The organism is Shewanella sp. SM32 (genome assembly GCF_025654235.1).
GTDB lineage: Bacteria > Pseudomonadota > Gammaproteobacteria > Enterobacterales > Shewanellaceae > Shewanella > Shewanella oncorhynchi.
The window spans coordinates 1-57,671 of record NZ_JAKKRO010000029.1 but is presented as its reverse complement, the minus strand read 5'-3'; the positions used below and the strand labels follow the sequence as shown (position 1 = coordinate 57,671).

Sequence of the window (57,671 nt, the reverse complement as noted above, 5' to 3'; positions counted from 1 at the left end):
GCGCCAGAAGGTAACAGTGCGGCTGTGACGACACTCGATAAAGTGTTTGAAGCGAGAACTCAGTTTGTTTCTCAATCGCTGACAGTTTCTGCCCGTCCAGAGTTAGGCAATGCTGGCATTATTGTATCTGGCGGCCGAGGCATGGGCAGTGGTGAAAACTTCGGCATGTTAGAGCAACTTGCTGACAAGCTCGGTGCAGCAGTTGGCGCATCACGCGCTGCAGTTGACGCAGGTTTTGTGCCTAACGATTTACAAGTGGGTCAAACCGGTAAAATCGTTGCGCCAAACTTGTATATTGCCGTCGGTATTTCTGGCGCGATTCAACATTTAGCCGGCATGAAAGACGCTAAAGTCATCGTTGCAATCAACAAAGATCCTGAAGCGCCGATTTTTCAAGTTGCCGATTATGGACTCGTTGCAGATCTGTTTGAGGCGGTTCCTGAGCTGATTACAAGTCTCAGTTGATTTTATCTGTGATCTAGGTCACATTAAGTGGCTTTGCGGTAGCATCTGCTAAGCCGCTTATGTTTTTATGTGCCTCACGCCCGTGCAAGGGCGTTCTTAGAAGTAGAGGCGCGCCAAATATTAGTAGTGATCAGTAGGGTGATTCCGTTGATCGATTGCGAAAGGATTTGGTGCCGAAGTGGTTCGATTTATCACGATCAACTGCTGGGGTTGTACCTAATAGGTGCAGCACTGCCATAGTATTTTCCGATATGGATATTGGGAATAGTTACTATGGAGCGCTACTGATAGGACAGGTGACCTTGGGTATCTATTGCCTTTTCCCACCAGTTCAGTCGCCCTCCATTCGTATTTAACGAAGATAATAATCAATGACTGTTATGAATTATGCCGATTCGGCACTTTCCTTGTTGCCGCCTGCGGTGGCTATCGTGTTGGCGATCTTGACTCGCCGTGTACTGCTTTCTTTGGGGTTAGGTATTTTAATTGGTGCTTTATTGCTCAATCAATTTTCACCTTTAGCAACGGGTGAGTTTGTATTTAATGGCGTTAAAGGGCTTTTTTGGACTGATAAAGGTCTAAATTCGTGGAACTTATATATTCTCGGTTTCTTAATTGTACTGGGAATGATTACAGCGTTAATTACCGTAAGTGGCAGCGCGCGGGCTTTTGCCGATTGGGCTCGTTTACATATACGTAATAAACGTGATGCTAAACTATTGACTATGTTTTTAGGTTGTGTAGTTTTTATTGATGATTATTTCAATAGTTTAGTTGTTGGTTCGGTCGCTCGACCTGTTACCGATCGTTATTATGTTTCCCGCGCTAAGTTAGCTTATTTATTAGATTCTACTGCGGCGCCTGTGTGCGTTATATCTCCAGTTTCGAGCTGGGGCGCTTATATTATCGCACTCATTGGCGGGATATTAACTGCCCATGGTTTTGCTGATACGGGTCATTTGAGTATTTTTATTCAAATGATCCCGATGAACTTTTACGCAATCTTCTCCTTGTTATTATTACTTTTTGTTGTCTTTATGGGATTAGATGTTGGGCCAATGAGTGAGCATGAGCTCAATGCCCAACGTGGTAATTTATACGATGAGTCTAAAGGATTACCGCCTGGGGCGAACGCGGATTTACCTGAAGCCGAAACCGGTAAGATTTTAGGTTTGTTCCTGCCTATTACCGTGTTGGTATTTGCAACCCTCTATTTCATGATTAACAGTGGCGCTCAAGTACTCGCGGCGGAAGGGATTGAATTTAATATTATTTCTGCTTTTGAGAAAACCGATGTCAGTTCATCACTTTTCTTTGGTGCATTAATTGGTCTAGCGGTTTCGCTGATATTGAATTTAGTGCAAGGCGTTGAGAAATTGATGATAGTCAAAGGTATAGTGCAGGGCGCTCGCTCTATGCTGCCGGCGATTTACATCCTGTTATTTGCTTGGACAATCGCAGGTGTGATTGGTCAACTCGAAACCGGTAAGTTTATGGCGAGTTTAGCAACAGGAAATATTCCGTTCGCGTTTTTACCCGCCTTAATGTTTGTGCTAGCAGGTATTACCGCGTTCTCAACCGGTACTAGCTGGGGTACGTTCGGGATCATGTTGCCGATTGCTGCTGATATGGCGATGGGAAGTCACACTGGCATGATGTTGCCTATGCTTGCCTCTGTGCTGGCGGGGGCTGTATTTGGCGATCACTGCTCGCCAATTTCCGACACGACTATCTTGTCGTCTACGGGCGCCAGTTGCCACCACATCGACCATGTGGTGACTCAGCTACCTTATGCACTTATTGCGGCGTTTATTAGCTTAGTGGGTTATGTGGCACTTGGATTTACCGAGTCTGTTGTCGCGGGTTTAGTGGCTTGTAGTGTGGCATTTGTGATCAGTATTATCGTACTTAAAATCAAATCTAAAGGCGCAATTAGCTAGACGTTAATTGAAACCTTTCACTGCAAACGTTCACGACAAATAAGTCAAAATAAATCAGCCAGCATTATGCTGGCTGATTTTTTTGGTTAAGGCTGAGTTTGTCTTTATCTATAGCCTATCGCATTAAGGCTATCAACTCTTAGCTTAGCGTGCTTGATCTAGACCGCGGCGTTTAAGTAAGCCTTCTGTGGTGGGTTCTTGTCCGCGGAAGTTTTTGTAGGCGTCCATTGGCGCTATGCTATTACCCACTTCACGGATCGTTTTGCGGTACTTCATGCCTATTTCACGATTGAGCCCGCCTTGGGTTTGTACATAAGCAAACGCATCCGCCGCTAAAATCTCACTCCACATATAAGCGTAATAACTTGCCGAGTAACCGCCGGGGAAGGCGTGGGCAAAATAGGTCGACTTATAACGCGGAGGTACGGCACTGATGTTTAAGCCGTGCTTTTTCAGGGCATTGGCTTCAAAGGTTGGTACATCTTGCAGCGGCGTATCTGGGCTTAATGAATGCCATTCCATGTCTACTAATGCGGCGGCCATGTATTCCAGAGTGTCAAAGCCTTGGTTGAAGCTGCCTGATTTCAGCAGTTTTTGCAGCAGTTCATCGGGAATGGGTTTGCCTGTTTCATAGTGTTTCGCGTAGTTCGCTAACACTTTTGGATGGGCGGCCCAATCTTCTTCAAACGTCGATGGGAATTCGACAAAGTCGCGTGAAACCGAGGTGCCCGCCAGACTTGGATAAGTCACTTTAGAGAACATGCCGTGGGTGCCGTGACCCATTTCATGGAACATAGTGGTGACTTCGTTATAGCTGACGAATGTGGGTTGACCTTCGGGCGCTTTCTTTATGTTCATCACGTTGACGACCACAGGTTTAGTGCCTTCGAGGAAGGATTGACCGACGAACGAACTCATCCAAGCGCCACCACGTTTACCTTCACGGGCAAAATAGTCGGCGTAGAAAATGGCCATGCTTGAGCCATCGGCATCAAACATTTCGTAGGCTTTCACATCGGGATGGTAAACCGGTAAATCTGGGCGTGGTTTTAAGGTGACGCCATAGAGTTCTTTGAGTGTGTAGAATACGCCGTCTTCGAGCACACGGTTAAACTCGAAGTATGGGCGAATGCTATTGGCATCGAGGGCGTATTTTTCTTGGCGAACTTTTTCTGCGTAAAACTCCCAGTCCCACGGTGCCAGTTCAAATTTCCCACCGGTTTTAGTGATCATGGCTTGAATGTCGGCCGCTTCTTTCTCTGTGTTAGCAACTACCGCAGGCACCATTGAACCAAACATGCTGTAAACCGCTTCGGGTGTTTTGGCCATTTGCGGTGCTAATCGATAACTTGCCCAGTTTTCATAGCCTAATAGTGTTGCGCGCTCGGCTCTGAGTTTCGCTAAACGAGATACGAGTGACGCAGTTTCGTTTTCACCAGTTAAGCCACGGTTCGCTGAGGCTTCCCAAATACGCTGGCGTAGCTCACGGTTTTCCAGTGATGCCAACACAGGTTGGCGAGTGGTGTTGGTGATGTTAATCAGATACTTGCCATCGTGACCGGCCGCTTTGGCATCGTTCGCGGCTGAAGCTATTTCACCGTCGGTTAATCCAGCAAGTTCACTTTTTGAATCCACCACAACGGCGATTTCTTTGGTTAAGCGTAATAAACGCTGAGAGAACTCATTCGTTAGTGTTGATTGTTCTTCATTTAACGCGCGGATTTTAACTTTTTGTTCATCGGTAAGTTTAGCGCCAGCCATGATAAAGCGTTGGTGATACACCTCAACCAAACGCACGGCTTCTGGGGTTAACCCTAAGTTGGTGCGGTCGTTATAGATGGCTTCGATACGGGCAAATAGCGCTGGGTTTAAGTTGATATTATCTGAGTGGGCCGCCATTTTTGGCGCCATTTCGCCTTGGATTTTACGCAGTTCTGGATTGCTGTTTGACCCTGCTAAATTATAAAACACGCTTGATGCACGGTTGAGTAGGGCGCCGCTTTTCTCCATAGCCACAATCGTATTATCGAAGGTTGCTGCTGCCGGATTATTGGCTATTGCGAGAATTTCTTGGTACTGCTCTGCCATGCCTTGCTCTAGGGCTGGCGCGAAGTGCTCATTCTTGATGAGGCTAAAATCAGGGGCTTGATACTGCAGGTTACTGGCTTGGAACAGCGGGTTTTGGGTTTGTACCGAGATAACGTTAGGTGCTTTAGTTTCTGTGCTGCTGCAACCTGCCATGAATCCGGCGGTGAGAGTGGCGCCGATGGCGATGGCAATAAAACTTTTACGCATAATTGAGTGACTTCCTTTGAATTGTTGTTTTTTTAGGACTGTAACGTTAGTAACTTAAATAGGACTGAAAATGGCTTGTTATCGGGTAATGTCTAAGTAAAAAAGGAGCCTCGCATTAGCGAGACTCCTTTGGCTATTTCCTTGCAGGGAAAATAGGTACCGCTTTTTACTTACTTCTTAATCACGCGATGATGAGATGATTAATTAGCGAGTAAACTTGTGGTATTTATCAATACCAGAACTTCTACCTGTGTCATGACATACTGCACAGGATTCAGAGGTCGGTTGTTTAAACCAGTCAGCAACCTTTGGTATGCTGATTTCACCACCGTTGCTTGCCATATGCGCCTTAGCTGAATCGCTAGTGTGGCAGGCATAACAGTTAGCGGTGACTGGGCTTGTCATTTTGCTACCTGGCTCAGCGATGTATTGATTTGGCACTTTGCTTAAATCAATCGCTTTTTCATGACAGGCAACGCAGCTAGTAGAGGCTTCAATCGCGCCTGCACCGTTAGCGGTTTGCGCTTGAGTTCCATCAGCTTTAACTTCACCGACTTTAGCGCCATTACCCCAGTGCCAGCTGTGCACCATAGGACCAAAACCTGCGCCTAAGGCTGCTGAAGTACGTTCCATGCCGTTGTCATGGCAGGCGATACAAGCTTTACCACCTTCATCGAAGGCACCATTTTTGTGGAACGCAGTGGCATCGTTGTGACAAGTAGTACAGCTGTTAGTACTCGCTATCTCACGACGTTCGAAGCCAGAGACCTTTTGAGTGGTGACAGGGTTAACGACATCTGAGTAAGCCGTAAAGGATATGCCCATAGAACCATCATAACCTGTCGCTCTTAGGCTGCCATTACTTTGGTAGCGTTGCTTGCCATCATATTCCATCCAACCAGCGGTACTGAATGTCACGCGGGCAGAATAAACATAGTTAGCATTCACTGCGCTGATATCTGTCAGTAAATGACAGATATTTTTAGTGCCGTCAGTGTTGTAACCATAGTAGTAGTTAGTACGGTTACCTGGGCGACCCACTAAGCTGCCATTTTCATAGGAATGTAAATAAGCGCCCGCATAAACTACGGGTTTCTTAGCGTCATATACTAGCGGGCTAGAATAGTTAAAGTTGTCTTTAATGCTAAAGACGTTACCATCGGTGTCTTTCACTGTCAGTGTTGTACACCAGCCTGGGGCGGTTACTGCTGCCGCAGCACCTGTCGGCGCATAGTGGTCTGTCTTGGTAGAAATATCATCTACTTTAACAGGTGTTGATAGACTTAATTTATACTTAGCGCGAATCGCTTGGCGTTCGGTTATACCCGCTTTGCTTTCGTGCATAATGCGCAGATCCGCACCATTACTTGGGATAATAGCCCCTGGTACGCCACCACTGTCATGGCAATCAATACAACCTGGTCCAGCTACGTTGATGTTTTTAGGTGCTTCAACGTGACAAGATGTACAGTTTTGTACTGAAAAGTCTTTAGTAAAATCTTGGTGATTGATATGACCAATTTTAGATAGGGTGTTTGTCGCATAGCCACCCGTAGAGAAACCTTCAGCATTGACAACTGCACGGCTAACTGAACCGTGACACACTAAACAGCCTTCCACGAAGGTGACTTCGCTGTCCATGCCAGTAGCGACATAGCTTGCATGACGACGAGGGCTTGTTGAGTAGTCGATATGGCAAGAGTAACAACTATCAGTTGTGGTTGAATGGGTGCCTTCAGGTTTGTTAACGACCAGAGGTTTAGAGGTCGCAATACCATTATTACCACCGACACGTAACCAAACAATACCTTCAGTGCTTGGATTAACCCCTTTCATTGGTACTTTAAATTGGTAATGACCATCAGCTAAAGCGGTCAATTCAGCGCCGACGGTTGCTTGAGTTGCTTCACCGCCAATATGGACGTTATCTGCAACACCATTTTTATCAGCTTCGGTGCGGTTAGTGATGAAGCCTTTATCTGTTAGTGCAGCCACTTTGGCTTGAGCATTTAACAGTCCGTTGATTAGGTTATTGTTTTCATCTGTAATTTCAAATTCGTAAGTGATACTGCCTTCGCCAAAGCTATAGTTGATCACTTTGACGTTAGTCATAGTAGAACTGGTGACTGGGGGCGGTGTTCCAGGCTCTCCGGGTGTTCCAGGTTCACCGGGTGTTCCAGGGATACCGGGCGTTCCTGGTGCTCCATCTACACCATCTTTACCATCATCGCCACAGCCAACAAGGGCGCCAGTTAGTGCTAAGGCAACTAAATATGCCAGTTTTCTAGAGGTGAAAATTCTCATCATAATCTCCATTTGATCCAATATGCGAATAAAGGACGGAGTGGAGCACTAAAGTTTGCAGGGTAGATTAGTGCTTTGACCGTTGGTCTCAATTTGCAAGCTATCGAATACTTTTCTTTTTTTAATTGAGCACGTTTTGTCTCGAATGAAATATTACTGTTAAATTTGTGTTTGTTTTTTGAGCGCAAGCCCATTTATACCTATTACTTTGGAGGTAGATCGCACTTTTTAAATTTAACTTTTACTAATTTTTCCTTACGAAACAACATTTAAGTTTCAGTTAAGCTTTCATTAACAATTGAACGGCATCGGGGCGTTTTTTATGTTTTTTGCAGGGAGGAGTATTAAATGAAGTGGACTAGAAATATTTCAGGAGGCGATTGGGGATTAAAATGATTGATAAGTTGGTGTCATTGCAGAATTTCATGATAAAAGCTTAGCGGCTGCTAGTGTTCTGATGTGAAGCGCAATGTTAGACTAGCGCTCAATTTGGCTCTGGTAGCAGACGCGTAAGCGCTAACGTTTTTTAAAGGGTATAAGTCTTGGCTCAATTGTATTTTTATTATTCGGCAATGAACGCGGGTAAATCCACTTCCCTATTACAGTCATCCTATAACTACCGTGAACGCGGTATGAATACTTTGGTCATGACAGCCTCCATAGACGACAGATATGGCAAAGGTAAAGTGGCCTCGCGTATTGGCATTGAAACCGAAGCACAGGTATTTAGTAGCCAAGATGATTTGACTCAAATGATTAGCGATGTGCATCAAGCCACGCCATTAAGCTGTGTGCTGGTGGATGAGTGTCAGTTTTTGAGTAAAGAACAGGTTAAGCAGCTGACGCATGTGGTCGATAATATTGATATTCCTGTACTCTGCTATGGCCTAAGAACGGACTTTCAAGGCGAACTTTTTAGCGGCAGTCATTATTTATTAGCTTGGGCCGATAAATTAGTTGAGTTGAAGACTATTTGTCATTGTGGGCGTAAGGCTAACATGGTGGTGCGTCTTGATGGTGAAGGCAAGGTGATGCGCGAGGGTGAGCAAGTGGCGATTGGCGGTAATGAAAGTTACGAGTCTGTCTGTCGCAAGCATTTTCGTGAATTTATCTGGGATGCGCATGAATATGTGGGATGAGGCTTCGTTAATAGCGTGTAATTATTGAGCGACTCATTCTTTTTATGCGACTTAAATTAGCTCGTTTTGTTTTTAAGTCATACTGTCTGTTGCCTTAATCGCTGAAAATACCTTGATATCAACAAATTAATATTTGGCAAAATGTACTATCAGCTTAACATTAGTATTGATTAGTGGCGGTTGTGGGTCACAGGCACCCTTCTTTACAGTGAAGTTAGGTTTGATAAAGTGTGGAACATAATGGGTACTAAGACTAATTAATAGAGCCGGATAATGGCTAGATGAGTTTGATATCTTGCTTTACTGAGTGGCAACGGATTTGCTGAGTTGCATGAAAGATGAATATTTTAGTGTTTTTTTGGAGCTGTTTTGCCTAATTCCACATCAGAGATGAAGTTCGAAAATTATCGTCCTCGTCCACCACAACCTGAGCCTAAAGCTAAGGTTAAGCCGCCGCGTAAAGCCAGATCAAAGGGCAGGGTCTGGTTCTTATTTTTCATTCTGATTTGCTGCGCTGCATTGCTGATTGGACTTGAGGTTAAAACTTCGTTTTATCAAGCAAAATTCATCAATCAATATGCTAAGACGCTCACCTATGAATTAGAAAGCTCACCGAGCCAAGCGGTTATTTATCCTAGTTATGGTCCTTTTGATGAGCGCCATGGCTACAGTAAGTTACCTCAGTATATTGATAGGTTATTGCAACGGAATTTTCAGATAACGCAACAAGTGGCGTTTTCGCCAGCGTTGCAGGAATACGCTCAACTTGGATTTTTTCCGCCTTACCATGAAAAGGCCCAATCTGGGTTGACGCTGCTCGATTGCCGCAATACCGATTTATACGAATTTGCCTATCCTAAACGGGTTTATCAGGACGACGATAAGATCCCCAATGAAATCGTTAATACTTTACTGTTTATTGAAAACCGCGAGTTATGGACGACGGAAGAGAAACTCAATCCTGTGATCGACTGGCCACGTTTTGTGGTGGCAGGCATGAGCCAAATTGCTGAAATGGTTGGTATGAATGTCTCTACCGCGGGTGGCAGTACACTCGCGACTCAGATTGAGAAATTCCGCCATTCTTCCCAAGGTTTAACCTTAAGTATTAAGGATAAGTTACTGCAAATTGGCTCGGCCAGTGTGCGCGTGTATCAACAAGGTGAAAACACTGAACCTGCTCGTAAGCGCATCGTTCAAGATTATCTGAATACCGTTCCATTATCTTCGGCGCCAAATCATGGTGAAGTTCATGGTATTGGTGATGGACTGTGGGCGTGGTTTGGTACCGATTTCGATACTGCAAACAAGCTGTTAGCATCGCCGCAGATCAAAGGTAATGCCACCAAGCGCGGACAAGTATTCCGACAAGTGGTTGCCTTGATGATCGCCCAACGTCGTCCGTCCTACTATCTATTGCAAGGTCATGAAGATCTTGAAAACTTAGTCGATAGCCATATCCGTTTACTCGGCCAGTATTATTTGATTGATCGTGGCCTACGTGATGCTGCACTCGCGCAGAAATTGCAGTTTAAGGTCGCCAAGCCGCAGCGTAATACCCAATCTGGCGCAGATAAGGGCGTGAACACAGTTCGCATTCGCACCGCAGGCATGTTAAATGTGGGGCTGTATGATTTAGACAGGCTCGATTTGACGGTCAATAGTAGCTTACACAGTGACTTACAGCAGAAAGTCAGTCACTACTTACGAAGTCTGGCGCAAGTGCCTACCGCGGAGAAAGTGGGTCTGCTTGGCGAACGGTTACTCGACCCAAGTCAACTGCAAAACGTACTGTATAGCTTTACGCTTTATGAGCGCACTGAGACCGCCAACCGAGTTAGAGTGCAGACGGATAGCACCGATCAGCCTTTTGATATTAACGAGGGCAGTAAGTTGGAATTGGGCTCAACCGCTAAATTGCGGGTGATGGCGACCTACTTAGAAATCATTGCCGAGATCCACGACAAGTATTCCAAGAAACATGGGATTGAATTGGAATCCATCATTATCGAACCAAGGGATCATTTAACCCGTTGGGCGATTGATTACTTGATTTTGAATCCCGACAGACGTTTAGATCGCATGTTAGATGCGGCGTTACAGCGAGAATATTCGGCCTCAACCAGTGAACAATTTTTTACCGGTGGCGGGTTGCATGTATTTAATAACTTTAAAAAAACAGAAGATTTAAAAACGCCAACACTTTACCAAGCCCTGCAGGATTCGGTTAACTTGCCGTTTGTGCGCCTCATGCGCGATATCGTGAATTACAGCAGTAGTATGCAAAACGAGGGCAATATGGCCCAGTTGCTGCGTAATGATAAAGATCCGCGCCGTGACGAATATCTGCGAGTATTTGCTGATAGAGAAGGTAATACCTTCGTTACTAAGTTTTATCGTAAGTACAAAAAAGTGGCTGCGAATGAGCGTTTCGACATGTTTTTTGACGGTTTGTCCCAGTCGGAGCAGCAGTTGACGGCAGCGTATCGCTATTTACTGCCCGATGAATCTATGGCGTCATTTAAGGCTTTCTTGAAGCAAAGATTGCCGCAGGTGAGCTATACCGATGGTCGTATTAAGAGCTTATATAACAAGTACGGTCCGGATAAATATAATTTGCCAGATCAAGGCTATATCGCACGGGTGCATCCCTTAGAATTGTGGGTGCTGGATTACCTTAATCATAATCCTGATGCCAACTTGAACGATGTTAAGCAGGCGAGTGAAGCACAACGTCAAGAGGTTTACCGTTGGTTGTTTAGGACGCGGCATAAAAACGCCCGTGATGTACGAGTGCAAGTGATGCTTGAAGTTGAAGCCTTCCTCGACATACATCAACGTTGGGCGCGTTTAGGTTATCCCTTTGATTCTATGGTGCCATCCTTAGGCTCAGCACTGGGTAGCTCGGGTGACCGACCCGCAGCCTTAGCCGAGCTGATGGGCATTATTCAAAACGACGGCTATCGTTTGCCCACAGTGCGTATCAATCAGCTGCATTTCGCCGCAGATACGCCCTATGAAGTGAGATTGCAGAATCAGAACACCCAAGGTGAGCGGGTAATGCGCCATGAAGTAGCACAAGCCTTAAAAGCAGCGCTGGCGAACGTAGTGCAAAACGGCACCGCACGTCGTTTAAAGGGCATTTTTACCGATGAAAAAGGTGGCATGTTAGCCATAGGCGGGAAAACCGGCACCGGTGATAACCGTATTGTGACTCAGATGCAGCAAGGTAAAAAAGTGGCGACTACGGCGATGAACCGCACCGCGACCTTCGTGTTTTATCTAGGTGACAAATACTTCGGTACTTTGACCGCCTTCGTGCCAGGCAGTAAATCCGATGATTTTAGTTTTACCTCGGCGCTGCCATTGCAGGTGATGAAGGGCATGATGCCTATTTTAGCTCCCTATGTACAAACCGAGCAGGGCATGTGTGTGGTGAACGAATAAAGGCATGAATTAATAAGTGCCACGCCAACGACAAAGAGTGTTCCTGATGAACACTCTTTGTCGTTTTAAGGCTTAAATTCTCTATCGATTGAGTTTATTGCTGTGGTTAACATGGTTTAGTTAAAGCACTGTGATAAAAGTGCAGTGATTAAGATTACTGCGGCGATAACTGGTAAATTTTTGATTTAGCTTCATCGGTTACGAGATAAATCAGTCCATCTGGCCCTTGCACGACTGAGCGCAATCTTTGCCCTAATTCAGTTTTCAGCAGCCGCTCTTCTTTAATTATCTTGTCGCCATCAAGCACTAAACGCACCAGTGTTTTTTCCTTTAGGCTGGCGAGTAACAGATTATTTTGCCACTGTGGAAATTTATCGCCTGTGTAAAACATAAAGCCCGCCGTGGCAATAGAGGGAACCCATTTGTAGACGGGTTGCTCCATTCCCACCTTATGGGTACCTTCGCCGATGTTGCCGCCGCCATAATTCTCACCATAGGTAATCACTGGCCAGCCATAGTTTTTAGCCGCTTGGTCGATATTGAGTTCATCGCCGCCCTGGGGGCCATGCTCGCCCGTCCACAATACTTTGCTGATGGGATTAATCGCCGCGCCCTGCATATTGCGATGACCAATAGACCAGATCTCGGGTAAGGCGCCCGCCGTATTGACGAAGGGGTTATCCTTAGGCACTGAGCCATCGGCATGAATACGCACCACTTTGCCTAAATGATTGTCCAATGTTTGGGCGCTATCTTTTTCGCTATAGCGATCGCCGAGTGTGATAAACAAAGTGCCATCAGGCGCCCACACTAAACGAGATCCAAAATGGTGGCCGCTGTTGATTTTGGGTTGTTGACTAAAAACGCGGGTGAGATTTTCAAGCTTGTTACCATTGAGCGTGGCAAAACTGACCGCTGTGCTATTGAGTTCGCTTGCATCACCTTTAGCGGGTTCTGAATAACTGAAATAGATTTTTTTGCTGCTGGCAAAATCTGGCGCAAGCACGACATCAAGTAAACCACCTTGACCTTTGGCATACATAGGCGGTAAACCTGTTAAGGGTTCACCCACTTTGCCTGCGGTGCTGACAATGCGCATTCTGCCCGCACGTTCAGTCACTAGCATACTGCCATCGGGTAAAAATGCCATACCCCAGACATTCTCTAACCCTTGGGCTATGGTTTTTACCTGAATATTACCCGTTTCCGTTTTGACGCTAATGGTCGCTGCGCTAGCGGTTTCGGTGTAAAAAGCAGGTGAGCATACAATAAGACACAGGGCAAGATTTAAGGTGCTTAGCTTCAAGGTCTTTGGCATTAATTTACTCAGTCTCAAGGTACTCAGCTTCAAGGTCATCAGTTTCATCGCTATTCTTAAACACAGTGTTCTCCTATAGGATGGATCAGAGTAACAAGTCAGTCACATAAGGGCAATTTATCGGTGAGACCTTGTATTGAAAACTCGTCTGTCCAGCTTTTATGAGCTTAAGCTTCACAAATCAAAAGCCTAACGTATGAAAACTAACGCATGAAAAACTAGCGCATGAAAAAGCCTAAGGCCATTGCTAAACCGACGATCACAATAAAACCGCGTAGCAAGTGCTGTGAAATACGGTAGGCCAGCGCCGCCCCCACATAACCACCGACAATCGCCATAACGGCAAGCAGCAACAGATATTGCCCATCGATAACATTACCCGCGGCATAAACCACAACGGCGATGGCGGTGAGCAGGGCTGAAATCAGATTTTTAAGTCCGTTCATCCCATGTAGATTGGTTTGCCCCATCAGGCCAAAACTTGCGAGTAGTATGATGCCTAAGCCACCATTAAAATAACCGCCATAGATACACACAGCCGACAGCATTATCAGTGCCGTCATCGGACTTAACATTGGCGTAGAGGTGTTTTCGCCTTGCTCAGCGATTCTTCGTTTGAGCAACCAAGGGCCAACAATAAAGGCCGCGGTGGCCAGTAGAATCAGCCAAGGGATCAGCTTTGCGAAGACTTGCTCGCTGGTGGTCAGCAAAATACCCGCGCCAATACTGCCGCCAATTAAAGCAATTAAGATCAGATTTTTAAGGCTGAGACTCGCCGGATATTCGATATCCTTTCTAAAACGCCATGCGCTGGCGATATAACCGGGCAGCAGCGCGGCTGTCCCCGTGGCATTCGCCGCAATCGGTGGAACACCGACAAACACTAACGCTAAAAGGGTAATAAAACTGCCACCACCGGCAACCGCATTGAGCATGCCGCCTAAAAAGCCCGCGAGTGCAATAATAAGCCAGTCCATAGATACCGCTCCTTTGGACAATGAGAGAGTTAAACAGAGCGCTAAAAATGTGTCTGTTATTATGAGTCAATCTAAGCACTCACCCTAACAGGATGATTTCGATATTGAAAGTCGCGTAATGATTCGTTACATATCGCCATTCGTGAAGGTGAAAATATAGGATGAGTGAGCAGGCTTTAATTTGCTTAGTGCTAGGGGACTTGGTCCCAAATACCAGACATAAAAATAACCGCTGCTATGGCTTCACTTTGCTCGGTAAAAACATCTTCTCCCCAACAGTTTTGCCCACGTTCTTGGTAGTAAACATGAAAGGTACTGAGCATAGGTGTTCGAATGCAATACCAACCATCGAAGGTATTCTTAGCAAAATTGACCCAATACTGCGCATCAGCAGCTTGGATTTGCTGAATGAGTAATTCATTTTGCGATAGCAAAGCCACAAGCTCATTCTGGGTGGTTATTTGATGCTCGGCTTTTATAGCCTCGAGAAGATTTTTAAGTTTTATCATGGGATCTTTTTCATTCATCGAGAGTATCTACATCACTTTTAACGAATGGCCGCGGAGATGGAGGATTGGATTAATGCTTCAAAAATATCTGTTTGCCCGGCAGGAATAAGCTGCCTGTGAATTTCGCGGCGTTTCGCACTGTCGAATAAACGCTCCGCAACCCAGCCGGTTAAATAGAGTGAGGAAAGGCAGCCGCCCGCAGTGGCAATATTGCCATTAATCACGAGGGCGCAGTCTTCTACATCGACGCCCATGGCAACTAGGGCAGGTTTTGCATCGGGGTGAGTCGTTGCCGAGAGATTGTCGAGTAGCCCTAATTTGGCAAAGAAGAATGACCCCGCGCAGATACTGCCAAGCAATTGTCGTGTGGGATCTAATTTAAGGGCGGACATAAACTCAGTATCAGCAAGTGCCGCAGGTACGCCTTTGTAACCACTGCTGAATAATACCACGTCTGCATCAGCGACTTCGGCCACATGACCATCGGTTGCAACCATCATCCCCAAACTCGACCTGTGGCTAGGCTTTGTCCCGAGAACTTTTACTGTCCAATCGGTTTTTGTACGGCCGAGAATATCGCGCATTAAGAAGAAATCGATATCGGTAAATTCATCAAATATCACAATCGCAATCTGGTACATAAGCTTTCCTCTGGCTTGTATTGTGGATGACTTAAGGCTTGAATATGCTCAACCTTAAGCCTTGGGTCCTCAATATGAATAGAATCATGATTTTATTGGTTATCCATTTTTTATGAAAATTTGGTTAATCAAAATCTTAACCAGCACTAAACGATGGCAGTCGCTTGGCGAAAATAGCATGGGCATCAAAATCTTGGCTTTGCATTCTGGTTAATGTGTTGGTTAACACTTCATCGGCTGCATCTTCAATCCGCAGGATCTTCTCTGCTGCGACATAGTCGCTAAACGCTGTGCAGACTTGTTCAAACAAAGCTGTGATATCGCCAAAGGCCGGATGACTGAACTGCGGATTAGGCAAGCCCCTGAGGTCACGAAGCTTTAGCAGCATTAACGCCGTCAACGGTATGTATGATAGATGTCCATTGTGGAACTCAAAAAAACACTTTTTATCCCCGATGATCGCTTGTTCTACCTGATCATCGCAGAGGGTTTGCAGCATAGTGCTGATGAATTCGATATCCTGTGTATCCCAGTTATCTAAAAATGACGCATAGGAGAAAGGAGCTGTTTTTCGCAGTGTCACTTGCACTTCAGTGGTAAAAGGCGGCTCGATATGCCCCAGATAACGGCCATACAGCAGCACCAAAAAATCGCCAATAAAGCCATGGGAGCGAACAATCCAGCCCGAACGCCGCGCGGTTGCATCAGCGTGGTACAGCTCGTCCGCCTCGCGTTTAAGCCCAGCTAACAGCATCAGCACAAGCCGAAACACGCTGATTGTAGACCACATAGCGTTTGCTATCCCGCCAGTTTTTTCTAGCGATGAGCAATATTTATAGTAATCAATGGCGGTTGCAAAATAACCGTAAGCAAGCGAGCACATAAGCGGCTTAGGCTCAAGCAAGCCCGATTCAATATAGGTAAGTTGGGCTACATAGCCCCAATGACACTCGGGTACACCAAACTCAGCTCCAAATAATTCCCACTGGCGAAAATCCTCATCAAACTCACGATATTGTTTCACTCTCTCGAAACCATCTGTCATCCCACTGTCGATATAATCGGTCAGTAAATACTGGTCATATTCAAAGACGTTTTTGGCATAATCGCGCATATGTTTACGACTGCGACTGCGCTTATTGAGAAACTTGGCTAACATCTTGAGCATCCTTATTATTTAGGCTGCGGCAAGTTTACCGCAACGGCGCTAAATATCACTATCTGTAGCACTTTTGAAGCAAGCATTAAGCGACTCCGTTGTAGCGATGGTGAACACACATTCGCCAGCAAAGAACCTTGCTAACATATGGTGTTATCAGTTTAATGCGCGACATTGTTCATTATTGAATATGCTGGGATGGGGAGGAAACCGCACTCTTGCGTTGGCGACCATCGGAAAAAGGGACTTTTTCGTTGAGCCCCCAAGGATGGGTTTACGGCGTGTCGCCAGAGCATTAGTGCTGTTTATGGCGATAAGCTCTCAAAAAGTACCTAGACTGCAAAAGCTCACAGAAAACAAGGTTTGTAGTGAACAAGCTGGTGGTGAATTTTACTCATGGTTCTCCGCTTCGTGGGGAGAACAAAAGCAACGAGGCCCAGAATCATTTTTTGGGCCTTGTTGGTATCGTAAAACGTCGGTTAACGCTCAAAATTCTTTAGGTTAAAGCTTCAAACTAACTTGAGTTTCAACCTTAGCCGCTATACGTTACTTGCGCATTTTAGAGAACGCTTAAAACACCATTTCTGGTACATGCTCTGGCACGATTAATTTGCCGGCGGTTTTGCTGACGATTTCTTCTACGCTGACGCCTGGCGCGCGCTCTAGTAGATGGAAAGCGCCATCTTTGATTTCGATAAAGGCTAAATCTGTGACGACGCGTTTAATGCAGCCGTAACCTGTTAGCGGCAATTCGCACACGGGTAGCAGCTTAGAATTGCCGTATTTATCGGCGTGCATCATAGTCACGATAATGTTTTCGGCGCCCGCGACTAAATCCATCGCGCCGCCCATGCCTTTGATGAGTTTGCCGGGGATCATCCATGAGGCGATAGAGCCGTTCACATCGACTTCAAAGGCGCCGAGCACGGTTAAGTCCACATGGCCGCCACGGATCATGGCAAAGCTTTCCGCCGATGAGAAAAACGAGGCGCCTTTGACTGCGGTAACGGTTTGTTTGCCCGCATTGATTAAATCGGGATCTATGGTGTCTTCGGTGGGGAATTCACCCATGCCGAGTAGGCCGTTTTCTGATTGCAGCATGACTTCCATGCCTTCGGGAATGTAGTTGGCCACCAGTGTTGGAATGCCAATGCCGAGGTTAACGTAGTAGCCATCTTTTAATTCTTTGGCGACGCGCTGAGCCAGTTGTTCTCTTGATAATGCCATGATATCTATCCTTTCTATTTGGCTTTGACGCTTTGGTCTTTATTCTTAGGTTTTTACCCTTAGTTTTAACTTTAGGGAGCTAAGTGCCAATTGCGTTAACTGTGTTTTAAGGTTTTGCCAGCGCCTTTTATTTCGCGGCTTTTACCGTGCGTTGCTCGATACGTTTCTCGAACGTGCCTTGAATAACGCGGTCAACATAGATGCCCGGCGTGTGGATATGATCTGGGTCTAGCTCACCCGGCTCAACAATAAACTCGGCTTCAACCACAGTGATTTTGCCCGCGGTCGCCATCATAGGGTTAAAGTTGGCGGCGGTTTTACGGAACACCAAATTACCCATGGTATCGGCTTTCCATGCACGCACTAAGGCAAAATCTGCGGTCAGCGATTCTTCTAACACGTAATGGCGACCTTTGATTTCGCGGGTTTCTTTACCATCAGCGACTGGCGTGCCGTAGCCCGTCGCGGTGAAAAATGCCGGAATACCTGCGCCGCCAGCGCGGATTTTTTCCGCTAACGTGCCTTGGGGAGTCAAAATCACGTTCAGTTCGCCAGAGAGCATTTGTTGCTCGAAAGTGGCGTTTTCGCCCACGTAAGAGGCGATCATAGTGGCGATTTGGCGATGTTTTAACAGTAATCCGAGACCGAAATCATCAACGCCAGCGTTGTTTGATATCGCCGTTAAGCCGTTAACGCCCATCTTAACCATTTGATTGATTAAGCCTTCTGGAATGCCGCACAGGCCGAAGCCGCCGACCATAATGGTCATGTCGTCCGATAAGCCTGCTAACGCTTCTTCATAGCTGCTGACGACTTTATTGAGTCCTGCCATTGTGATGTCCTTTTATGCTTTATAAAACGCGCTGCGAATGACGCGCGTCTTTAATAACGGTTGTTGGTGTCGTTAATTATTTTTGTTCTATTTTGCTAACAGGGCGGTGGCCACTTTTGAACCGTTGTTGCGATTCAACTGTGTGCTGATAGCTTGCCCTGCTAACGCGAGTTTTTGTAAATCGATACCCGTTTCGAATCCCATGCCGTGCAGCATATACACTAAGTCTTCGGTGGCAAGATTGCCCGATGCGCCTTTGGCATAAGGGCAACCGCCAAGACCCGCAACTGAGGAGTCAAACACCCGCACACCTAAGTCTAAGCAGGCCAAAATGTTGGCTAATGCTTGGCCATAGGTGTCGTGAAAGTGTAGCGCCAGTTTATCCATAGGCACACGTTCAGCCACAGTTTGCAGCATTCTACGGGCTTTTTGCGGCGTGCCGATACCGATAGTGTCACCGAGCGATATTTCGTAACAGCCCATTTTGTAAAGGATTTCAGACACACGGGCCACTTCACTGACCGCTATCTCACCTTCGTAGGGGCAGCCGAGCACGCAAGACACATAACCGCGCACCGGAATATTGTGTTTTTTTGCTAATTCCATCAAAGGGATAAAGCGTTCAATCGACTCTTCTATCGAGCAGTTGATATTGCGCTGACTAAAGCTTTGTGAGGCGGCGCCAAATATTGCCACCTCACTCGCTTTTGCATCCAGTGCCAGTTCAAAGCCTTTGACGTTGGGTGTGAGCGCGCTATACACCACGTCGCTTTGACGCTGTATTTGCTTGAGCACATCGGCAGAATCGGCCATTTGTGGCACCCATTTAGGTGACACAAAGCTGCCTGCTTCGATACGCTTAAGCCCCGCACCTGCCAGCGATTCAATCAAGGCGATTTTAGCTGCCGTCGGCACTGCGACTTCGTTTTGCAGGCCGTCGCGTGCGCCCATCTCGAAAATGCTGACCCTGTCTTTGGCGTTCGCTGCTTGGCTTAGATTGGCTAACGACATCTTAGGCTTCCTTGATCGCGGTTGGCTCGTCTGTCTCTAACGGCTCTACATTGAGCAAGGTTGCGCCATCGGTCACTAGCTCGCCCGCCTTAAAGTAGAACTCAGTGACGATACCGTCAAAGGGGGCTTCGATGGTGTATTCCATCTTCATGGCTTCCATCACCAGCAAACCTTGGCCCGCTTTAACTTGTGTGCCGATATCGACTAAATGGGTCACTACCGTGCCGTTCATGGGCGCTTTTAACTTGTCAGCATTGCTGGCTTGTTCTTCGACCACGAGTGTTTGCACCGCTTTAAAGTGGTAACTGCCAGAGGATAAAAACAGCGTAAAGTCATCACCTTGGGCACTAACGGGCACTTTACTCTTATGGCCGTTGATTTCTGCGAGCAGTAAATCTTGTTTCAGCTCGCCATTTAGCAACCAATCTTGTCCGTGCAGCGGTAGCTGATACATGCCGCCTAAATCGAGCATCACTAACTGCTGCAATTCATGGGCATCATCGAGCAGGGCAATATTGTGCTGGCTGCAGCTGTTGAGTCTAAAGCCGCTGACTTGACCCCAAGGCGAGTAAGGATCGGCGCTGTTGACAGCTTGCGCTTTGGCGGCTTCTTTACGGGCAAGCACTTGATACAGCGCGGCAAAGGCAAGGGCAGTGTCAGCTTCGCTTGAAGCTGTGCCAATTAAGGTATCGCCATAACGGCCAATAAAGTCAGTGCTAAAGTCGGCATTGGCAAACGCTGGGTGTTCGGCAATGTTCGCTAAAAACTCAATGTTGTGCTTAAGACCGCTGATTTGATACGACTCTAAGGCATGCACTAAACGTTGCAGGGCGCGCGGGCGCGATTCATCCCAGACGATAAGCTTGGCAATCATAGGATCGTAGAAGTTACTGATCACATCGTTTTCACGAATGCCCGAATCGATACGCACGTATTTGCTTTGTTCGGGTTCACGTAAAAAGTTGAGCTTACCGCTGGCGGGTAAAAACTCATTTTGCGGATCTTCGGCATAAATACGCACTTCAAAGGAGTGGCCGTGAATACGCACTTCATCTTGCTTAAGGGGGAGTGGCTGACCACTGGCGACCATTAACTGCCATTTTACTAAGTCTTGGCCTGTGACCATTTCGGTGACGGGATGCTCAACCTGCAGACGAGTGTTCATCTCCATAAAATAGAAGCTATTGTCTGTGTCGAGCAGAAACTCTACTGTTCCCGCGCCAACATAATCGATGGCTTTGGCTGCCGCGACGGCCGCTTCACCCATTTGGGCACGCAGTGCATCGCTTAAACCGGGGGCTGGCGCTTCTTCGACCACTTTTTGGTGGCGACGTTGAATCGAGCAATCGCGATCCGATAAATAAATCGCGTTGCCAAAGGTGTCGGCAAACACTTGCACTTCGACATGGCGCGGTTGGCGTAAATAACGCTCCATCAATAATTTATCGTTACCAAAAGAAGAGGCCGCTTCACGGCGCGCTGAGTTAACGGCTTCCATGATTTCGCCTTCATTCTCGACGATTCGCATGCCTTTACCGCCGCCGCCATAAGCCGCTTTAATCAGCATAGGGAAGCCGATTTTCAGTGCCTCCGCTTTTAAGGTCGCATCGGTTTGGTCATCGCCGTGATAACCCGGCACTAAGGGCACATTTGCCGCAGTCATAATAGATTTAGCGGCGCTTTTGCTGCCCATGGCATCGATAGCATCACTGCCTGGGCCAACAAAGGCGATGCCAGCGGCTTCACATTTACGGGCAAAGTCGGCATTTTCAGACAAGAAACCATAACCTGGGTGAATCGCTTGTGCGCCCGCTTTTTTGGCGATGTCGATAATCAAATCGCCCTTTAAATAGGAGTCTGCCGGCGCGCTGCCGCCTAAATAGAAGGATTCGTCGGCCATGGCGACATGGCGCGCTTCTTTATCGGCATCGGAATATAGGGCAACGGTGCGAACACCCATGGCATGGGCGGTTTTGATGATGCGACAGGCGATTTCACCGCGGTTAGCAATCAATAGCTTGGTAAACATGTGCTTGGTTAACATCAAAGGGCTCCTTGGGTATCACTTGGCTTTTGCATTGGCGTAGGAGAGGGGGCGGAGTGCGCTTGTTGCCAGTTTGGCTGACGTTTCTCAAAAAAGGCATTTAAGCCTTCTTGGCCCTCGGTTGATACCCGAATGCGGGCGATACGCTCGCTAGTGTAATCAATGGTGTTTTGGTCTATCACGCCATCTTCAAGGCGTGATAATAAGGTTTTTACCCATGCCATGCCTTGCGGACTATTGGCAAGTAGCGCATCAATCATAGGCTTTGCGGCGGCGTCTAAGTCATCGCTTATCTCATGGACGACATTAAGTTTTAATGCAGTTTCTGCACTAAAACGCTCGGCGGTCAGCATGTAGCGGCGCGATGCGCGGTTACCCATAGCGCGGGCAACGTAAGGGCTAATCACCGCAGGAATTAATCCAAGTTTTACTTCGCTCAAACAAAAACTGGCGCGCGTTGTGGCGATAGCGATATCGCTGGCGCAAATCAGCCCCAGTGCGCCGCCAAAGGCTGCACCTTGCACTAATGCAATGGTGGGTTTTGGAAAGGTATCTAAATCCTGCATCAGTTTTGCTAAGGCTTTGGCATCCGTTAGGTTTTGCTCAAAATCCATTTGGGCTTGCTTGCGCATCCAATTGAGATCGGCGCCGGCGCTGAAGTTTTTGCCGTTCGCTTTAAGCACCAGCACTTGGCAATCCTTATGCTCAGCAAAATAGCCAAGGACGCTAATCATCTCGCTAATCATCACTTCATCGAAGGCGTTGTGTACTTCTGCACGGTTAAGGATTAACTCGGCAACGCCGTCATTGAGTGAGTAACTCACGTGCTGCAAGTTGCTTAATTCCTGTGGCGTTATTGGTAAATTTGTCATAACTGTTTCCCTATCTTATTGATTTGCTGTGTATACGTATGGTTTACATACGGAACACACCAAAGCGGGTGTCTTCGATAGGGGCATTTAATGCCGCCGATAGCGCAAGGCCGACCACATCGCGGGTTTGCGCTGGGTCAATAATGCCGTCATCCCATAAACGGGCGCTGGCATGATACGGATGACCTTCTTTATCGTACTGGGCGACAATTGGCGCTTTAAAGGCTTTTTCATCCTCAAGTGACCATTCTTCACCTTTACGGGCTAAACCGTCGCGGCGCACTGTGGCAAGAACGCCTGCGGCTTGCTCTCCGCCCATCACAGAAATACGGGCGTTAGGCCACATCCACATCATGGTCGGTTCGAACGCGCGGCCACACATGCCGTAGTTACCCGCGCCGTAGCTGCCGCCGATAATCACAGTAAATTTAGGCACATTGGCACAAGACACCGCGGTTACCATTTTGGCACCGTGTTTGGCTATGCCTTCGTGTTCGTACTTTTTACCCACCATAAAGCCGGTGATATTTTGTAGGAACAGCAGCGGAATTTTGCGCTGGCAGCACAGTTCAATAAAGTGCGCGCCTTTTTGCGCCGACTCCGAGAACAGAATGCCGTTGTTGGCGACAATGCCGACGGGGTAGCCGTGAATACGGGCAAAACCGCACACTAAGGTTGCGCCATAGTTGGCTTTAAACTCATCAAAATCAGAATCATCGACGATACGGGCGATCACTTCTTTAACATCAAAGGGCTTTTTCAAGTCGGTGCCGACAATGCCGTACAGTTCGCTAATGTCGAACTTCGGTGGTTTGACAGGACTTAAGAGTGATTTGATTTCTTTTTGATGATTCAGGCGTGATACCGCGCGGCGGGCAAGCTCTAACGCGTGCTCATCGTTTTGGGCTAAATGATCCGCTACGCCGGAAATTTTAGTGTGCACTTCGGCGCCGCCTAACTCTTCGGCGCTGACTTCTTCACCTGTGGCCGCTTTGACTAATGGTGGGCCGGCTAAGAAGATAGTGCCTTGATCTTTTACGATAATCGATTCATCCGCCATGGCTGGCACATAAGCGCCGCCTGCGGTACATAAACCCATCACCACCGCAATTTGCGGAATGCCTTTTGCCGACATTTGCGCTTGATTGTAAAAGATGCGGCCGAAATGGTCGCGGTCGGGGAAGACTTCATCTTGGCGGGGCAGGTTAGCGCCGCCCGAGTCGACTAAATAGATACAAGGCAAGTGACAACGGCTGGCAATATCTTGGGCGCGAAGGTGTTTTTTAACGGTAATCGGGTAGTAAGTGCCGCCTTTAACTGTAGCGTCGTTGGCGATGATCATGCATTCGACACCACTCACACGGCCGATACCAGCGATAATGCCCGCTGCGGGCACTTCCTCGTCATAGACTTCAAACGCCGCAAATTGCGATAGCTCTAAAAAGGGCGAGCCCGCATCGAGCAGCTTTTCAACCCGTTGACGTGGCAATAATTTACCGCGGGATAAATGACGCTCCAGCGCCACAGGGCCGCCGCCGAGTTCGATTTTATTGAGTTTAGTTTTGAGATCGGCCACTAGGGCGGCCATATCGTCTGATTTTGCTTTAAATTCATCGCTACGGGCGTTGATACGACTGCTTAATTGCGTCACTTTGATTGTCCTTATAAAGCGGAAACTCGGTATCACCTTGCTCGAATGGGTGGCGCAAACTGTAAGTTACAGTGAGGTGCTACCCATTCACTTGTGAGAGATTATTTGAACACGCGTTATTTCGACTCATTGAACAGTTCGCGGCCAATTAGCATGCGGCGAATTTCTGAGGTGCCGGCGCCGATTTCATACAGCTTGGCATCACGCAGTAAGCGGCCAGTGGCGTATTCGTTGACATAGCCATTGCCGCCTAGCAGTTGAATGGCATCCAGTGCCATTTTGGTGGCGAGTTCTGCGCTATAAAGAATGGCGCCTGCGGCATCTTTACGGGTGGTTTCACCGCGATCGCAGGATTTTGCCACGTTATAGACATAGGATTTGGCGGCATTCATACCTGTGTACATGTCGGCTAACTTGCCTTGCACTAGTTGGAATTCACCGATGGATTTGCCAAATTGCTCACGCTCGTGGATGTAAGGCACAACGATATCCATACAGGCATTCATGATCCCCAGCGGGCCGCCAGAAAGCACGACGCGCTCGTAATCTAGGCCGCTCATCAGCACTTTTACGCCGTTATTGAGGCCGCCTAAAATGTTTTCTTCTGGTACTTCTACATCTTCAAACACCAGTTCGCAGGTGTTAGAGCCACGCATGCCGAGTTTGTCGAGCTTTTGCGCTTGGCTAAAACCTTTCGAATCACGCTCAACGATAAAGGCGGTAATACCGTGTGCGCCTTTGGTTAAGTCGGTTTTCGCATAAATCACATAGGTGTGCGCATCGGGACCGTTAGTGATCCACATCTTGTTGCCGTTTAAGATGAATCGGTCGCCTTCTTTGCGGGCATGTAGTTTCATTGAAACCACGTCAGAACCCGCGTTTGGCTCACTCATGGCCAGTGCACCAATATGCTCACCGCTCACCAGTTTTGGCAGGTACTTGGCTTTTTGCGCTGCATTACCGTTACGGTTGATTTGATTGACACACAGGTTTGAGTGGGCGCCATAACTTAGGCCGATAGAGGCCGATGCTCGGGAGATTTCTTCCATCGCCACGACGTGGGCAAGGTAGCCCATGTTCGCGCCGCCAAACTCTTCGGGTACGGTTACGCCGAGCAGTCCCATTCCTCCTAGCACAGGCCAAAGTTCATTGGGGAAGGCGTTGTCGTGATCCACTTTCGCGGCAATTGGAGCGATTTCATTCGCGGCAAAATCCTGCACTGCATCGCGCAGCATATCGACGTCTTCGCCTAGGCCAAAATTCAGACTTGTGTAGAGAGAGTTCATTGCTTGTGTCCTTTCAGATGTTCTAATTTCAGATTGTTATAGTTTTTATGATTTTTAGGTGCTTGAGTCTTTTAAATCTTGTACTTAAATCCGTAGTCGTTATCGCTATCAAATTGATTTGATTTTGTGTCAACGGGGATTTAGGCTTTTGCCGTTTTGTTATCTTCTAAGGCTAAACGGCACTGCTGCTCGGCGGAATTGAGTTCCATCAATACGACTTTGATGTCGTCCATTTGCTGTTGTAGTGCGGACTTCTTTTCTTCCACTAGCGCTAGCATGGTATTGAGCTGTGAGGTGCTGCTCTTGTCGGCATCGTATAATTCGAACAAGCGACGGGTTTCTGCCAAAGAAAAGCCCAAGCGTTTACCGCGAAGAATGAGCTTGAGACGTACCCTGTCTTTGAGGCTATAAATACGGGTTTGGCCGCGGCGTTTAGGTTTAAGCAAACCTTGGTCTTCGTAAAAACGAATACTACGAGTAGTGATATCAAACTCTTTTGAGAGATCACTGATCGAGTAAGTCGTTTGTGGTGTGTTCGTTGCGCTCATTCATGCACCCTAAATAATCAGTTTTAAGCAAGATATATGAAGTTTACGTAAAGGTAAAGATTTTGGCTTTTATTCTGTTGGCAAAAAAGTGTCAATCCCAATTGCCATAAGCCTGTGCAGCGAGATTAAAACGTATGCTTTAAATTAGTGTTCTCACATAAAACCACAAATATCTTCTGGTTATAGGCTAACGTCTAATAGTGGGCTTTAGACCTCCTTGCTAATAATAGAAGCAGGAAGGGGTAGTTATTGCGGCTGACGATGTGAGTCGCAGTCCTGATTGGAGGACATATGTTGACCGAACAGCAAAATGCATCTGTAGCGCAAGCCACAAATCAAAAACAGAACCAACAAAAACATCAAGCGTTGCACCAAGCATCCTTGCTTAATAAAGCCGAATTTTGGGGAGAAGCGGCGAAAACGCTCGATTGGATTAAGCCGGCGCAAACTGTGCTCGATGAATCGCAGGCGCCGTTTTATCATTGGTTCGCCGATGGTGAGATGAACACTTGTTATAACGCCGTTGATCGCCATGTGCTGGCTGGACGTGGTGATCAAGTGGCTATCCAATATGTGAGCCCTGTTACTGATACTGAATACGGCATTAGCTACGGGGAGTTACAGGCTCAAGTGAGCCGACTCGCGGGCTTTATGCAATCTATTGGTATAGGGAAGGGCGACCGTGTGGTGATTTATATGCCTATGGTGCCTGAAACCGCCTTCGCTATGCTGGCCTGTGCCCGCATAGGTGCGATTCATTCGGTGGTTTTTGGTGGCTTTGCTGCCAATGAGCTCGCGACTCGGATCAATGATGCTAAGCCTAAATTGGTCTTGTCGGCATCTTGCGGCATTGAGCCTTCGGGCGTGATCCCTTACAAGCCTCTGTTAGATAAAGCGTTAGCTCAGTCAGTACATCAGGTTGATCACTGCCTAATTTTGAATCGTAGCCAGTATCAGGCCGATTTATTTGAGGGCCGTGACTTAGATTGGCAAGCCGCATTAGCAACTGCACCTAAGGCCGATTGTGTCGCCCTCAAGGCTACCGATCCCTTGTATGTGCTTTATACCTCAGGCACCACGGGTCAGCCTAAAGGTGTGGTACGCGATAATGGTGGCCATGCCGTGGCTCTGGCTTGGTCGATGCAGCATATTTACGATATTCAAGCGGGTGATGTGTTTTGGGCTGCGTCCGATGTGGGTTGGGTTGTGGGTCATTCTTACATAGTGTACGGACCGCTGCTGGTGGGCGCTACAACCTTAATGTATGAAGGCAAACCTGTGGGAACGCCAGACCCCGGCGCATTTTGGCGCACGATTGCCAAATATAAGGTCAAAAGTTTCTTCACCGCGCCTACGGCTATTCGCGCAATCAAGCGTGAAGATCCTGATGGTGAATATCTACAAGGTGTTGATTTAGCTTGTCTTAAAAATGTTTTTTTGGCGGGGGAACGTTGCGATCCCGATACCTTAGTTTGGGCACACACAAAACTTGCTAAACCTGTTATTGATCACTGGTGGCAAACCGAAACGGGCTGGCCTGTCGCGGCAAACTTGATGGGTACAGCACCGGTTACCATTAAACCGGGTTCGCCAGCTTTACCTGTGCCGGGTTATGCGGTTGAAGTGCTAGACGAATTGGGTGAGCAAGTTGCGCCCAATACTTCGGGAAATGTGGTGATTAAATTGCCTCTACCGCCGGGAACCTTAACGACACTGTGGCAAAATGATCAACGCTATCAAGATAGTTACTTGTCTATGTATCCAGGTTATTACTTAACTGGCGATGCGGGTTATACCGATGAAGACGGCTATCTCTACATTATGAGTCGTATCGATGACATCATAAATGTAGCGGGACACAGGCTATCGACGGGGCGCTTCGAAGAAGTGTTATGTCAACACCCTGATGTGGCCGAAGCCGCGGTAATTGGGGTAGATGATGCGCTTAAGGGCCAAGTTCCCCTCGGATTAGTGGTACTCAAGAAAGGCGTGACGATTAGTGATGAAGAGCTGCATAAACAGTTAATAACCCTGGTACGCCAAGAAATTGGTCCCGTCGCCTCCTTTAGGTTAGTGAGTGCGATTCAAAAATTACCTAAAACGCGCTCGGGTAAAATTTTACGCGGTACTATGCGAAAAATTGCCGATAATCAGCAATATACCGCGCCAGCGACCATAGAAGATCCACAGACCTTAGAGTTAGTGCGTACCGCGCTCACTCGCATGGGTTATGCCGATGCTTTAGTGTAAGAAATAGAGCGTAAAGGCTTTTATAGGAAGAGTGTAAAGGTCTTATAGAGAGTTGAAATATTAAGGCGATAGTAAACTGACCAAGCTTGCTATCGCCTTTTTGCGCATGGTATTTCTTATTTCGGCAAAATCAAAGATTGAAATTTTCACCTCAAATTTGCTAGTCTTGCATTCTCATCACGTACAGTTATCACAGCACAGCTGTCACGTACTGTTATCACGTACAGCTATATCACCTACAGTTTTACTGTAATCAAATGGCTTAGGGACGACCCTAAATACGCCTAATCTAACATGGGGACGACCCCTTTATGGGAGTTCACTATGAGTTGGTTCTTATTAGTTCTTGCGGGTTTATTTGAAATTGGTTGGGCTATAGGGCTTAAATATACCGACGGTTTTACGCGTTTGTGGCCAAGTATCTTTACAGTGGCGTCGATGGCAGTGAGTGTGTTGCTACTAGGACTCGCGGTTAAGCATTTGCCTATTGGTACGGCTTATGGCGTGTGGGTCGGCATAGGTGCTATGGGCACCGCAATTGCGGGAATTATCCTGTTAGGAGAAGGCGTTAGCTTACTTAAAATCGCCAGTTTGATACTTATATTACTGGGTGTTTTAGGGCTTAAACTTGCCCATTAATTGACGGTTCTACTAGGGCGTGTTGACGTTTTGAGATTAAATTTTGTTCGTCTGGCAAGCTCGTTATCACGAAACGAGGAGTGGCGTGTAGTTATTCTACTCAAATGACGAGTGACAAAGAGCAAGAGCTTGCCAGACGAACCCTTCGGGTAGCGTTTGGCCAGCGTTTCTGCTGCGTTATCGCCCGTTTATGTAGAATAACTACACTGCACGGGCTTTGCCTTGCATAAAAGCCAGCCAACTCGCTGCAAAAATAACCCTGAAACGTCAACACGCCCTGGATAAAATGAGACCTAAACGATTGGTACTTTCGGCACAATCGAAATTGACAATCGTATGTCTCTGGTAATTAAGTTACAAAGATCGGTATAATTACCCCTCAAAATTGGTTAGCTCTAACCTCTGTGACCCGTGGGAATAATATAATGCAAAACCACAGCAATCTTAATGATATCGGCGTAATTGGCCTTGGTGTTATGGGTAAAAACCTCGCGCTAAACATCGCAGATAACCAATATCACGTCAGCGCGTTTGACCTCGATCCTGTTAAAGTTAATGGTGTTATACAGCAAGAAAAACAGGAACGTGCTGGACTCGAATCTCGCATTCTTGGCTGTGCTAATCTTACCGAAATGTTAGCCAGTCTCACAAAACCCCGTATTCTTGTGCTTTCTGTTCCCGCGGGTGCACCCGTCGATGGTGTCTGTAGTGCTTTGATTTCTGCCGGAATTGAGTCCGATGATATTGTGATCGATACTGGTAACAGCCTATGGACTGACACTGTTGAGCGTGAAGCGCGCTACAAAGGTCAGTTTGTATTTTTCAGCTCTGCAGTTTCGGGCGGTGAAGTCGGTGCGCGTTTCGGCCCCTCACTTATGCCTAGCGGCGATATCGATGCATGGCACCATGTTGCGCCGATTTGGAAAGCGATTGCCGCTAAGGTTGATGCGAGTACAGGTTTACCCATAGAGCGCTTTGAGCCGGGTAATCCAGTGACAGAAGGCGAGCCATGCACGACTTATATTGGTCCTGCGGGTTCTGGCCATTATGTGAAGATGGTGCATAACGGTATTGAATACGCTGACATGCAGTTGATTTGCGAAGCCTATCAAATGCTGCATGACGGTTTAGGCATGAGCGCTGCAGAAGTGGGCGATGTGTTTGAACGCTGGAACAAAGGTAGTTTAAACAGCTATTTGATGGGGATCAGTGCCGAAGTCTTAAAACAAGCCGATCCATTAACGGGTAAACCGCTGGTGGAAATGATCTTAGATAAAGCGGGCCAAAAAGGCACGGGTTTGTGGACGGCCGTGAGCAGTTTACAAATTGGCTGTCCCGCGCCGACGATTGCTGAAGCTGTGTATGCGCGCGCCGTAAGTACCCAAAAATCCTTACGTCTACAACTCAGCCAGAAATTGGCTGGGCCAAATGCACCTGTTATCGATGACGCACAAAAAGCACTGTTGATTGAAGCCCTTGAAAGCGCGTTATATTGCGCGAAAGTGTGTTGTTACGCCCAAGGCTTCCAGTTGATGGCGATGACGGCTCATGAACAAAAATGGCAGTTAGACTTTGCTGAAATTGCAAAAATTTGGCGTGCGGGTTGTATTATTCGCGCGACTTTCTTGCAATCAATCACTCAAGCCTATGAAGACAAATCTGATCTTAGCAATCTGTTGATGGCGGACAGTTTTGCGTCTGCCTTGTCTGAAAAGCAAGGCCTATGGCGTACCGCAGTCGCGACTGCGGTGATGCAAGGCATTCCAGCACCGTGTATTAGCTCGGCTCTGGCGTATTACGACAGTTACCGTTGCGAAACATTACCGGCAAACTTGCTCCAAGGTCAGCGTGACTTTTTCGGTTCCCATACCTTTGAGCGTATCGATACCCCAGCAGGCGAGAAATATCACTTAGATTGGAGCGCCAAAGAGCGCACCTTAGCTAAGGTTTAAATCTAAGGTTTAGCCTGTTATTGAAATGAAAGACGCCCCTTATCGAGGGGCGTTTTTGTTTATGGCCGATGACTTTATAAGGGCATATAACTTAGTTACTTCACCTTATTTAAAGCCACTAAAACCAAACCTGAAGCTTGAAGTCTTAAGCATTCAGCTCAATGAAAAGGCGATCAGCTTTTGCCAGAGTGCTTGGGCGACGGGGCCTAAAGGTGAGTGGGGTTTTCGCATCACATAGTAATCGAGTTGAATATTGTTTTGCCTTTCACGCAGATCCAGTGCAATCAATGCACCTTGTTTGAGTGAATCTTCAATCATATAGTGCGGCAGCTTGCCCCAGCCCATACCACTTTGAATAAGCATTTTTTTGGTGTAAAAATCATTAACATACCAACGTCGTTGCCCCGCCTGTACCCCAAACTCAATATTCGCAGTGCCTGAGCCTGTATCTTGGATCACGATTTGGTATTCATTAACGAGCTCTCGTGCGTAGATCAGTGTCGGATGACGCTCAAGCATGCGCGGCGCGGCAACATCGAGAAGGCTACCGGAAAAAAGATAGGCTAATTCTAAATGGCTCGAACGTATGGGCTCAATTCCGCCTGCGGAGATGATGATTTCAGCTTTATCTTGATTCAGCGCTTCGAGTGCACCAGTTAAAAACTCTTGTTTGAGAATAATTTGGGTATAGGGAAACTCATTTTGAGTCAGCTCTAAAATCGGCAAAATTCGAGCGAGATTGAAAGAGGCTTCAAAAGCTAAGGTGATGCTTGCTTCGTTACCTTTGGCTAAATGCTTCGCTACTTGCTTCATTTCTTGCGCTTCATTCAGTACCCGCAGGGTATGTTGCAGCAGTTTTCGACCTTGCTCAGTGATGGCGAGTCGATAACCTTCGCGATTAAACAGTATAAGATCGAGTTGGGATTCTAACTGTTTGATACTTTGGCTAATGGCGGGTTGGGTTTTATGTAGCTTGTCACTAGCAGCTTTGAGTGAGCCCGCCTCAGCCACGGTTTTAAACATCAGCAGTTGGTCTAAGGTCACTGGGATTGCTCGCAAGTCATAAATTATTAGTTTATGAGATATTAGATTTTATTCCATATTTATTTATCTTTTATCGGCTCATAATTGATTCCATTCTCGCTCGTCGTCTGCGAATTTATGCCCAAGACTGACGGCAAATATCACGTTTAATGGGGTGTGTGCGATGCGATTTTCAAACTTATGTGATACTAAGGGTTCAAGTATCAATGGCTTAGTTGAAGAGGTTGATACACAGAAGTTATTCCTTTGTGCCAATACACTCAATCGCGCCGCTGCAACCGTCACATTGGCGATGAGCATAGTGTTTTTCATCTCGGGATTTGCCAAGTTATTTGGCGTGTCTATGTTCCATGTTCCGTTCACATTAATGAATCTTCCCACTGGTTTTGGTTATTTTATTGGTTTGATGGAAGTGATTGGTGCCCTTGGATTGTGTCTACGTGACTACCGAGTGCTATCGGCGAGCGGTTTACTGGCGATTATGCTGGGGGCGATTTATTTCCACTTTAACTATGAAGCGCCGATTAATGCACTGCCGGCATTGAGCTTATCGGCAGGACTCTTTCTGATTATTAAACTCGATGAAATTATTGAGCGTTTAGTGCGATTTCAGCGGCAGTTGGTGCAGAGTCGTTCCGCATTTTAAGCATGCATTGAAGTGTTGTGTAGAACAGTGAGTTAAGTGAGAAATGCTGAGTTTAAAGCCAGTAGTACAGATATAAGTTAATCAACACGAGAGGATTATGATGCAAGTTAACGCGAGTCGTATGCCTGTGCTATTTGTGCCCCATGGTGGTGGCCCTATGCCTTTGCTCAATGATGTTAATCATAGGGAGTTGCGTGCATTTTTAACTTCAGTAACAGCGCCAATGCCAACTCCGAAGGCGATTGTGTTGATCACTGCCCATTGGGAAGAATCTGTGGTGGCTTTGTCGAGTAGCCCAAAGCCAAGTATTTTGTATGATTACTATGGATTTCCACCTGAGGCTTATCAGCTGACATATCCTGCACCCGGTGAGCCAGAATTAGCCGTACAGATTGCGAATATGCTCGCGGATAAGGGCATCGCCGCCCGCTTAGATAGCGAACGCGCATTTGATCACGGTACCTTTGTACCACTTAAGTTAATGTATCCTGAGGCGAATATTCCTGTGGTGCAGATGTCGTTAGTCCACAGCCTCGATCCTAAAACCCATATAGCGATTGGGGAGGCTTTAGCGCCGCTGCGGGACCAAGGGGTGTTGATCGTGGGGTCTGGCATGTCGTTTCACAATATGCGGGCTTTTTTCTCAAGCGATCTCACAGTGCAAAGCCGCAGTGCAGAATTTGATCATTGGTTGACGCAAACTTTAACGGCAAGTGTTAGTTTTGCCGAGGTAAAAACAGCATTAACTCATTGGCAATCAGCCCCTGAAGCGCGTTTTAGTCATCCGCGGGAAGAACATTTATTACCGCTACACGTGTGTTTTGGTGCAGGCCATAATGGTTCATCCCATGCCGAACGCAACTTTAATGGTATTTTGTTAAACACGCTGATCTCTGGTTATATCTGGCAATAAATGGGGTAGGATTTCCCTCGTCGATAATAAGCCAAATTGAAGTCGTGCTGCGGCCAATAAAAAAGGTTCGTATCTATCGAAGATATGAACCTTTTTATATTCAGCATTGAGCTGTGGTGTAGCATTAGCTTAGCGGATTTACTCTTATGCGGTAAACACTAAACCCACGCTAAACAAGGTACTGAAAATCATGGTTAACTTAGCTGTGCGGCCGAGTAACGGATTTAAGGCTTCACCAGAAACTGCATAAAAATCGCTACTGAGTTTGCGGGCAATAAGCAGAGATAATCCCGCAAGTAGTACTGGTAAACCGGGTAAAATACCGAATAAAAAGCCAGCGATGACTAAGCCAAAGGGCAAATAGATTAAGGCTTGATAAAGCACTTTTGCCTGAGCTTCGCCAATACGTACCGCTAGAGTATGCTTGCCCGCTTGGGTGTCGGTACGGATGTCGCGAGTGTTATTCACCAACATAATCGCAGCGTTAAATAAGCCAATCGCACAGCCTAATAACCACGCATTAATAGTCGTATCGCCCGCCTGCAGATAATAACTGCCCACCACTGCAACTAAGCCAAAAAAGACAAATGCCGCTACTTCACCGAGCCCATGGGAGGCGAGGGGATAGGGGCCACCACTGTAGCCAAGAGCACCTAAAATAGCGGCTGCGGCGAGAATGGCGATGGGCCAGCCTCCGTGCCAAATCAGATATGATCCCACGGCAAGCGCCATTAAGAGACAAAATATCATGGCATTGCGAACGCTTGTTGGTGAAATTAAACCACTTTGAGTCACGCGAACGGGCCCTAAGCGCTCGTCTGTATCTATGCCGTTTTTAAAATCAAAATAGTCGTTAGCGAGGTTGACGGCGATTTGTAATAAGACAGCACACAACATTGAAGTGGCAGCGATTAACCAGCTGTAACTCTCAAGATGCAGGGCGAGAATGTTGCCTATCAGTAGGGGACCTATGGCCGCGGGTAGCGTACGGGGTCTTATTGCTAAAATCCAAGGATTCATGGCGTCCAGTCGTTATTGGTAAATGGAAATGGTACCGAGCAAGGGCTCAATTAGCGCATAGCATAACAAGATTTAACACGAAAGTGAGCACTATCTAATAAACGCATTTAACAGAGTTTGAATTGGCGCACATATGTTCACTGATGCAGGATGAGATTTGTCGTTAAGTTCAAAGAAAATCAAAAAAGTCTGTGTTTCCATAGTTAATGTTTATGGAGGCTTTGTGCTGTCCATGACATAGGCATAACGCTAAATACTCTGTTTAGTAGATAGCATAGGCGGTTGCTACCCTATGCTCGTTATTTTTTGCCGCTACAACAATGCCGATAAGGACATATTTGGATGCGTTTTGACAATCAGGTGGCATTAGTCACTGGGGCTGCGGCTGGGTTAGGTCGAGCGTATGCCATCATGTTGGCTGAACGGGGGGCAAAAGTGATACTCGTCGACCAGCCGTTATCGTCTTATGAGTCAATTTCCACCGACGGCGCTCAGACGAGCCAAGCTAACTTAGAATTAATGCAGACCTATTGCAGCATTATTAAACTCGGTGGAGATTGCATTTATTTTGTGCTTGATGTGAGTCAGCGAAATGAAGTGAATAGCATGATTGAAGAGGTGATCCTACGCTGGCATCGCATTGATATCTTGATCAATAACGCGGGCGTTTATGGTGCTTGTCCCTTTGAGCACATTAAACTTGAGCAGTGGCAACGGCAATTGGATGTCGATCTCAATGGCAGCTTTTATCTCACTCAAGCTGTTTGGCCTTATATGCAACAACAGCATTTTGGCCGGATAATGATGACAACGGGAGCCTCGGCCTTGTTCGGTGACTTGCACCAAGTTGGTTTTAGTGCAAGCAAGATGGCGCTGGTCGGCATGGTGAATAGCTTATCATTAGAAGGTGAAATCCATAATATTCGAGTCAATAGTTTATGCCCTCAGGCCGTAACTGCGATGACGGCCAAACATTTAGCGAGTGCGATTCAGCCGCTATTTTCCTTTGAATCATTAACTGCTACTACGGCTTTCTTGGTGAGTGAACAGGCGCCAAATGGTCAACATCTACTCGCCGGAGCGGGCAGTGTTAGCCACGGCATGTTTGTCGAATTTCAGCCTATGTATTTTAATGAAGGTCTTTTTACGCCAGATAACCTCGCGCAGCAGTGGCCACAGTTACACCAATCCTTCCCCGTGACTTTGCACTCCTGTGGAGAGGATAAAGTGTTGTCTTGGTCTAAGTTAAGTGCGCTAGAACATCACATTAAAATCGATTGATTCATCATGCTTGTATTTGAACTAAGCCTGCATCTATAGCGATTTAAATGCAGTAAGTGGCTCAATAAAGCCGTAAATGCTAACCACAATAAATAACATAGACACTCCAGCGTGCCTGGTTTAATTCCTCACCGTTGGAGTGATGATTTGATTGTGAATAATCGATAGAAGACTGGTCAGCTTAAGGCTAACTGAGTTACCCTTTAAGATTAATTGCTAATTACGCAGTAGGATCCCATGAGTCAGGTATTAGACGATCTTTTATCATTACTTTCCCTTGAGCAAATTGAAATTGGTCTCTTTCGTGGTCAAAGCCAAGATCTGGGTTTTGGGCATGTGTTTGGTGGTCAAGTGATGGGCCAAGCACTGAGCGCCGCAAAACAGACAGTAGCTGTTGAGCGTAAGATCCATTCATTACACTCCTACTTTTTACGTGCAGGTGACGAGAAGTTGCCGATTGTTTATGAAGTAGAAAATATGCGTGATGGCGGTAGTTTTAGCGCTCGTCGGGTTAGTGCTATTCAAAAAGGTCGCCCTATTTTTCATATGACCTGCTCCTTCCAAGAACCCGAGGAAGGCTTTAGTCATCAAGCCGCTATGCCGCAAGTGCCCGGACCTGAAGGTTTGTTGAATCAGCAGGAATTGGCGCTGACGATGCGGGATAAAGTACCGCCGAGCATACTTGAAAAGTTTATGGCCGATGCGCCAATTGAGATGCGATTGGTCAATCCACTGCACCCTTTTGCGCCTAAAGAAACCGAGCCGTACCGTTATGTTTGGATGAGGGCTAATGGTCCTATGCCAAATGATGCCCATATCCATGAATATTTACTCGCCTATGCCTCAGACTTTAACTTTTTAGTCACGGCAGCTCAGCCCCACGGTGTATCCTTCTTAAGTCCTGGGGTACGAATGGCGACGATCGACCATGCGATGTGGTTCCACCGCCCGATTAATATGGGAGAGTGGTTGCTTTACAGTATCGATAGCCCTAATGCTAGCGGTGGCAGAGGTTACGTCAGAGGGCAGTTTTTCAATCAACAAGGCGAGTTAGTGGCTTCTTCTACCCAAGAAGGCCTGATACGCATGGTAAAAGGACGTTAGTATGTATCTGAAAATAAAATCGTTTATATTGTTCTCTCTCATGGCTGTCTTGCTCAATGGCTGTGTGACTGTAACACCTGATCAACCGATTATCATCAATGGCGCCGCTGGCTATCTAGAGAAGATCCCATTACCTCAAGGCTGCCAAATCATTATTGCCATTATTGATTTGAATACTCCAGGTGTCGTCGTCGCACAAAAAACCTTCAATATCGCCAGAGCACCTGTGCCATTTAAATTTACACTGCCCGCTAAATCGATCGATAAAAGTATCCAATATGGCGTAGTGGCGATGATCAAGTTTCAAGATCAAGTGATCTTCCAAACCTATGACAGGTTCCCAGTTATCAATAATGATAAGTTCACGACAGAAGTGTTAATGAAAGCGGTTATGGCGAATTAACCACTGGCCATAACTGCAATAATATTGTTTTTATATTGATGAAGATTTAGCCCTTTCAATTCGATATTGAAAGGGCTTTTTTGTGGTCAATAATCCGCTTGCTATGCTGTAAATGTGAGATTAAGTATTAATTTGCTCTATACAGGATTAAGAATATTAATGCATAAGTTAGTTAATTTTTATAAGGGGCATCATTTTGTAAAATATTATACAAATACAAAATGCATACAATTTGTTGGTTTAACGTTTCGTTTTTGATGCTCAGATGTTTCAGCTTATGGTATTTTGTGTTTATTTTGTAATTAATGATATTTATAAAAGAGAGTATTTATTTACGGGGATTTATTCTGTTTAACCTAATGCTATTTTTGAGCCGACACTTAAAGGTTAATTTTAACGCTATGATTTAATGTTTATTATTTGTTTTTATCGACTTTATACTACGACTTATCGTTGGGACATAAAACAGTCTGATAAAGGTTCTATGGATTTATTTTAACAAGGTATGAGGTTGTTCATCATTTACTGAATTACGTTCTGTTAATTTGCTGTTTTAATTTGTATCATCGCGTGTTACAAATTGTCGCGATAAAACTCAGTGATCATCATCACAGTAAATTGAATGGTTATTCATAAAAAATGTCAGTTACGGGTGATGTTTTTGGTTGTCGCAGCGTTTTCATGCCACCCAAACCTGAGTTTTATAAATCATACAACTTATAAGAATTAGGGAAGTCACAATGAAAACTAAAATAGCATTAGCAGTGTCTATGGCACTGTTATCGTCGGCGGCAAATGCACAAACCGTATTATCACCTACGGGTGAAACCTTGCAGTTAGATATTCCAAGTGAATTACAAGTCACTTCATTACGCGGTAACGCTGCCGGAGCTGAGGTTAAGTTTGTACCTGAAGCAGATTTAGGTGAGGGTGAATATACTTATATCGTCCGTTTACGCGATAGTTCGGTTGCTAATTACCAAGGAACTATTCCAGGATTGAAAGCGACTAGTTCACAAAGAGTGCAGGTAAACGGTACTTCAAAAGTTGCTGTGAACGGTAAACTTGATGCTTCTAAAGCTGAAGTCAAAAGTTATGTTAGTTATTTGAAAGTAAAACAGAACCGATTTTTAGCTAACGCGAGTGCGGCTATTGGCACCAATCTGCAACCATTAACGACATATCAGTATGCGTTAAACGGTATGGCGGTTCGCATGACTCAAGCTCAAGCGAAGAAAATGGCTGAGTTACCTGAGGTTGCATTTGTTGAGCGCGAGCGTATGGAGCAAATGGAAACCGATGTCAGTCAAGCGCTTATCGGTTCTCCTAATGTATGGGATGGCAGTGCGACGGGCACGAAAGCGATGGGGGAAGGCGTGATCGTCGGTATTATCGACTCAGGTATTAACTCAGATCATGCTTCTTTCGCTGATGTTGGCCAAGATGGCTATGACCACACAAACCCATTAGGTCAAGGCATCTATATTGGTGATTGTAAAACTGATTTCGCGAGCATGTGTAATGACAAGTTGATTGGAGTTCGCAGTTACTCTGAGATAACAAATAACTACGACGATGCAAAAGTGTTTGGTGACACCCCTCCAGCTAAAAATGGTGAGGATTACGGTGGGCATGGTACTCACGTTGCGAGTACCGCAGCAGGTAACATCCTAGTGAATGTGCCTTATGTGCAAGGTGAAACAGGTAAGTTAGAAAGCGATGGCATTGCGACAGGCCTTGAATTTAAACAAATCTCAGGTGTTGCACCACATGCAAACATCATAGCTTATCAAATTTGTAATCCGGGTAATGCGGGCGACACTTATTCTGGCTGCCCGACCGCACCGATTTTAAAAGCCTTAGATGATGCGATTAAAGATGGCGTCGATGTGCTTAACTTTTCTATCAGTGGCGGTGGAAACCCGTGGAATAGTGCGACGGAACAAGGCTTTTTAGCCGCGCGTAATGCAGGGATTTTTGCTGCAGTGGCTGCGGGTAACACACGTGCCGCGACAAGCACGAGCCCTGCGATTAATCAAACACCTTACTCTACGCCTAAAAATGCACCTTGGTATACTTCGGTAGCTAACTCGACTCATAACCGTGACATAGTACGCGCCGTGGAATTTAATGGTAAAAACTATCATTACACTGCTGGTTCTGGTCCGGTTCAAACTGAAGTGCTCAAAGGTGTTCCCCTTTATGCTGGCGCAATCGATGCGACCAATTTTGAAGCCTGTAAACCGTTCCCAGCAGATGCCTTTAAAGACAAGATCGCCGTTTTAAGACGCGGTGTTTGCTCATTCGATATCAAAGTGGCCGCAGCAATGGCCGCTGGCGCTAAGGGTGTGATTGTTTTCAATAGAGATGGTGAAAATAATGCGCGTCTGACTATGTCGGGGCTGGATAAATTGAATATTCCAGCGGTATTTATTGGTGATATTGATGGCTTAGAATTGATTGCTGCTATGGCGGCAAATCCTGCTCTTGAAATCACGCTGTCTCCAACCCCTAAAGTTGCCAGTAAAGAAGCGGATATTTTATCTGCCAGTTCATTGATTGGACCTAATCTGACTAACGATGTACTCGTACCCTATGTTGCTGCACCGGGCAGTGACATCTACGCTGCTTATTCCGACCAACAGTTTGGCCATGATGAAACAGGTACAGATCCTGCCGATTTCACTTTGATGTCAGGTACTTCAATGGCGAGTCCTCACGTTGCCGGTGCTGGTGCGTTACTTAAATCGCTACATAAGGATTGGACGCCAGACAACATTCGTTCTGCGCTAATGATGACGTCAACGACAGCCCAAGCCATGAAAAAAGCCGATGGTAAAACCGTTGCTGATCCGTTTGACGTAGGAGCCGGTCGTATTCGTGTTGATTTAGCGGCAAAAACGGGCTTAGTGATGGATGAAAGTGCCTTAAACTACGAGATTGCTAATCCTTCGACAGGTGGTGATCCACGTAAGCTAAACATTCCAAGCATGGCTGATTCACGTTGTATCGATACTTGTACTTGGACACGTACTGTTACTGCAACGGCTGATGGTAGCTGGACTGCAAAAGGCGTTTCCGCAACGGATAAATTCGCGTTAACTGTGACGCCAGAAAGCTTTAATCTCAAAAAAGGTGAAAGCCAAACGATTACAGTGACTGCGGATGTGACTGACGTCGGTGCAAGTTGGGGCTTTGGTAACTTAGTATTAACGTCCGATACTTTCCCAACGGCTAATATGCCGATCGTAGCTAAGATAGCTAAACGCGATTTACCTGCTTTGGTTAATGTTTCAGCCTCACGTGATGCAGATGAACGTAATTTGGCGCACTTGAAAGCGATTGATCTACCCGGTGTTGCGGCGACAGTGACTGCACTTAAATTAAGCGCTACTTATGAATCAAGTGTGAAACAGGATTCAAATACCGATAGTGCATTTGATGATTTGGCCGATGGCGTAAAAGTATTTAGCTTTAATGTTGAAGATAAAGCTTTATATTTCAATGCATCAATCGGTAATACAACCTCTCCTGACTTAGACATGTTTGTGATACTCGATAAGAAAGACGGTAGCAAGCTTTCTATCGCGGCATCTTCTGCGTTTGGCGGTTCAAAGGAAAGTGTATCCATTAAGAACCCAGTGAAGGGTGAGTATATTGTCGTTGTACAAAACTATCAGGCATCTGCAGCCGATGCGGATGATGCCTTTAGTTTGAAACAAGTAACCTTATATGATGAAGCGGGTGATAACTTAACTGCAAATCTTACGGGTGATCATAAAGATTTCAATGTCAACTTAGCATGGAAACAAGCGATGCTAGTGGGAGATGCTGGCATAGCTATGCTGACGCTGACCACCACTGATGACAAAGTCGCACCTGTTAAAATTCCGGTCGTATTTGAGCGCGTTAGTGATGACGTATTACCTCCTCTAGGCAGTACTGTTTCTGGTGAATTAACACCTGGCACCGCTAAAGTGATGAAGACACGTATCGAAGCGAACAAAACGCAAGAAACCCGTGTTTACACCCTAGAGGCGTTATTACCAGAAGGTCATGAAGTGGCTAATATTAGCCATCAAGGTGCGCAAGTGGGCAATAAGATCACTTGGACTATCGAAATGGCCTCTGCTGCTGCGGCATTAGATGTCACCTTTGACTTAGTGCCACGTAAGGCGAGTCAAGGCAACATAGTGGCATTGACCAACAAAGTGAATAACGACTCGGCTGAAATCTTGAAGCAGGAGTATCAATTTGATGTTCCAGAAGTGGCGCCAGTGGCTGTGATTGAAGCTCCTGCCACTGTCCAAGAAGGTAAACCTTTGTTCATCGATGCGAGCAAGTCGTCGGATGCCAACAATGATCCTTTGACCTACAAATGGACTCAGTTAGGGGGCACCAGCTTTAACTTTGACGCTAATGCGGCCAAGCTTAATCTCGTCGCACCAAACGTGAGTGGCTCTGCTCAGACGGTTTCATTCCAACTGACAGTGTCTGATAACCACGGCAATAAAGATTCAAGTGTTGTGTCTGTATCTGTGACTGAAACACCAGCCAAGAAAGATGATGGTGGTGCCTTAGGTTGGTTAAGCTTGTTGTTGCTACCTTTTGCTTTTGGTCGTCGTAAACAAGGCTAAACCCTCAGAGTAAAATCGGAAGGTTTAATGGTAAGAGAGAAGGGCTGATATTGATATCAGCCCTTTTTGTATTTGCTGGTTTGGGTTAGCGATTTGACATTAAAAAATCGACAAAGGCACGGTCTGCTTGGCTGACGGGGCGCTGCTTTTTCCATGCAATATGGAGGTTTAAAAATACCGGTGGATCGAAGGGTTTGGCTAAAATGTCATCTTTTGAGCTTATCGCCATCTCAAGTACACTGGTGATCCCAAATCCTTGGGAAACAATCTGTTTAATCAGATTAATCAAATTGGTCTCGAAGGCAATATTGGGCTTTTTGCCTAATTCTTTGGCTTGAGAGAGTATCCACTCACGGTGGAAATAACCTGTTTTGAACATCACTAATTCATGATCGAAAAAGTCATGTAGACTCACAGCGCTATGTTCCGCTAAAGGGTGTTCAGCACCCATGGCGATGACCATTTGCTCACGGATCAACAGCTGACTATCAAATTCGGGCTGCAGGTCTTGGGCGGTAATGATTGCAATATCCACTTCTTCCTGTTGCAACATGCGCAGTGCATCCCGCGTCCCGCCTTCAAACAGTGATAGTTTCAACTCGGGGTATTTATGCCGAAAAGCCATTAAGCGCGAGGGGAGATAGAAAGAACCCAGCATGCCTGGCACGGCAATGCGGACCTCTCCCGAGGTGAGATTGGCCATGGCGCGGATTTGCGCTTCGGCCTGCTTAACTTGTTTTAGGATCAAAGTGGCGTGTTGATGCAGGACTATACCTTCGGCCGTGAGTGTGAGCAGTTTATCATTCTTGTTGCTCGTACGATTGACTAAGGTGACGCCGAGTGCGACCTCTAAGCGCTTGATACTTTGACTTAACGCGGGCTGAGCCATATTCAGTTTCTTGGCTGCGGCGGTAAAGCTGCCGGTATTGGCAAGGGCATCTAAATGTTTGAGTTGGCGAATATCCATTAATCGGGCTCGTACTATTTTATCAGTGGCAAGATGTGTACTTTTGGCGCGCTATTTCTATAACAAAAATCAATGATTACGATAGATATTATCTATTATTGTTATGTTATGCCCAGTGATAATCTTTGTCTATCCTATGAGTGATACTTGGTCGAGGCTCCCGTGCAAGCCGTATTAGATACTATGATTGACAATAAACAGCGTGACACCCGATTGATGTGGGCGCTCTGCGTCGCTTCAGTGGTGGTCTATATCAACTTGTATTTAATGCAAGGCATGTTGCCGCTGATTGCGGAACATTTTGCGGTATCAGGCTCTAAAGCAACCTTGATCCTGTCGGTGACCAGTTTTTCCTTAGCCTTTTCATTGCTCTTGTATGCGGTACTGTCAGATCGTATCGGTCGACACACTCCAATCATTGTCAGCTTGTGGTTATTGGCATTGTCTAACTTGCTATTAATCTGGGTGCCGGATTTTAATGGGTTAGTGCTAGTGCGATTGCTACAAGGTGCATTACTCGCTGCCGTACCTGCGATTGCCATGGCGTACTTTAAGGAGCAATTATCACCAAGTACTATGCTGAAAGCCGCAGGCATTTATATTATGGCGAACAGTATTGGCGGGATTGTTGGACGTCTGCTAGGTGGTTTAATGTCGCAGTTTTTATCTTGGCAAGAATCTATGTGGTTGCTGTTTCTAGTGACGTTAGCAGGGGTGGCTTTAGTGAACTATTTGCTGCCTTCACTTGCCGATGCGCAGTCGATGTCACCCAGTAACACTGAGCCTTCCTTATCAAAACGCGCCCGTTTAGCGCAAGATCTTCATGGCTTTAGTCATCATCTCACCGATGCGCAAATGCGTTTGGTCTACGCGATTGGCGGCTTGACCTTTATGATGATGGTGAATCAATTTAGCTTTATTCAACTGCATTTGATGGCTCCACCCTATGAATGGAGTCGTTTCCAAGCCACCTTGATTTTCCTGTGTTATTCCAGCGGCACTATTGCGTCATATTTTACTGCGAAATGGCTCGCCAAATTTGGCCAACATAAGTTGTATCAGTGGTCTTGGTGCGTGATGTTGCTCGGCAGTTTACTGACCCTGTTTGATACCACTTTGACCATTAGCTTAGGTTTTTTAATGACCGCCTGTGGGTTCTTCCTTACCCACAGTTGTTGTAATTCCTTTGTTGCAATGCGGGCCAGTCGTGATCGAGCTAAGGCAACATCACTCTATTTATGCTGTTATTACTTAGGTGCTGCGATTGGCGGCCCTTATTTGATGATGTTTTGGCATGAGGCACAGTGGCGCGGTGTGGTGATGGGATCGTTAACCTTATTAGCTTTGATCGCCTTAGCAATCACCCGTTTGCATTACCATCAAACTCATGTCAAACGGGCGTTAGTCTAAAGCTTAAATATGCCCTTTAGTCATCGGAATTAATGTATTGTTTGCGGTCTAAATCGTATTTACGCATTTTGTCGTAGAGGGTTTTGCGGGGCAGTTCTAGCTGCTCCATGGTCTGCTTAATACTGCCCTTGTTGTGGCTAAGTGCTTCTTCAATCAGTACCCGTTCAAAAAACTCTACCCTTTGTAGCAGGGACATACTCGAGTGCAGGCTTGGAGTATTGCCTAATGTGCCAGCAAAGGCGGCTTCTCCGCCCAGCAGCACAAAGCGTTCGGCGAGATTACGTAACTCACGCACATTGCCTGGCCAGTCGTGGGAAGTAAGTATCGCGTTTTGCTCCGCATTTAAGGCGATAAGCGCTTTGTGATAGCGTGCCGATGCGACGCGGGCAAAGTGTAAAAAGAGTAACGGAATATCTTCACGGCGATCTCTCAGGGGAGGGATGGGCACAGTCACCAGATTTAAGCGATACAACAAGTCTTGGCGAAATTCCCCGGTGTCACACAGACCTTTTAAATCGACTTTTGTAGCCGCTATCACGCGAATATCTAAGTTGATGCTCTTGTTAGAACCTAAACGTTCAACCTTACGATCTTCAAGCACTCGCAGCAGTTTTACTTGCAGAGACAGTGGCGTACTTTCAATTTCATCTAAAAATAACGTGCCACCATTGGCATATTCAAATTTGCCAATGCGCATCTTATCGACGCCAGTAAAGGCCCCCGCTTCGGCGCCAAAGAGTTCACTTTCAATCAGGTTTTCGGGGATTGCACCACAGTTGATGGCGACAAAGTTGGCTTGGCTGCGGCTGCTGTGGTCGTGTAAATAGCGGGCAACAAGTTCTTTACCTGTACCGGTTTCGCCTTCAATTAACACATCCGCAGGCGTATCTATCACTTGCGTTATGATGTGGCGCATACGGTTGATGCCGACACTGTTGCCCAAAATACGAGGGCCCGGTACGCTTTGGCTTTCGAGATCCTTTTTAAGCTTGCGGTTCTCTAAGGTCAGACTGCGTTTTTCTAAGGCGCGTTTAACCACATCGAGTATATGTTCGTTATTAAAGGGTTTTTCGAGAAAGTCGTAGGCGCCTTGTTTTAAGGCATTGACTGCCATGGCAATATCACCAAAACCAGTGAGTAGGACGACGGGGAGATCGGGATCTTGCAGACGGATTTGTTGCATTAAGCTGATGCCGTCTAATTGTGGCATGTTGACATCCGATATCACCATTCCAGCCCAATCTTTATGCAGCAACTTAGCGATACCTTTGGGTTCTGTGGTGGCGAGCGCCTTAATGCCCTCCAGTTCAAATAGTTGAACGAGAACTGTGCCTATGTGCGGCTCATCGTCGATGATGAGAACAGAATAATCTTGAATTGAATTGGGCACACTCATAAAACTAACGTTCCTCGAGCAAGTAAATAGGTAAAATAATCTGGAAAATAGCGCCACCCTCTTCGGCATTGGCAACGTTAATTTGGCCTTGCATGGATTCGATAATGCGTTGTGAAATCGATAAGCCTAGCCCCAGTCCGTGCCGTTCGTTGGTGGTAAAGTAGGGTTCGAAGATTTTCTCCATTTGGCTTTCACGTACACCAGGGCCTGAATCTTGGATACTGATGCAAAACTTATCTTCACTGGTCACGCGGATAACCAATTGGCGTTTAACCGATTGTTGCATAGCGACAATGGCGTTGCTCATAATGTTGACAAACACTTGTTGTAATCTAACTTTATCGCCCCAAACCTGATAGTTGCCGTTGGGTAATTGCACATCGAGTTCAACACCCTGTTTATCAATTGCAGGTTGAACTATGGTCAGGGCTTGCTTGATACAGCGGCCAATATCGGTTGCGCTATCAGCGCCTTGGCTCTTGCGGGTAAAGCTTTTAAATTGCCCAACAATATCGGCTAATCTATCGGTAAGTTCAATAATAATCTTGATATTATCCAGTGCCTTATCTTGCATATCACGGGCGAGAAAAGTTTGGGTATTTTGGGCATAGCTGCGAAGTGCCGCGAGTGGTTGATTGAGTTCATGGTTAATACTGGCGGATAAACTACCGATTACTGTCAGTTTTGCCGCTTGGATCAGCTCATCTTGAGTATCTTTGAGTTGATTGTTGGCCTGCTGTAAGTCCTGAGTGCGTTCTTCAACTCGCTGTTCTAATAGGCTTTGCGCTAGTTGCATTCGGTGTAGATTGCGACGGCGCTCGGCGTTAAATAGGATGCTGAGTGCTAGCAAAAGATAAATACTAGCTGACAGTAACATCAGCGCGGGCAAAGAGGTCAGTAAAGGTTTGATTGGCGCTAAGATGTGTACTCGCCAGCCTGCCTTAGCCATTGATTGGTGGATGTCCATGTATTGTTCATGGTCTGTACCCGTTTGCAGCTGGTAGAGCATAGCTTGACTACCACTTTCATAGGGCGGCTTCATCAACAACTCTCCTATGGGACGTTCAGCATAGCGTTTTGATGCATTAAGGGCATATTGCTTGGCTTGGGTAAGCGGGGTTAGTGATTTTAACCGCCATTCATCGATACTGGAAATAAAGACGATATCTTCAGGATCACTGATAAGGAACTGATACTGACCCGCAATTGCGATACTGGTACTTTGTTGCTCTATGTCGGCAATGTTAACTTTGACTATGATGGCCCCAAGTATGCCTTTACCACCTTGTTGATAAATAGGGTAAGAGAAATAAAATCCGCGCTTATCTGAGCTGGTACCCACTGCATAATAACGGCCTAGATTGCCCGAGATAGCATCTGTGTAATAGGGTCTAAAGGAGTAGTCCTTGCCAATAAAGGAAAAACTTTGTTGCCAGTTACTGGCGGCAATGGCGATACCTAAGGCATCAATCAGATAGATATCGGATGCTTCGGTGACATGCTGAATTTCTTCGAGATATAAATTAAGCTCTTGGACTTTGTCAGGATTCTGCTGGTCGTTCAGGACATTGGCGAGCATTGGGTTAGTCGAGAGCACGTGGGGAATACTTTCGTAGCGCGATAGTGCACCATCGAGAAAACTGACTAATTCCTTTAGTTGTTTCTCCGATTGCTTTTGGATCTCGATTTTACCTTGATGCAAATGCACCCAGTATGTCAGTTTGAGGGTTGCAAATAGGCCTGCAAGTAACACAACGGTCAGAAAGAGGCGTTTCTTGGCCTTAGGCGTCATGGGCAACATGGTGGTTATCCTGATAAAGCAACGGGATCAATAACTGATACTGCGCATAATAAAACAAAGCGAGCCTGACTAGGCTCGCTTAAAATCTATCTGTAATCAAGGGGTAATCTCACAACCTTGAATTGCAGACTAATATCCACGCATCGAATCCAACCATTCAGGTAAGAAGAGTGAAATCTGTGGTACGTAAGTAATCAGGGCTAAGAAGGCTAGCATCACGAGTAACCAAGGCAGAACCGACTGAATCACCCAACCAATACTGCGCCCCGTGATCCCCGCGGTGACAAAGAGATTGAGCCCCACCGGCGGCGTTAGCATACCGATCTCCATGTTCACGACCATTATGATACCTAAGTGGATAGGATCTATGCCTAATTGCGTTGCAATAGGGAACAGAATTGGCGCCATAATGAGTACAATCGCCGATGGCTCCATAAAGTTACCGGCAGCAAGCAACAGTAAGTTAACGATGATCAGGAATCCCCAGGCGGGTAAACCCATGCTAACAATATACTCAGCAATAATGTGAGGGATACGTTCTGTGGTTAATACATGCGCAAATAGCATAGCGTTAGCTATGATAAACAGCAGCATGATACTGACCTTGGCACCATCGCGCACAACATGACGTATGTCTTTGTCGATAGGCGTTTTAATCAGTCCTAAGAACATATGACCTAAGTTACGCGCAGTTGCTTTGGCTAAGTTTTCACCTTGATTACGCCATGCCACGTCTTTTAATGGCCCGATATCACGGTAGCCAAATACCGCAATAAGGTAAGCATATACACAAGCCACAGCTGATGCTTCGGTTGGGCTAGCGACGCCACCATAGATAGAGCCTAATACGATAAAGATGAGTGCTAATCCACCCATTGCCTTGGCACTTGAAATCCCCAGTTGTTTAACGCCAGGAAAAGGACGTGAGGGCAAGTTTTTAAAGCGGGCAACGATATAAATGACGATCATCAATATAAATCCCATCATTAAACCTGGGATTAAGCCTGCCATAAACATTTTTGCAGCCGACACTTCAGTTGCTGCGGCATACACTAACATGACGATTGAAGGTGGGATCAAAATCCCGAGAGTGCCAGAGGTCGTGATCACGCCTGCAGCAAATTTTTCGGGATAACCTGCTTTTACCATGCCGACTATGACGATAGAACCAATTGCCGCAACAGTCGCAGGAGATGATCCAGAAACTGCAGCAAACAGCATACACGCCATAACGGATGCCATCGCTAATCCACCACGGACATGTCCAATACTGTCCATGGCAAAATCGATAATCCGTCTAGCGACACCACCCGTTGATAGGAAGGCGGATGACAGAATAAAGAAGGGGATAGCGAGTAAAGTGTAATGCTCTGATGAAGACTCATACAGCTTGAGTGCAACTGAGGCTAAGGAATCATTCGAGAACAATAAAATCGTCAGCATGCTGGAAAAACCTAATGCGATAGCGATAGGCATACCGAGAAACATACATACGAATAGGGCGGTAAATAGGGTTGCAATAGCCATTATTTAGCCTCCTTTTGGTCAGAGACTGGATCTACTTTAGCGTTTTTAGCGCTCTCATCGATTAAATGCATACTTTCTTTCGCTTCATCGGCAAATTGGAAGCCTGAGACTTGGTCACGCAGAATGGCGATAAAGAGTTCGACGAAACGCCAAGTCAACATAAAAAAGCCAATGATTAAAATACTTTGAGATAACCAAATCGGTATTGCGCCATCTTCAATATCTATTTTTAAAGTGTTCCAAGCAAAATCTGGATCAAGGCTTTTTAATATAAATTGTGGGAAATGAATGTCTTCCATAGGCAAACCGATTTGATACATCTGGCTTAAGTAATCCCAACTGCCTTTTAAAAAGAGTCCGCAGTAGACGATACAAACAAAGGCAGTAATAAGAGATACTATCTTTTTAGCCTTTGGCGCTAAATTTTTAACAAACGCATCGACACCTATATGGGCACCGACTTTAACCCCATAGGACATACCAAATAACACAAACCAACCGCAAAAGGTTAATGTAAGTTCTTGGATCCAAAGAAAACCCGTGTTGAAGAAGAAGCGAGCGACGACTTCTGAAAACACTAGCAGCGTCATCAGAGTGATCAATAAATTGAGCACACCTTCTTCAATATAACCAAATATTCGCGATATCACAGCCATAATCCCCTCGCTGAAATGGCCGCCTAAGCTCGGTTGAGCTTAAGCGGCTATTATCATTATTATTTATTTGCAGCTACAGCAGCATCAATCACATCTTTACCGATTTGATCTTCAAACTTAGCCCAAACAGGTTTCATTACCTCAACCCATTTTTGACGTTCAGCAGGAGATAGAGTTACTAACTGTGAACGTTTAGAATCAAGGATTAACTGTTTGTCTTCATTGTCTTTTTCAGCGGCAATCTTGTTACCTAATGCGATAGATTCGTCTAAAGCTTCTTTGATGATCTTACGTTTGTCAGCAGGTAGACCTTTCCAGAAAGTGTCAGAGGTCACGACCATATAGTCGAGAACACCGTGATTACTTTCAGTGATTTGGCTTTGCACTTCATAGAACTTTTGTGAATAAGTATTTGACCAAGTGTTTTCTTGACCATCGATAGCGCGGGTTTGAAGTAGGGTAAATACTTCAGAGAAAGGTTTTTTCACAGGGATTGCACCAACAGCATCAAACTGGGCTGCTAGAACATCAGATGCCATAACGCGGAATTTCAAGCCTTTTGCATCAGCAGGATTTTTAAGTGGTGTGTTAGATGAGAACTGTTTCATACCATTGTGTAAATAACCTAGACCGACAATTCCTTTACGGCTCATGGAGTTCAGTAATGTTTGACCAGCTTCACCTTGTTGGAAACGGTTCACGGCATCCATATCATTGAATAGGAAAGGTAAATCGAATATTTGTAGACGTTTAGTGTAACGCTCAAACTTTGAGAGTGAAGGCGCGACAAATTGTACGTCGTTTAACAGCAGTGCCGCTAGTTCGTTGTTATCCCCAAATAACTGTGAGCTAGGAAATACACTGACTTTGTATTCACCTGGTAAACGTTGTTCAACGAGTTCTTTAAATTTAAGTGCCATTTGGCCTTTAGGTGTGTTTTCTGCCACTACGTGTGAAAACTTAATTTCAATCGGTTCTGCAAATACGTTAAAACTGGTCGCAAATACGGAGGCAACAGCGAGCATTTTGACTAAGGTTTTGAGTGGACGGGTCAATCCAGTTTGTTGATTCAATATCATCTTGAGTTCCTTTTTCTGTTGTTAGGATTTGTCCTCAGTCTTGGTTAGTTTGTTACCAAGTTTGAGTAGGAATACAGCCTTGATTTCCCTGAGGTCTGTCTTACTAAAGGCAAATACCACGCCAACTTACACTGGCTTCTGTAAGTGTTTGGTTACTAAAGTGTAGTTCATTTGATGTTTGTCACACTTTTAGTTTGGTGGGTGAGATCTCGCTCACAGTGATTTTGTGTTTGGGTGGAAACCCACCCATAGTGAAGATCGGCCCCAAATTGACGGCTCTTGTCGTTGCAGATAAATTAAACAAACTTAGTTATTTTTAGATCAAAAAAAGCCGTAAAAGTATGCGATATAACGATAAATATTGTGGTGAGCTGCTTTAGGAGAAGAAGTGTAGGTGAGATGTGAAGTCTATGGAGGTTAAGTCGATAGCTATCGTAGTCAATCAAGACACAATTCATTTGATGCTGTTAGTCATCCTCTAAAAGAATACGTTTAAGGATAGCATCGCTAGGTAACAAGGCTAAATGGCCTTGTTCATCAAAGTACCAACCAGTAATAAAGCCTTTTTGGCGCATGCTGACGAGATTATGCATGACTTCCCGCGCTTCTTTTAGAGCCGTTTGCTCATCGCAGGCGTGGGTATGCTTTAAATAAGTGGCAATATTGGCAAGAGAAGCGGATTGACTGACGCTGGCCATAATGTTGATCTCCAAAAATGCTAAAGCAGAATGAAATCAGGCTGAGTGTCGATAGTCTTAGTATTTAACGAAGTATAAAATGCCGAACAGCATAATTTATCACTCGCTGATTGAGATCAAGCATAGTTGAGTCAGCGCGCGGGTAAAGTTTATTGGGGGAGGAATATGGTGGTCGCTACTGGGCTCGAACCAGTGACCCCCTCCTTGTAAGGGAGGTGCTCTCCCAGCTGAGCTAAGCGACCTGGGATATAACGTGTGTATTGCAGAATATGGTGGTCGCTACTGGGCTCGAACCAGTGACCCCCTCCTTGTAAGGGAGGTGCTCTCCCAGCTGAGCTAAGCGACCTGGGCATTCTTAAACTACACAATTTTTAAGTCATTCTTCACTAAAGAATGGTGGTCGCTACTGGGCTCGAACCAGTGACCCCCTCCTTGTAAGGGAGGTGCTCTCCCAGCTGAGCTAAGCGACCTGGGAATGACTTTTACACATTAATACATCAAGTTATATGGTGGTCGCTACTGGGCTCGAACCAGTGACCCCCTCCTTGTAAGGGAGGTGCTCTCCCAGCTGAGCTAAGCGACCTGGGATATAACGTTTTGTATTCCATAATTTCTTTGTAGAAAATATGGTGGTCGATACTGGGCTCGAACCAGTGACCCCCTCCTTGTAAGGGAGGTGCTCTCCCAGCTGAGCTAATCGACCTCGCTGTGTGGAGCCGTATTATAGGGAGGTTCGATCTAGTGTCAACGCTTTTTAGTGAAAAAAGCATTGGTCGCGCTATTTTTGTCCACATTGGCTTAATGCTAATCACGCCGCCGATCAAAGTGTTATTTAATTCGCCAGTCAATGGTACGTAATTTGGACGCTCGCGATTAAATACGAGTTGAACTCATCCCATTCACCTGACTTTTTTGTGGTAAAAGTGCTGAGGAAGTGAGTGATTTATAAAAATTAGCGCACTAACAGCATGAGTGCATTGATAGTGTATAGATGCGCGTGTTCGATGGCGCAGATATTTATAGTCGAAGGAATATAGGTGTAGAGATTTAGGGGTTGGAATATAAAGCCTGAAAAATCTTCTCAAGTGTTAGCATTCATCAATGGTGGTGATAGCAATAGTGCCACCTTTATATATCGCTTTATATTGGCTTCCCTATAAAAGGGAGGGATTCGCGACACGATTTAACCAGATAAGTGATACTGTGAAGCTTGTCCCATTTGCAGCGCCTGCTTTGACTGTTAGAATAAGCCCACTTTTTTATCGTGATTGTCTTTATCTAGACGACTTTATATAGGTTAGTGTCCCATTATGACAACTAAGACGCGTTTTGCCCCTAGTCCTACCGGTTTCTTGCATGTTGGTGGTGCCCGTACGGCACTTTATTCTTGGTTACAAGCCCGTGCAAATAACGGTGAGTTTGTATTACGTATTGAAGACACTGATATTGAGCGTTCGACTCAAGCCGCTTGCGATGCGATTTTAGAAGGCATGAACTGGCTAGGTTTGACATGGGACGAGGGCCCATATTACCAAACTAAGCGTTTTGACCGTTATAACGAAATCATTGCTCAAATGTTAGAAAAGGGCACAGCGTATAAATGTTACTGTTCACGTGAGCGAATCGATGCCTTAAGAGAATCACAGGCCGCTAACGGTGAAGCACAAAAGTATGATGGTTGCTGTCGCGACTTACCCGCTCGCGAGACTGATGAACCATTTGTGGTGCGTTTTAAAAATCCAATCGGTGGTTCAGTGGTATTTGATGACCATGTTCGTGGTCGGATTGAATTTTCTAACGAGGCATTAGATGACTTGATCATCGCCCGTACCGACGGCGTGCCAACCTATAACTTCTGTGTGGTGGTTGACGATTGGGATATGGGGATCACTTGTGTGGTGCGTGGTGAAGATCATATCAACAATACCCCGCGTCAAATCAACATTCTTAAAGCATTAGGGGCGCCGATCCCAGAATATGCACACGTATCTATGATTCTAGGTGATGACGGCGCTAAGTTGTCCAAGCGCCATGGCGCTGTTAGCGTAATGCAGTACCGTGACGATGGCTATTTACCAGAAGCACTGCTGAACTATTTAGTACGTTTAGGTTGGTCACATGGCGATCAAGAGATTTTCTCATTAGAAGAAATGAAGCAATTCTTTAAGTTGAGTGACATCAACAAAGCCGCTTCTGCTTTTAATACCGATAAACTGGTGTGGTTGAACCAACACTATATAAAGAGCCTAGATCCAGAATATGTAGCAACACACTTACAATGGCACATGGACGATCAAAAAATTGATCTGTCAAATGGCCCAGCATTAGCTGAAGTGGTCACTGCATTAGCTGAGCGCGCTAAGACTCTAAAAGAGTTAGCCGCATCTAGCCGCTATTTCTATGAAGATTTTGCTGAGTTTGATGAAGCACAGGCGAAAAAGCATTTACGCGGTGTTGCGTTAGAGCCATTGCAACTGGTGCAACAGAAATTATCGGCATTAACTGAGTGGACAGCTGAAGCTATTCATCAGGCAATTGAAGATACAGCGACTGAATTAGATGTGGGTATGGGTAAGGTCGGTATGCCTTTACGTGTTGCAGTAACAGGGGCAGGGCAGTCTCCAGGCTTAGATATCACACTATTTTTAATTGGAAGAAGCCGTTCTGAGCAAAGAATATCCAAAGCGATTGAATTTGTAGCAGATAGAATAAATTCCTAAAAAAACGAGTTGACACTTTTAGGTGCGCTGCATAGAATGCGCCACGCAGTTGAGACACAGTCGAGCAAATGCTTGCTGTGCACTTAAATGTAGTTCGATAGGTTTGGGGTTATAGCTCAGCTGGGAGAGCGCTTGCATGGCATGCAAGAGGTCCACGGTTCGATCCCGTGTAGCTCCACCAAACTTACCGTAGATGTTAAACGGGAACCTTTTCTAGTGAAAAGTTCAAATTAATATGTCCAGGGTCCCCTTCGTCTAGAGGCCTAGGACACCGCCCTTTCACGGCGGTAACAGGGGTTCGAATCCCCTAGGGGATACCAAATATTGGTTCCTAGCAAATAACTAACGTGTTGTTTGGTAAGAACAAAATCTAAATTTCTGCTGATACATATACTGCTAAAGTTAGCTGTGTTGACAAAAATTTGGGGCTATAGCTCAGCTGGGAGAGCGCTTGCATGGCATGCAAGAGGTCCACGGTTCGATCCCGTGTAGCTCCACCAATTTACTGCCTTATTAAGCAGAAACGAAAGTTTAAATTAATACACCCAAGGCATACTTCGCTACTTAGAAGAGGCCTATGAGACCGTAGATGTTAAACGGGAACGTTAAGTTCAAATTAATATGTCCGGGTCCCCTTCGTCTAGAGGCCTAGGACACCGCCCTTTCACGGCGGTAACAGGGGTTCGAATCCCCTAGGGGATACCATCTATATTTTATAGAGAGTGGTTCCTAGCAAATAACTAACGTGTTGTTTGGTAAGAACAAGGCATTTGCTTCCTAGCCTACTGAAGYGAATGTGTTAYAAARCTCGGTTACGAGTTRAAWCATAAGTCCGGGTCCCCTTCGTCTAGAGGCCTAGGACACCGCCCTTTCACGGCGGTAACAGGGGTTCGAATCCCCTAGGGGATACCATCTATATTTTATAGAGAGTGGTTCCTAGCAAAYAACTAACGWGTTGTTTGGTAAGAACAARGCATTTRCTTCCTAGCCTACTGAAGTGAATGTGTTAYAAARCTCGGTTACGAGTTAAATCATAAGTCCGGGTCCCCTTCGTCTAGAGGCCTAGGACACCGCCCTTTCACGGCGGTAACAGGGGTTCGAATCCCCTAGGGGATACCAATTTTAATCAAGGTTTATCGAAACTTTGATTAAAGACAATAAACCACCTCAAGGTGGTTTTTTTGTGTCTGAATTTTGAATATTAAATCGAGATCTCCCCGATTCATTTGCGAGTCATACGCTCCGAGTTATTTGCCGAATTTACCCACCAATTCAAACCACCTAAATAAAAATAAATAATGCTTCGAAAGGCTTACTTAGTGTGGTGAAGTCATTCTGTTCAATCGTGTGATAAGAATTATTTAAGTGTTTTCCTGCTTAACCTTGCGCTAATCCAGAGCTAAAACTCACCTTTCGGATTGTTCAGTGTGTTGGCACTTTGAATGCTGCCACTTTCAATACTGATAAGTTGAATCGTTAATCGCGATTTATCTCTTATTTCCAATCGTTCAACGAGTGAAGTTTGAAGTGAGCCGTTCACACGGTAGCCATTGTAATAGATGAATCGTGTATTACTGCGGTGAATATGAGCGCGAGAAGAGTGAAGCTTTGAGGGAAGAGGGCAGAATTAGGCGGAAACTTATTTGAGATAAAAAAAGCGGCACTCACTGCTGAGTGTCGCTTTTCGTTATTTAACCTTTGGTTTAGTCTACACCTAAGAATCCACCGGTTTGGTGGGCCCATAATTGAGCATAAATCCCGCCTGCGGCGATGAGTTCATGGTGCGTGCCTTGCTCAACGACTCGGCCTTGATCTAATACAATTAACCTGTCCATCGCGGCAATAGTAGAAAGTCGATGGGCAATCGCGATCACTGTCTTGCCTTGCATTAATTCATATAAACTTTCTTGAATGGCGGCTTCGACTTCAGAATCTAGCGCAGATGTGGCTTCATCAAGCAGTAAAATAGGCGCATTTTTTAATAAAACCCGCGCGATGGCGATACGTTGCCTTTGGCCGCCAGAGAGTTTTACGCCACGTTCACCCACTTGGGCATCTAAGCCATGATTACCGTTAGGATCACTGAGTTCCTGAATAAAGTCATAGGCTTGAGCTTGTTTAATCGCGCGATCAAGTTGATCTTCACTGGCACTGGGATTGCCGTAAAGAATATTCTCGCGAATGGTGCGGTGCAAGAGGGAGGTATCTTGAGTTACCATGCCAATTTGCGAACGCAGTGAATCTTGCATAACCATCTTGATGTCTTGATCATCGATATTAATCTGACCTTTTTCAACATCGTAGAATCGCATTAGTAGATTCACTAGGGTCGATTTACCTGCGCCAGAACGCCCCACTAAGCCAACTTTTTCACCTGCTTTAATATTCAAATTCAGATCTTCAATCACGCCAGTCTGCTCACCGTAATGGAAACACACTTGGTTGAAATCAATCTTGCCATGATTGACGACCAGCGCCTTGGCGTTTGGCTCATCTTGGATGATCGTTGTTTTCGATAAGGTGTTCATTCCATCGGTAACCGTGCCGATATTTTCGAATAACGAACTGATTTCCCACATTATCCACTGTGACATGCCGTTTAAGCGCAGTGCTAAACTGACCGCAATGGCGATGGCGCCGACCGTGATTGCGCTATCGGTCCATAGGGCTATCGATACTGCTGCAATACTAAAGGCCAACAGATAGTTGATGATTTGCACGCTGACGCTGATGCCCGTCACTAAGCGCATTTGGCGATAAACCGTGTCTAAAAATATCCGCATACTGGATTTGGCGTATTCGGCTTCTTTCTGTGTGTGGGCGAATAGCTTCACTGTGGTGATATTGGTATAGCTGTCGACGATACGGCCTGTCATGGTTGAGCGCGCATCGGCTTGCTCGGTAGAGACACTTTTTAGTCTAGGCACAAAGTACCATTGCAGACCAACATACAGTGCAAGCCAGACGAGCATAGGTATGACTAAGCGCAGATCAGCGCTGGCAATCATCACCAGCATAGAGGTGAAATACACTAAAATGTATACCAACACATCGAGCAATTTCATCACAGTTTCGCGCACGGCTAAGGAGGTTTGCATCACTTTCGTGGCGATTCTGCCTGCAAAATCATCTTGATAAAACGATACACTTTGTTTAAGCAAATAACGGTGGGCGAGCCAACGGATCGACATAGGATAATTGCCGAGCAAGGTTTGATGCATGATAAGCGCATGCAGTAATACCAATATTGGCATCACAATTATCACCATACCTCCCATCAGCATTAAGGTCGTGCCTTCGTCTTGGAATAAGGTTTCGGGATTTTTTTTCACCAGCCAATCCACTAATTGGCCCATGAATCCGAACAGTGATACTTCAAGCATGGCCAGCATGGCGGTCAGCACTGACATTAAGATCAGCGGCAGTTCGTAGCCCTTAGTATAGTGGCGACAAAAAGCATAAACCCCTGTGGGTGGTTTAGTGGGTTCATCATCGGGTAGGGCTTCAACCCAGGATTCAAATCGTTTAAACATGAATTAACTCTATGGTGAGATAAAAAATAGTCGGCTCTAGCATATACCCAAACAACCTGAAGATGCAGGATTCAGCGGGAATTTAACGCACTTTAGGCAAGGCCATTTATTGCTCCTGCATAAATGGCATTCACGCCATATATGGACCCATCCGGTTTGCAAGACATTCGATATCAATTTTGAGAAGAGTTCATTGCACCCATATATTCGGCCTGTTATTGAGGTATGCCTCTGGCCCTGATGGATATCTGCTTCTACTGTCCTTATCATCCTTGCGGCTTCATTATGAGCCTATGGCGAGCTAAGGTTTTTAGTAGATCAGTCTGACTG

At 45.9% G+C, this 57,671-nt stretch carries 41 protein-coding genes, 11 tRNA genes and 1 riboswitch (1 of these 53 running past the window's edge); of the genes, 22 read left to right on the top strand and 30 right to left on the bottom strand.

Going from position 1 to position 57,671, the window contains the following annotated elements; all coding sequences use genetic code 11:
- On the top strand, positions 1–465 hold the 3' portion of the coding sequence (locus L5M10_RS13260; protein WP_263255410.1) for an electron transfer flavoprotein subunit alpha/FixB family protein. It extends 462 nt beyond the left edge of the window; the window shows 465 of its 927 coding nt (coding positions 463–927); its start codon lies off the left edge, out of view; it ends in the stop codon at positions 463–465.
- Positions 466–560: 95 nt separating this feature from the next.
- Positions 561–757, top strand: a riboswitch (Lysine riboswitch).
- 79 nt (positions 758–836) lie between these two features.
- Positions 837–2,405 (top strand): Na+/H+ antiporter NhaC family protein, encoded by a 1,569-nt coding sequence (locus L5M10_RS13255; protein ID WP_263255409.1) that lies wholly within the window; start codon positions 837–839, stop codon positions 2,403–2,405.
- Positions 2,406–2,549: 144 nt separating this feature from the next.
- Here L5M10_RS13255 and L5M10_RS13250 read toward each other — a convergent pair whose 3' ends face one another.
- A complete protein-coding gene (locus L5M10_RS13250; RefSeq protein WP_263255408.1) occupies positions 2,550–4,700 on the bottom strand; it encodes a M3 family metallopeptidase in 2,151 nt (716 codons plus the stop codon).
- A gap of 204 nt (positions 4,701–4,904) precedes the next feature.
- The gene (locus L5M10_RS13245) at positions 4,905–7,004 is read right to left on the bottom strand and encodes a multiheme c-type cytochrome (protein ID WP_168824357.1); all 2,100 of its coding nucleotides are present in this window, start codon (positions 7,002–7,004) and stop codon (positions 4,905–4,907) included.
- A 542-nt stretch (positions 7,005–7,546) separates the two neighbouring features.
- On the opposite strand from L5M10_RS13245, the gene L5M10_RS13240 reads away from it, so the two are divergent.
- Both L5M10_RS13240 and L5M10_RS13235 read left to right on the top strand, forming a co-directional pair.
- Entirely contained in the window at positions 7,547–8,143 is a 597-nt protein-coding gene (locus tag L5M10_RS13240; protein WP_028761119.1) for a thymidine kinase, read from the top strand.
- 369 nt (positions 8,144–8,512) lie between these two features.
- A complete protein-coding gene (locus L5M10_RS13235; protein ID WP_263255407.1) occupies positions 8,513–11,590 on the top strand; it encodes a transglycosylase domain-containing protein in 3,078 nt (1,025 codons plus the stop codon).
- A gap of 154 nt (positions 11,591–11,744) precedes the next feature.
- On the opposite strand, the gene L5M10_RS13230 is transcribed toward L5M10_RS13235, so the two are convergent.
- The 5 genes from L5M10_RS13230 to L5M10_RS13210 form a co-directional block, all read right to left on the bottom strand.
- Entirely contained in the window at positions 11,745–12,956 is a 1,212-nt protein-coding gene (locus L5M10_RS13230; RefSeq protein ID WP_263255406.1) for a PQQ-dependent sugar dehydrogenase, read from the bottom strand.
- A gap of 170 nt (positions 12,957–13,126) precedes the next feature.
- The gene (locus L5M10_RS13225; protein WP_263255405.1) at positions 13,127–13,885 is read right to left on the bottom strand and encodes a sulfite exporter TauE/SafE family protein; all 759 of its coding nucleotides are present in this window, start codon (positions 13,883–13,885) and stop codon (positions 13,127–13,129) included.
- 191 nt (positions 13,886–14,076) lie between these two features.
- Positions 14,077–14,394, bottom strand: a complete 318-nt coding sequence (locus L5M10_RS13220) for a cytoplasmic protein (protein ID WP_212600851.1) — start codon at positions 14,392–14,394, stop codon at positions 14,077–14,079.
- Between the two features lie 38 nt (positions 14,395–14,432).
- The gene (locus tag L5M10_RS13215; protein WP_173243935.1) at positions 14,433–15,035 is read right to left on the bottom strand and encodes a DJ-1/PfpI family protein; all 603 of its coding nucleotides are present in this window, start codon (positions 15,033–15,035) and stop codon (positions 14,433–14,435) included.
- Between the two features lie 136 nt (positions 15,036–15,171).
- Positions 15,172–16,194, bottom strand: coding sequence for a hypothetical protein (locus tag L5M10_RS13210; protein ID WP_263255404.1), 1,023 nt, complete (start codon positions 16,192–16,194; stop codon positions 15,172–15,174).
- 73 nt (positions 16,195–16,267) lie between these two features.
- Here L5M10_RS13210 and L5M10_RS13205 point away from each other — a divergent pair, with 73 nt between their 5' ends.
- Positions 16,268–16,699, top strand: a complete 432-nt coding sequence (locus L5M10_RS13205) for a hypothetical protein (RefSeq protein ID WP_263255403.1) — start codon at positions 16,268–16,270, stop codon at positions 16,697–16,699.
- 65 nt (positions 16,700–16,764) lie between these two features.
- Here L5M10_RS13205 and L5M10_RS13200 read toward each other — a convergent pair whose 3' ends face one another.
- The 8 genes from L5M10_RS13200 to L5M10_RS13165 form a co-directional block, all read right to left on the bottom strand.
- The gene (locus L5M10_RS13200; RefSeq protein WP_105252045.1) at positions 16,765–17,421 is read right to left on the bottom strand and encodes a CoA transferase subunit B; all 657 of its coding nucleotides are present in this window, start codon (positions 17,419–17,421) and stop codon (positions 16,765–16,767) included.
- A gap of 127 nt (positions 17,422–17,548) precedes the next feature.
- The gene (locus L5M10_RS13195) at positions 17,549–18,253 is read right to left on the bottom strand and encodes a CoA transferase subunit A (protein WP_105252046.1); all 705 of its coding nucleotides are present in this window, start codon (positions 18,251–18,253) and stop codon (positions 17,549–17,551) included.
- A gap of 87 nt (positions 18,254–18,340) precedes the next feature.
- A complete protein-coding gene (locus L5M10_RS13190) occupies positions 18,341–19,264 on the bottom strand; it encodes a hydroxymethylglutaryl-CoA lyase (protein WP_263255402.1) in 924 nt (307 codons plus the stop codon).
- Between the two features lies 1 nt (position 19,265).
- The gene (locus L5M10_RS13185) at positions 19,266–21,308 is read right to left on the bottom strand and encodes an acetyl/propionyl/methylcrotonyl-CoA carboxylase subunit alpha (RefSeq protein ID WP_263255401.1); all 2,043 of its coding nucleotides are present in this window, start codon (positions 21,306–21,308) and stop codon (positions 19,266–19,268) included.
- Positions 21,308–22,180, bottom strand: coding sequence for an enoyl-CoA hydratase-related protein (locus L5M10_RS13180; protein ID WP_263173671.1), 873 nt, complete (start codon positions 22,178–22,180; stop codon positions 21,308–21,310). Before L5M10_RS13180 ends, L5M10_RS13185 begins: the two co-directional genes overlap by 1 nt.
- A gap of 43 nt (positions 22,181–22,223) precedes the next feature.
- Positions 22,224–23,831, bottom strand: coding sequence for a carboxyl transferase domain-containing protein (locus L5M10_RS13175; protein ID WP_105252050.1), 1,608 nt, complete (start codon positions 23,829–23,831; stop codon positions 22,224–22,226).
- A gap of 116 nt (positions 23,832–23,947) precedes the next feature.
- Positions 23,948–25,117 carry an isovaleryl-CoA dehydrogenase gene (locus L5M10_RS13170; protein ID WP_113940993.1) on the bottom strand — a complete coding sequence of 390 codons (1,170 nt, stop codon included), beginning with the start codon at positions 25,115–25,117 and terminating at the stop codon, positions 23,948–23,950.
- Between the two features lie 140 nt (positions 25,118–25,257).
- Positions 25,258–25,665 (bottom strand): MerR family transcriptional regulator, encoded by a 408-nt coding sequence (locus L5M10_RS13165; protein ID WP_006082318.1) that lies wholly within the window; start codon positions 25,663–25,665, stop codon positions 25,258–25,260.
- A gap of 291 nt (positions 25,666–25,956) precedes the next feature.
- Between L5M10_RS13165 and L5M10_RS13160 the strand changes: the two genes are divergently transcribed.
- The 3 genes from L5M10_RS13160 to gndA all read left to right on the top strand — a co-directional run bounded on the left by L5M10_RS13160 (position 25,957) and on the right by gndA (position 30,506).
- Positions 25,957–27,915: a propionyl-CoA synthetase gene (locus tag L5M10_RS13160; RefSeq protein ID WP_263255400.1), complete on the top strand. Its 1,959-nt coding sequence runs from the start codon at positions 25,957–25,959 to the stop codon at positions 27,913–27,915.
- Between the two features lie 324 nt (positions 27,916–28,239).
- Positions 28,240–28,554 carry a quaternary ammonium compound efflux SMR transporter SugE gene (sugE, locus tag L5M10_RS13155; protein WP_011789592.1) on the top strand — a complete coding sequence of 105 codons (315 nt, stop codon included), beginning with the start codon at positions 28,240–28,242 and terminating at the stop codon, positions 28,552–28,554.
- Positions 28,555–28,979: 425 nt separating this feature from the next.
- Positions 28,980–30,506 carry an NADP-dependent phosphogluconate dehydrogenase gene (gene gndA, locus L5M10_RS13150; RefSeq protein ID WP_113940995.1) on the top strand — a complete coding sequence of 509 codons (1,527 nt, stop codon included), beginning with the start codon at positions 28,980–28,982 and terminating at the stop codon, positions 30,504–30,506.
- A 153-nt stretch (positions 30,507–30,659) separates the two neighbouring features.
- On the opposite strand, the gene L5M10_RS13145 is transcribed toward gndA, so the two are convergent.
- A complete protein-coding gene (locus L5M10_RS13145) occupies positions 30,660–31,550 on the bottom strand; it encodes a LysR family transcriptional regulator (RefSeq protein WP_263255399.1) in 891 nt (296 codons plus the stop codon).
- Between the two features lie 163 nt (positions 31,551–31,713).
- Between L5M10_RS13145 and L5M10_RS13140 the strand changes: the two genes are divergently transcribed.
- Together L5M10_RS13140 and L5M10_RS13135 are read left to right on the top strand one after the other, a co-directional pair.
- Positions 31,714–32,196 (top strand): DoxX family protein, encoded by a 483-nt coding sequence (locus L5M10_RS13140; RefSeq protein ID WP_263255398.1) that lies wholly within the window; start codon positions 31,714–31,716, stop codon positions 32,194–32,196.
- A 97-nt stretch (positions 32,197–32,293) separates the two neighbouring features.
- Positions 32,294–33,109, top strand: coding sequence for a DODA-type extradiol aromatic ring-opening family dioxygenase (locus L5M10_RS13135; RefSeq protein ID WP_219253331.1), 816 nt, complete (start codon positions 32,294–32,296; stop codon positions 33,107–33,109).
- A gap of 144 nt (positions 33,110–33,253) precedes the next feature.
- Here the strand turns inward: L5M10_RS13135 and L5M10_RS13130 are convergent, their stop codons facing one another.
- Positions 33,254–34,129, bottom strand: coding sequence for a 1,4-dihydroxy-2-naphthoate polyprenyltransferase (locus L5M10_RS13130; RefSeq protein ID WP_028761099.1), 876 nt, complete (start codon positions 34,127–34,129; stop codon positions 33,254–33,256).
- Between the two features lie 342 nt (positions 34,130–34,471).
- Between L5M10_RS13130 and L5M10_RS13125 the strand changes: the two genes are divergently transcribed.
- From L5M10_RS13125 to L5M10_RS13110, 4 genes are all read left to right on the top strand, one after another.
- Positions 34,472–35,410 (top strand): SDR family NAD(P)-dependent oxidoreductase, encoded by a 939-nt coding sequence (locus L5M10_RS13125; RefSeq protein ID WP_028761098.1) that lies wholly within the window; start codon positions 34,472–34,474, stop codon positions 35,408–35,410.
- 237 nt (positions 35,411–35,647) lie between these two features.
- Entirely contained in the window at positions 35,648–36,514 is an 867-nt protein-coding gene (gene tesB, locus L5M10_RS13120; protein ID WP_263255397.1) for an acyl-CoA thioesterase II, read from the top strand.
- A gap of 1 nt (position 36,515) precedes the next feature.
- The gene (locus tag L5M10_RS13115) at positions 36,516–36,917 is read left to right on the top strand and encodes a YbaY family lipoprotein (RefSeq protein WP_263255396.1); all 402 of its coding nucleotides are present in this window, start codon (positions 36,516–36,518) and stop codon (positions 36,915–36,917) included.
- Positions 36,918–37,657: 740 nt separating this feature from the next.
- Positions 37,658–41,554 carry a S8 family serine peptidase gene (locus L5M10_RS13110; RefSeq protein ID WP_263255395.1) on the top strand — a complete coding sequence of 1,299 codons (3,897 nt, stop codon included), beginning with the start codon at positions 37,658–37,660 and terminating at the stop codon, positions 41,552–41,554.
- An 85-nt stretch (positions 41,555–41,639) separates the two neighbouring features.
- On the opposite strand, the gene L5M10_RS13105 is transcribed toward L5M10_RS13110, so the two are convergent.
- Complete coding sequence (locus L5M10_RS13105; RefSeq protein WP_028761094.1) at positions 41,640–42,521, bottom strand: LysR family transcriptional regulator; 882 nt, start codon at positions 42,519–42,521, stop codon at positions 41,640–41,642.
- Positions 42,522–42,683: 162 nt separating this feature from the next.
- Here L5M10_RS13105 and L5M10_RS13100 point away from each other — a divergent pair, with 162 nt between their 5' ends.
- A complete protein-coding gene (locus tag L5M10_RS13100; protein WP_263186735.1) occupies positions 42,684–43,931 on the top strand; it encodes an MFS transporter in 1,248 nt (415 codons plus the stop codon).
- Between the two features lie 16 nt (positions 43,932–43,947).
- Here L5M10_RS13100 and L5M10_RS13095 read toward each other — a convergent pair whose 3' ends face one another.
- The 11 genes from L5M10_RS13095 to L5M10_RS13045 form a co-directional block, all read right to left on the bottom strand.
- The gene (locus L5M10_RS13095; RefSeq protein WP_028761092.1) at positions 43,948–45,327 is read right to left on the bottom strand and encodes a sigma-54-dependent transcriptional regulator; all 1,380 of its coding nucleotides are present in this window, start codon (positions 45,325–45,327) and stop codon (positions 43,948–43,950) included.
- A gap of 4 nt (positions 45,328–45,331) precedes the next feature.
- Positions 45,332–47,128 (bottom strand): ATP-binding protein, encoded by a 1,797-nt coding sequence (locus L5M10_RS13090; protein WP_028761091.1) that lies wholly within the window; start codon positions 47,126–47,128, stop codon positions 45,332–45,334.
- 129 nt (positions 47,129–47,257) lie between these two features.
- Positions 47,258–48,655 carry a TRAP transporter large permease gene (locus tag L5M10_RS13085; protein ID WP_028761090.1) on the bottom strand — a complete coding sequence of 466 codons (1,398 nt, stop codon included), beginning with the start codon at positions 48,653–48,655 and terminating at the stop codon, positions 47,258–47,260.
- Positions 48,655–49,311, bottom strand: a complete 657-nt coding sequence (locus L5M10_RS13080) for a TRAP transporter small permease (RefSeq protein ID WP_173497702.1) — start codon at positions 49,309–49,311, stop codon at positions 48,655–48,657. The genes L5M10_RS13085 and L5M10_RS13080 overlap by 1 nt, the downstream gene beginning before the upstream one ends.
- A 59-nt stretch (positions 49,312–49,370) precedes the next feature.
- Complete coding sequence (locus L5M10_RS13075) at positions 49,371–50,390, bottom strand: TRAP transporter substrate-binding protein (protein ID WP_113941003.1); 1,020 nt, start codon at positions 50,388–50,390, stop codon at positions 49,371–49,373.
- Between the two features lie 467 nt (positions 50,391–50,857).
- Entirely contained in the window at positions 50,858–51,088 is a 231-nt protein-coding gene (locus L5M10_RS13070) for a hypothetical protein (RefSeq protein WP_105252063.1), read from the bottom strand.
- A gap of 166 nt (positions 51,089–51,254) precedes the next feature.
- Positions 51,255–51,330, bottom strand: a tRNA-Val gene (locus L5M10_RS13065).
- Positions 51,331–51,358: 28 nt separating this feature from the next.
- Positions 51,359–51,434: transfer RNA gene (locus L5M10_RS13060), tRNA-Val, on the bottom strand.
- Positions 51,435–51,482: 48 nt separating this feature from the next.
- A tRNA-Val gene (locus L5M10_RS13055) sits at positions 51,483–51,558 on the bottom strand.
- Positions 51,559–51,595: 37 nt separating this feature from the next.
- Positions 51,596–51,671: transfer RNA gene (locus L5M10_RS13050), tRNA-Val, on the bottom strand.
- A gap of 44 nt (positions 51,672–51,715) precedes the next feature.
- A tRNA-Val gene (locus tag L5M10_RS13045) sits at positions 51,716–51,791 on the bottom strand.
- A gap of 607 nt (positions 51,792–52,398) precedes the next feature.
- Here L5M10_RS13045 and gltX point away from each other — a divergent pair.
- The 7 genes from gltX to L5M10_RS13010 all read left to right on the top strand — a co-directional run bounded on the left by gltX (position 52,399) and on the right by L5M10_RS13010 (position 54,927).
- Positions 52,399–53,808 (top strand): glutamate--tRNA ligase, encoded by a 1,410-nt coding sequence (gene gltX, locus L5M10_RS13040; protein WP_168824307.1) that lies wholly within the window; start codon positions 52,399–52,401, stop codon positions 53,806–53,808.
- A gap of 105 nt (positions 53,809–53,913) precedes the next feature.
- Positions 53,914–53,989 (top strand) — tRNA-Ala (locus tag L5M10_RS13035).
- A 63-nt stretch (positions 53,990–54,052) separates the two neighbouring features.
- Positions 54,053–54,128: transfer RNA gene (locus L5M10_RS13030), tRNA-Glu, on the top strand.
- A 104-nt stretch (positions 54,129–54,232) separates the two neighbouring features.
- Positions 54,233–54,308 (top strand) — tRNA-Ala (locus L5M10_RS13025).
- Between the two features lie 129 nt (positions 54,309–54,437).
- Positions 54,438–54,513, top strand: a tRNA-Glu gene (locus L5M10_RS13020).
- Between the two features lie 131 nt (positions 54,514–54,644).
- Positions 54,645–54,720 (top strand) — tRNA-Glu (locus tag L5M10_RS13015).
- Positions 54,721–54,851: 131 nt separating this feature from the next.
- Positions 54,852–54,927 (top strand) — tRNA-Glu (locus L5M10_RS13010).
- 584 nt (positions 54,928–55,511) lie between these two features.
- On the opposite strand, the gene L5M10_RS13005 is transcribed toward L5M10_RS13010, so the two are convergent.
- On the bottom strand, positions 55,512–57,341 hold the full coding sequence (locus L5M10_RS13005) for an ABC transporter ATP-binding protein (RefSeq protein WP_263255394.1): 1,830 nt from the start codon (positions 57,339–57,341) through the stop codon (positions 55,512–55,514).
- Positions 57,342–57,671: the final 330 nt, after the last annotated feature.

Excerpts from the sequence above, each read along its gene's own strand:
- L5M10_RS13185 (WP_263255401.1), bottom strand. The coding sequence starts at position 21,308 with ATGTTAACCAAGCACATGTTTACCAAGCTATTGATTGCTAACCGCGGT.
- sugE (WP_011789592.1), top strand. The coding sequence starts at position 28,240 with ATGAGTTGGTTCTTATTAGTTCTTGCGGGTTTATTTGAAATTGGTTGG.
- L5M10_RS13095 (WP_028761092.1), bottom strand. The coding sequence starts at position 45,327 with ATGAGTGTGCCCAATTCAATTCAAGATTATTCTGTTCTCATCATCGAC.
- L5M10_RS13210 (WP_263255404.1), bottom strand. The coding sequence starts at position 16,194 with ATGTTAGCCAAGTTTCTCAATAAGCGCAGTCGCAGTCGTAAACATATG.
- L5M10_RS13075 (WP_113941003.1), bottom strand. The coding sequence starts at position 50,390 with ATGATATTGAATCAACAAACTGGATTGACCCGTCCACTCAAAACCTTA.
- L5M10_RS13070 (WP_105252063.1), bottom strand. The coding sequence starts at position 51,088 with ATGGCCAGCGTCAGTCAATCCGCTTCTCTTGCCAATATTGCCACTTAT.
- L5M10_RS13245 (WP_168824357.1), bottom strand. The coding sequence starts at position 7,004 with ATGAGAATTTTCACCTCTAGAAAACTGGCATATTTAGTTGCCTTAGCA.
- gltX (WP_168824307.1), top strand. The coding sequence starts at position 52,399 with ATGACAACTAAGACGCGTTTTGCCCCTAGTCCTACCGGTTTCTTGCAT.
- L5M10_RS13160 (WP_263255400.1), top strand. The coding sequence starts at position 25,957 with ATGTTGACCGAACAGCAAAATGCATCTGTAGCGCAAGCCACAAATCAA.
- L5M10_RS13170 (WP_113940993.1), bottom strand. The coding sequence starts at position 25,117 with ATGAACTCTCTCTACACAAGTCTGAATTTTGGCCTAGGCGAAGACGTC.
- L5M10_RS13005 (WP_263255394.1), bottom strand. The coding sequence starts at position 57,341 with ATGTTTAAACGATTTGAATCCTGGGTTGAAGCCCTACCCGATGATGAA.
- L5M10_RS13130 (WP_028761099.1), bottom strand. The coding sequence starts at position 34,129 with ATGAATCCTTGGATTTTAGCAATAAGACCCCGTACGCTACCCGCGGCC.
- L5M10_RS13190 (WP_263255402.1), bottom strand. The coding sequence starts at position 19,264 with ATGTCGTTAGCCAATCTAAGCCAAGCAGCGAACGCCAAAGACAGGGTC.
- L5M10_RS13105 (WP_028761094.1), bottom strand. The coding sequence starts at position 42,521 with ATGGATATTCGCCAACTCAAACATTTAGATGCCCTTGCCAATACCGGC.
- L5M10_RS13135 (WP_219253331.1), top strand. The coding sequence starts at position 32,294 with ATGATGCAAGTTAACGCGAGTCGTATGCCTGTGCTATTTGTGCCCCAT.
- L5M10_RS13165 (WP_006082318.1), bottom strand. The coding sequence starts at position 25,665 with ATGAGCGCAACGAACACACCACAAACGACTTACTCGATCAGTGATCTC.
- L5M10_RS13080 (WP_173497702.1), bottom strand. The coding sequence starts at position 49,311 with ATGGCTGTGATATCGCGAATATTTGGTTATATTGAAGAAGGTGTGCTC.
- L5M10_RS13230 (WP_263255406.1), bottom strand. The coding sequence starts at position 12,956 with ATGAAACTGATGACCTTGAAGCTGAGTACCTTGAGACTGAGTAAATTA.
- L5M10_RS13125 (WP_028761098.1), top strand. The coding sequence starts at position 34,472 with ATGCGTTTTGACAATCAGGTGGCATTAGTCACTGGGGCTGCGGCTGGG.
- L5M10_RS13140 (WP_263255398.1), top strand. The coding sequence starts at position 31,714 with ATGCGATTTTCAAACTTATGTGATACTAAGGGTTCAAGTATCAATGGC.
- gndA (WP_113940995.1), top strand. The coding sequence starts at position 28,980 with ATGCAAAACCACAGCAATCTTAATGATATCGGCGTAATTGGCCTTGGT.
- L5M10_RS13250 (WP_263255408.1), bottom strand. The coding sequence starts at position 4,700 with ATGCGTAAAAGTTTTATTGCCATCGCCATCGGCGCCACTCTCACCGCC.
- L5M10_RS13215 (WP_173243935.1), bottom strand. The coding sequence starts at position 15,035 with ATGTACCAGATTGCGATTGTGATATTTGATGAATTTACCGATATCGAT.
- L5M10_RS13225 (WP_263255405.1), bottom strand. The coding sequence starts at position 13,885 with ATGGACTGGCTTATTATTGCACTCGCGGGCTTTTTAGGCGGCATGCTC.
- L5M10_RS13090 (WP_028761091.1), bottom strand. The coding sequence starts at position 47,128 with ATGTTGCCCATGACGCCTAAGGCCAAGAAACGCCTCTTTCTGACCGTT.
- tesB (WP_263255397.1), top strand. The coding sequence starts at position 35,648 with ATGAGTCAGGTATTAGACGATCTTTTATCATTACTTTCCCTTGAGCAA.
- L5M10_RS13220 (WP_212600851.1), bottom strand. The coding sequence starts at position 14,394 with ATGATAAAACTTAAAAATCTTCTCGAGGCTATAAAAGCCGAGCATCAA.
- L5M10_RS13200 (WP_105252045.1), bottom strand. The coding sequence starts at position 17,421 with ATGGCATTATCAAGAGAACAACTGGCTCAGCGCGTCGCCAAAGAATTA.
- L5M10_RS13115 (WP_263255396.1), top strand. The coding sequence starts at position 36,516 with ATGTATCTGAAAATAAAATCGTTTATATTGTTCTCTCTCATGGCTGTC.
- L5M10_RS13110 (WP_263255395.1), top strand. The coding sequence starts at position 37,658 with ATGAAAACTAAAATAGCATTAGCAGTGTCTATGGCACTGTTATCGTCG.
- L5M10_RS13255 (WP_263255409.1), top strand. The coding sequence starts at position 837 with ATGACTGTTATGAATTATGCCGATTCGGCACTTTCCTTGTTGCCGCCT.
- L5M10_RS13195 (WP_105252046.1), bottom strand. The coding sequence starts at position 18,253 with ATGGCAGGACTCAATAAAGTCGTCAGCAGCTATGAAGAAGCGTTAGCA.
- L5M10_RS13085 (WP_028761090.1), bottom strand. The coding sequence starts at position 48,655 with ATGGCTATTGCAACCCTATTTACCGCCCTATTCGTATGTATGTTTCTC.
- L5M10_RS13180 (WP_263173671.1), bottom strand. The coding sequence starts at position 22,180 with ATGACAAATTTACCAATAACGCCACAGGAATTAAGCAACTTGCAGCAC.